Genomic DNA, 52796 nt, shown 5'->3' on the forward strand with positions numbered 1-52796 from the left:
GTGAGCTAGACCTTCAGCGCGTTATAAACGGCTATACCGGCGGCAAGGTCCTCGAGTGCCGCGCCAACCGACTTGAACAGCGTGATCTCGTCAGCGGTTGTGCGGCCGTTCCTCTGGCCGCGCGCCAGTTCGTGCAAATCGGCGACGATGGCGTCCGGCTTCAGCAGGCCGGAGGCCAGTGGCTGGACGATGTCGCCGGCTTCCTTGGTGGCGCCGTCGCGGGTGTCGACATAGACCCGGGCACGCGCGATCGCGTCATCATCGCTTTCGCGCATTGTCGGGGTGAAGCCGCCGACCAGGTCGACATGGGTTCCAGGCCGCAGCTGCGCGCCCTTGATCAGCGGCGTGGTGGTGATTGTCGCCGAAGAGACGATGTCGGCCTGGCCAAGCTCGGCATCGAGGTCGGTCGCGGCGCTGGCGGCGAAGCCTTCGGCGCACAAATCGGTCGCGACTTTTTCAGCATTGGCGGGGGTGCGGTTCCAGATGCGGATGGTTTTTATCGGCCGCACCGCCGAATGCGCCTTGGCGAGGAACGGCGACAGGGCGCCAGCACCGACCACAAGCAGCCGCGAGGCATCGTCGCGGGCGAGGTAGGACGCCGCCAGTGCCGAAGCACAAGCCGTGCGCCACTGAGTCAGGCGCTGGCCGTCGATCAAGGCTTCCGGTTCGCCGGTGCTGCCGTTGAGCAGGAGATAGAGCCCCATCACGGCGGGTTTGCCGATGGCGTTGTTGTCGGGTGAGACGGTTACGATCTTCACGCCGATATGGCCACCGGAAGACGTGCCGGCGGCGTTGAAATCGGTCCATGCCGGCATCAGCAGCAGGGTCGAGGCCTCGCCGTCGGGCCGTTCGACCGCGTGATGATGCCTGACGGGTTGTACCGCCCCGTCACGGAAAGCAGCGCGCAACGTCTCGACCAGTCCGGGAAAGGTCAGCGCACGGTCGACCTCGGCGGCCGAAATGGTCAGCATGAAAAGCTCCGTGGAAAGAAAGGCGCCGGGAGGCCGCTCAATTGGTCGGCTTTGGCAATGCCGAACCTTGCGCCGAGCCTTGGGCCGAACCCTGGATCGGTCCCTGTGTTGCCGACGGCGCGCGACTGATCGCCTGGCGCAGGTTTTCCGCCTCGACGCCGCGCTGGCGCGCCAGCTTGCGGTAGCGGCCCTGCTTGGCCCAGGTTGCCAGGCTGCCGACGATCATGCCGATGGCGAGCGCCAGGAAGAGGAAAATAAACAGCGGCAAGGTAAGCGTCAGCTTCGGATTGCCGGGATTGAACGGGTCCAACGTGAAAGCGACGAGTTCGCGGTTGGCGACGGCAAGCGCGATCAGAATGATCGCCAGGGGCACGAAGACCACGATGAGAATGAAGCGATTGAGCATGATTTCTTCCGTGCAAGCGGGCCGGACAAGGCCTTCTGGCGCTGACGCCGCGCCTACTTGCCGCCGTTAAGCCTTTCGCGCAGTTCCTTGCCGGTCTTGAAGAACGGCACCCATTTCTCCTCGACCTCGACGGATTCGCCGGTGCGCGGGTTGCGGCCGGTGCGGGCGGGGCGGTTTTTCACCGAAAAAGCACCGAAGCCGCGCAGCTCCACCCGGTTGCCTTCGGCAAGGGCGTCGGTGATCTCATCGAAGATCGCGCCGACGATGTTTTCGACGTCGCGCAGGAAAAGATGCGGATTGCGCGTGGCAATAATCTGCACAAGTTCGGACTTGATCATCAGACGGGTCCCCGTGAAAGCAGTTCGGTCAAAATTATGAGGATGATTTTATTGGCTTTTTCAGCTGTTCCAAACGGCGCTCAAGGGTGCCAGACGGAAACGAGGCCGTCAAGAAACAAGCGGTCGGCCCCAAGTTCGTGGATGACGTCACCGCTGTAATCAGGCAGGCCGAGGGCGCTGCCGATCGTTTTCACCATGGCTTTTGACCACAGGAAACCGCCGCGCCGTCCCGTGTCCTTCCACTCGACCACCTTGAGCTTGGCGTCGACACCCTTGGTCTCCAGCCAGTCGATCGCCTCGGCCTCGCCACCGACGGCGTCGATCAATCCGTTGGAAACACCCTGGCGGCCGGTGAAGATCGATCCGTCTGCGAGCGCCAGCGCCTGTTCGTGCGTCATCTTGCGGCGCTCGGCGACGATGCCGACAAACCAGTCGTAGCTGTCGAGGATAAGCTTGCGGACCATGGCGCGCTCGTCGTCATTGGTCGGCTTGAAGGGAGAGGGGGAAGCCTTGAGCGGCGAGGATTTCACTTCCTCCAGCTTGACGCCGAGCTTGTCCATCAGGCCGCTGACGTCAGGGTACTGGATCAGCACGCCGATCGAGCCGACGATCGAGGTCTTGCGGGCTACGATGTGGTCGGCCGCACTGGCAATCATATAGCCCGCCGATGCCGCGAGCGTGCCGACTTCAGCCACCACCGGCTTGTCGGCGGCCAGCTTGCGCACTTCCTCGTAGATCGATTCACCACCGACGGTGGTGCCGCCGGGTGAATCGATCGCAAGGATCACGCCTTTCACTTTCGACGACTCGCGGATGTTCTCCAGCCGCTTGATCAGTTCCTCGTCCTCGGTGATGGTGCCTTCGATCCTCACCTTGGCGATATGGTCGACGGCCGAGCCGCCGAGATCGTCGCCGTAGAGCCAGGCCGACAGCGCAATCACCCCGAGTGCCACGATGCCGATGGCCACCACTCGCCAGAATGTCAGCTTGCGCCGCAAGCGGCGGCGGTCGATCAGGTCGTCGGCTCTCAATGCCATGGTCAGCCTCACAGTCGGCGGGAAGAGACGCTTTTAGACCATGATGTCCTTATCGGGAAGCAGTTCCGTCTTCGGCAATCCCGACGCTATCTGTTTTGTGACTGGCCTGCGCCAGGGACGCAAGGTAAGGGGAGAGACGGCAGTGATGAAAAAACGGCGCAAGGACGTGCATTTCTGCTATGAAGTATCGGTTGTTGTGCTGACCTCGTTTTCGTTTGTACAACCACAGTTGTCACATTTTTGCGGTTTTCGTGGGCTTGTGCTTGCTTGAAGGCGCCGGCCCCCCACCTATAGGCGGTGCTCCCTGGCGGCAGGGGTCTAGAAGAAAGCAGTCATGTTAGCGCGATCGAATGAACCGACCAGCCCCGAGATGGAGTTGGCTCCCCCGGCGGATGGCTGGACGCGGGGCGAGGCGTTCGACCGCGCCCAGCGTCATTCGCGCCGCGTGCGCGTGCTCAAATTCGCCGTGCCCCTGGCCGCGGCGCTGATCGCCGTCGCCTTCCCGGTCTATTCCTATCTGGCCGCACCCGTCTCCGTCGCGGTGCAGGCGGACGGCACCGCTTTTTCCAACGGCAAGCTGGTGATGGCCAATCCCAAGCTCAACGGGTTCACCAAGCAAAAGCAGCCCTATTCCATGACGGCCCTGCGGGCGATACAGGACGTCAGCACGCAAGGCATCATCGAGCTCGAGGGCATAGACGCCAAAGTGCCGGTCGGTCCCGACAATGTGGCGGCGGTCAAAGCGTCGCGCGGTACCTACGATCGCGAAGGCAACACGATGAAGTTGAGCAGCGACGTCGAGATCACCACGACCGACGGCATGCAAGCCAAGTTCAAATCGGTCTTCCTCGACATGGGCAAAGGCACTATGAAGACGGATGATCCCGTCGATGTCAGCCGTGGCGGGTCACAGATCACAGCGAATTCCCTGACGGTCCAGGACAATGGCAAGGTCCTGGTGTTCGAGAACAGGGTGCGCGTCAACATCGATCCCGCCGCTCTGAAGGCGGCTGAGGCAAAGGGCGAAGAAGCGAATGTGGCTCAATAGTTCGACACGGCTTGCGGCCGCAACTTCGGCGCTGCTCCTGCTGGGCCTCGTGCCGTCGCTGGCACAGTCCGGTGCCACCAGTCAGGTGTCGGGCCTGAAACTGGCGGGCGATAAGCCGATCCAGATCGAAAGCGACAAGCTGGAAGTCCGGCAGGCCGAAAACGTCGCCATCTTCACGGGCAATGTCACCGTCGTCCAGGGGCCGACGCTGATGAAGGCCGGCAAGATGATGGTCTATTACATCAAGGATCCCAATGCCGCGGCCAAGGGCACGGAAGCCGCCGGCGCGGCGATGACCGGCTCGGCCAACATCGACCATCTGGAGATTTCCGACAAGGTCTACATCAAGTCGGATCAGCAGGTCGCGACCGGCGATCAGGGCAGCTTCGACATGAAGAGCCAGGTGCTGGTGCTTTCGGGCAAAAAAGTCGTTCTGTCTCAGAACGACAACGTCCTGGTGGGCTGCAAGCTCACCGTGCAGATGAAAAGCGGGCTGGCCCAGGTTGATCCATGCGCTGGGCAACGTGTCCAGATGTCGATCACGCCACCGCCGAAGTCGGATGCGTCGAAATCCGGAGCGACGAACCCCTGATGGCCAGCCTGTCATCGCTGACGGCGCGTCTTCCGGGACGAGCCGCAGGCAAGGTTTCGGCTCCTGCCACGATCACCGTCGACAAGACGAAGTTCAAGGGAACCTTGATCGCCAAGGGCCTGACCAAGAGCTACAAGGGCCGCAAGGTGGTCAGTGGCGTCACGCTTGGCGTGCGTGCCGGCGAAGCCGTCGGGCTGCTCGGTCCCAACGGCGCCGGCAAGACGACCTGTTTCTATATGGTCACCGGCCTTGTGCCGGTGGATGAAGGCACGATCGAGATCGATGGCTTCGACGTCACCTCGATGCCGATGTACCGCCGCGCGCGCCTCGGCATCGGCTATCTGCCGCAGGAAGCATCGATCTTCCGCGGCCTCAACGTCGAGCAGAATATCCGCGCCGTGCTCGAAGTGGTCGAAAAGGACCGCAAAGTGCGCGAGCGCAATCTCGACGAACTGCTCGAGGAGTTCCACATCAGCCATCTGCGCAAGGCGCCATCCATGTCGCTTTCCGGCGGCGAAAGGCGGCGTCTGGAGATCGCGCGTGCGCTGGCGACGCGCCCGGCCTACATGCTGCTCGACGAGCCCTTTGCCGGCATCGATCCGATCGCCGTCGCCGATATCCAGCAACTGGTTCGCCACCTGACGGCGCGCGGGATCGGTGTCCTCATCACCGACCATAATGTCCGCGAGACGCTTGGTCTGATCGACCGCGCCTACATCATCCACGCCGGTCAGGTGCTGACCCATGGCCGCGCCGACGAAGTGGTGGCGAACCCGGATGTGCGGCGGCTTTATCTCGGTGAGGGTTTTACGCTCTGACTTTTCCCGCACAATTCGGGACGGGAAGCCCTGACGCGGTTTTCTTTCCGGAATCGCCTTGGGCGTGAAATTTGTTTCCTGACACGATTTTTTGCGCGTTACAGCCTGATTTTCGGCAATTTTGCTCCGGCATAACGCTCCGGTAAGCGGCTTTTGCTAGGCTTTGCCTTGACAAGCAAAAGCCGGGCCAGTTTCTATGGTCGGCCGTGAAATTCATTTCCGGAAGTCCTGACGCGTAGAGGAGGCGTTTGAAACCGAACCATGGCGTTGGCGGCGAAACTACAGCTCCGACAGTCGCAGTCGCTGGTGATGACGCCGCAGCTGATGCAGTCGATTCGGCTGCTGCAGTTCACCCATGTCGAGCTCGAGCACTTCATCGACGAGGAAATCGAGCGCAACCCGCTTCTGGAGCGCGCCGAGCCGCAGGACGACGCCGCGAGCGACCAGGCGCAGAAGATCGACGTGGAGCCGCAAGCGGCCGCCGATGGCGACTGGTTCGACAAGGAGGCGGGATGGAGCGCCGAGGCGATTTCGGAAAAGCTCGATACGTCGCTGGAAAACCTGTTTCCCGACGATCCCGGCACCAGCGAGCGGCTCGGGCCTGACCTGACGGCGCAATGGAAGTCGGCTTCGGGCAGCGGCGGCGGCTCCTCGTCCGAGGGGCTCGACGCCGGCGACATGGCGGCGAGCGCCATCACCTTGCGCGACCATGTCGGCGAGCAGGTGGCACTCGCCTTTGCCGATCCCGCGGCCCGGCTGATCGCGGGCGAACTCGCCGATGGCCTGGACGAGACCGGCTATGTCAGGGTCGATCTCGCGGAGATCGCCACGCGTCTGGGCACTGATGCAGCGAGCGTGGCCAAGGTGCTGGCGGTGTGCCAGACTTTCGAGCCGGCCGGACTGTTCGCCCGCGACCTTGCCGAATGTCTTTCGCTGCAGCTTGCGGTGCGCGACCGCCTCGACCCCGCTATGAAGGCCCTGGTCGCCAATCTGGAACTCCTGGCGCGGCGCGATTTCCAGACGCTGAAGCGGATCTGCGGCGTCGACGAGGAGGATCTGCTCGACATGCTGGCCGAGATCCGGGCCCTCGATCCGCGCCCGGGCATGGCATTTTCGGGCGGTGCGAGCGACGCCATCGTCGCCGATGTCGAGGTGCGCGCGGCCAATGACGGCAGCTGGACAGTCGAACTCAATGCCGAAACACTGCCGCGCGTGCTGGTCGACCATATCTATTTCGCCCAGGTGTCGCCGCATGCGAAGAACCAGGCGGAAAGGGATTTTCTGGCCGAGTGCCTGCAAAATGCCAACTGGCTGACGCGCAGCCTCGATCAGCGGGCAAAGACGATCCTCAAAGTGGCCTCGGAAATCGTGCGCCAGCAGGATGCGTTCCTGGTCCATGGCGTGCGCCAGCTGAAGCCGCTCAATTTGCGCACGGTGGCCGACGCCATCGGCATGCACGAATCGACCGTCAGCCGCGTCACCGCCAACAAATACATGCTGACCCCGCGCGGCGTGTTCGAACTGCGCTATTTCTTCACCGCCTCGATCGCCGCGTCGGGCGGCGGCGACGCGCATTCCTCGGAAGCAGTGCGGGATCGCATCAAGCAGCTGATCGACGAGGAGAAACCCGTCGACGTTCTGTCCGACGACGCGATCGTCGATATGCTCAGGGAAAGCGGCGTCGATATCGCCCGGCGCACGGTCGCCAAGTACCGGGAGGGCATGAATATTCCGTCTTCCGTGCAGCGCCGGCGCGAAAAGCGGGCGCTCGCCAGCGCCGGCCGCTAAGGCAATTCCAGGAAAAGCGTGAAGCGGTTTTCCGACAGGAATTGCGTCGAGACAAAGTGGTGGAGTGGGTCGGCGTTTCCGTGAAACGATGAACCGCTCCATGCCCTCCTGATTTTCCACAGCTTTCGAGCTTCATTGACAAGCCCGGGGGAAGTGGCTAGAAGCCCGCCCGCATGAGACGGGCCCGATGCCCGCTAGCGGATGGTCCGTCACGACAATGGCCTCGGGACGGTCAAAAAGGCGGCTTGTGATCAACCGGAAAGTTCGGATTTAAATCGGCGCCAGTGACGCCGCAAAGCTTGTGCGCACGGACCACAAGTATAAACTCAGGCCAGTTTGAAGCCTGAGCAAGGAAGGTCAGTTTTCAGATGAATCTGCGCATATCGGGAAAACACATGGATATCGGCGATGCGTTCCGCACGCGCATCAACGATCGTGTCGGCGAAGCGATCGGCAAATATTTCGATCGCGGCTTTGCGGGACACGTCACCGTCATCAAATCGGGCTCGCGCTATTCGGCGGATTGCATGATTAGGCTGGATTCGGGCGCCTCGCTGCAGGCTACCGGCGACGCCCAGGATCCGACGCTCGCCTTCGAGGCCGCGGCCGACCGGCTGGAGACCCGGCTTCGGCGCTACAAGCGCCGTCTCAAATCTCACAATTCAGGCAATGGCAATGGTGAGTTGACCGATATCGCCTATACGGTGATGGCGCCGCTTGCCGATGACGACGAGGAAATCCCGGAGGATTTCGCGCCGGCCATCGTCGCCGAATCGACCATGACGCTGAAGACCATGTCGGTGGCCTCGGCGGTCATCGAGCTCGATACCAAGGACAGTCCGGTGTTCGTTTTCCGCAACGCCGGAACCGACCATCTCAATATCGTCTATCGCCGGCCCGACGGAAACATTGGCTGGATCGACCCGTCCACGACCAAGGTCGCGCAGGGATAAAAGCCAGCCGCACGAGGGGTGGGGACTGGCGACGGCAGGCGAACAAGGGATTTTCAAGCATGGATCTGAGCGATCTTATCAGCGTTCCGGCGATTTTGCCGGCGTTGAAGGCGAACTCCAAGAAGCAGCTTCTGCAATTGCTGTCCGAGCGGGCGGCGGCGATTTCGGGCATTCCGGAGCGGGAAGTGTTCGACACCATCCTGCAGCGCGAGCGGTTGGGCTCGACCGGCGTCGGCAACGGCATCGCCATTCCGCACGGCAAGCTCGCCGGCGTGAAGCGCATCGCCGGTGTCTTCGCCCGGCTGGAAACGCCGGTCGATTTCGAGTCGCTGGATGACCAGCCTGTCGATCTGGTGTTTCTTCTCCTGGCGCCGGAAGGAGCGGGCGCGGATCATCTCAAGGCCCTGTCGCGCATTGCCCGCGTGCTGCGCGACGCCGATACGGTCGCCAAGATCAGGGGGACGCGCGACGCCACGGCAATCCACGCGCTTTTGTCGGACACGCAGGCCTCGCACGCGGCCTGAAGCCATTTTGAATGCAATCTGCAAGGGCCGCTGTGAGCGGCCCTTTTCGTTCCAGCCAATCGCCCCGGTGAAAAGCCGGTTTAGTGAATGGCGACGGTGGTCAGGTCGTTTTCCATGGCGCCGGCCAGTGCGCGGTCACGCGCATCTGAAAGCAGGATCGGCTGGCCGTTGGCCGCAAACAGCGCCCACAGCTCCAAGCCGGGCGCGATTTCACCGATGTTCGGGAAGCGGCCGAGCAGGTCGTCGCTCGAGACCTTGCGCAGATATGCGACCGAGCCCTCGCCCAGATGGGCGAATTCACCGCTGGTCATGGTGATATTCTCTTCAGTTCTGGTCATTTCAAGCCTCCTTGGCGCGAGGACGCCGCTGAAGGCCATCCCGCATGAGAGCCATCGGTGAAGATCAGTCTTTCACCGATATGTTTATTTTCCGTACCAACCGTTCGGACTCCGGCCGATCGAGGTCGATCGACAAAAGGCCGTTCTTCAGCTCCGCCGCGATAACCCGCATGCCGTCGGCCAGCACGAAACAGCGCTGGAACTGGCGCGCGGCGATGCCGCGATGAAGGAATTCGCGCTCGGTGTCGTCGGTCTGACGGCCGCGCACGACCAGCTGGTTTTCCTCCGTTGTCACATCGAGATCGTTTTCGGCGAAACCGGCGACGGCGAGCGTGATGCGCAGCCTTTCGGCGTTGCCGTCAGTGCCGCTGAGGCGCTCGATGTTGTACGGAGGGTAGCTGTCACCGGATTTCGCCAAGCGCTCCAAGGTCTTTTCCATGGCATCGAAACCAAGGAGAAGTGGGCTGGAGAAAGGCGTCATTCGGCTCATGTTACACTGTCCTCTCAAGAGCGACATAAACTGGAAAAACCCGGATGGCATTTTTCCCGATGCCCTTGATATGGTCCGCTCCGCGACCAAGTTCAAGCCACCTGAAGACCCGCCCAAAAAGACCAGGCCTTGGACTCACAGGAATAATCGACATGGCGCTTGAAGCGACGCGCGGATGCAGGGAGAAGCGCTGGGGCCGGGACCGTTCCCGGTTGGTCGCTTCGGCAGCTTGCAGCCGGTTCGGCGCCCTAAACGCATGCGATCGGCCCGGTGAGCCCACGGCCAGCCAAACAAGGAATTGAAATGCCCCAACCACGCAAGATCATCATCGACACCGACCCCGGCCAGGACGATGCCGTCGCCATTCTCTTGGCGCTTGGCAGCAGTGAACTGGAGATCGTCGGCATCACCGCCGTTGCCGGCAACGTGCCGCTGAAGCTCACCGAGAAGAATGCCCGCAGGATCTGCGAACTGGCCGGCCGGCCCGATATCAAGGTCTATGCCGGGGCCATCCGTCCCCTGGCGCGCCAGCTGGTCACCGCCGAGGAAGTGCATGGCAAGACGGGCCTCAACGGGCCACAATTGCCCGAACCCACGATGAAGCTGCAGGAGCAGTATGCCGTCGACTTCATCGTCGAGACGCTGATGAAGGAAGAGAGCGGCACCATCACGCTCTGCCCGCTCGGGCCGCTGACCAACATCGCGCTGGCGCTGATCCGCGAACCGCGCATCGCCCGGCACATCAAGGAAATCGTGCTGATGGGCGGCGGCTTCTTCGAGGGCGGCAACGTCACTCCGGCGGCCGAATTCAACATCTATGTCGATCCGCAGGCCGCCGATCTGGTGTTCAAGTCCGGCATCCCGATCGTGATGATGCCGCTCGACGTCACCCACAAGGCGCTGACCACCGCCAAGCGCACGCAGGCCTTCCGCAAGCTCGGCACCAAGGTCGGCATCGCGACCGCCGAGATGCTGGAATTCTTCGAACGCTACGACGAGGGCAAGTACGGCACCGATGGCGGCCCGCTGCACGACCCCTGCGTCATCGCCTATCTGCTGAAGCCGGACCTGTTCAAAGGCCGCAACTGCAATGTCAGCGTGGAAACCGCCTCGGAATTGACCATGGGCATGACCGTGATCGACTGGTGGGGCGTGACCAAGCGGGAAAAGAACGCCATGGTGATGCGCGACATCGACCATGACGGCTTCTTCGCGCTGCTGGTGGAGAGGCTGGGTCGGTTGTGAAAACTCCCTTCTCCCCGGTCGCGGGAGAAGATCCCGGCAGGGGGATGAGGCCGGCACAAACGCTGATATTTTGCCTTGCGTCCTCGGCGCTGACCTCACCCGATCGCTTCGCGACCACCCTCTCCCCGCAAACGGGGCGAGGGAAGGGGCGATGTCACTTCGACCTTGAAAACGCCAGCCAAAGGCCGCCGCCGACCAGGAAACTGCCGCTGATCCGGGACATTAGCTTGATGCGGCTGGCCGACAGCAGGCGCCCGGCGCGGCCGGCGGCGAGTGCGTAGGTCGAATCCGACATGGCGGCGAAGATCATGGCGGTGAGGCCCATGACGACGATCTGCAGCGAGTAGTTGCCTTGCGGCGCGATGAACTGCGGAAAGAACGCGCCGAAGAACACCAGCGTCTTGGGGTTGCTCAGCGCCACCAGCAGGCCCTGCAGGAAGAAGCCACCGCGCGGCTTCCGCGCCGTTCCGTCGGCGTTCAGTGTGCCCTTGGAGCGGAACATCTGCACGCCCATCCAGATCAGGTAGGCGGCGCCGATCAGCCTGACCCATTCGAACCAGTGGCCCATGCCCGAGATCAGCGTGTTGAGGCCAATGCCGACAATGGCGATCATGATGGCAAGGCCAGCCTGCGTGCCGGCGACATTGGCGAGGCCGGCGCGGGTTCCGTGGCGGATGCTGTTGGCGATGATCAGCGTGACCGTCGGTCCCGGCACCAGGATGATGACGATGCAAGCGAGAACATAGGCGGCATAGAGTTCCAGCGACATGATTTTTTCCCTTGGCTTGCCGCCGACGCGGCGCAACAGGGGATAATCAATGCATGACAATAGCCTCCGCGCAAGACATCCGCGAATCGCTGCGTCGTGGCACGCGGGTCAAGCGCCGGCCTGCCAGGGCAGTGTCGCCTCATAGGCAGCCGCCGCCCTTAGCACGGCGAGGTCGCCGCGCGGACGGCCGATCAACTGCATGCCCATTGGCCGGCTCTTTTCGTCGAAGCCGACCGGCACGTTGACCGCCGGGCAGCCACCCAGAGTGGCGAAGGCGGAAACCTGCATCCAGCGGTGATAGCTGTCCATCGGCCGTCCGGCAACCTCGCTTGGCCAGTGCGTGGTGACATCGAAAGGAAAGACCTGCGCGGTCGGCAGCGCGATGAGATCGAAGCGGTCGAAGATCGACAGCAGCGTACGATGCCAGGAAGTGCGGATGACCGAGGCCGCGCGGATCTGCGGCGCCGTCAGCCGCATTGCGTTCTCGATTTCCCATATGGCTTCAGGTTTCAGAAGGTCGCGCTTGGCGGGATCGTCGTAATGGGCCTGGAGGGCGCAGCCGCTGCTGGCCTGGCGCAGCCTCACGAAGGCCTGCCACAGCGCCTCGAAGTCGAAATCCGGCAGCAAGGGTTCAATCACGAAGGACTGGCCCGCGAGCCGGCCGAGCGCTGCCTCGCACAGACCGAGGATGCCGGGTTCGACCGGCAAGTGGCCGCCGAGGTCGCCGAGCCAGGCGACGCGGCCGCCAGTCGAGGGCGTTGCGAGCCCTGCGAGGAACGAGCCCTGTTTCTCATAGGACAGTGGGGCCCGCGGATGATAACCCGCCTGCACGTCGAGCAGCAGAGCCATGTCGGCGACGTTGCGGCCCATTGGACCCTCGACGCCCATCTGCGCATGGAAAACCTCGAAATCCGGCCCGGCGGGCACGAGCCCCTGCGACGGGCGGAAGCCGTAGACATTGTTCCAGGCGGCCGGGTTGCGCAGCGAGCCGCCGAAGTCGCTGCCGTCGGCGACGGGAACCATGTCGAGCGCCAGCGCCACCGCCGCACCGCCGCTCGACCCGCCGGCGGTGAGCGCCGGATCGAAAGCGTTCAGCGTCGGCCCGAAAACGTTGTTGTAGGTGTTGGAGCCGAGCCCGAATTCGGGGACATTGGTCTTGCCGATGATGATGGCGCCGGCATCGCGGATGCGCTCGACGAAGAAATCGTCTTCCTGCGGCACGAAATCGGCGAAGAGCGGCGAGCCGAAGGAGGTCCTGAGCCCAATGGTCGAGGCAAGGTCCTTGATGGCGATGGGCAGACCGAAGAGCGTTCCGGTTTCGCTCGCCTGCCTGCTATCGGCCGCGTCGGCCTCGCGCAGGATGTCGCCGCGGTCGCGCAGCGAGACGATGGCGTTGACGAGCGGGTTGACCGCTTCGATGCGGTCGAGGAAGGCCGTCACCACCTCACGTACGGAAAGCTTCCTGTGGCGGATCGCGTCGGCCAGTTCGACTGCGGACAGGCGGCAGATGTCGCCGGCCGAAGGCACCGCATGTTTGGTCCGGGGACGCATCATCAGCTGACTTTCTGCAAGGCCTGATCGACATCCTTGGCCAGCGGGATCGCCGGTTGAGCGCCCGGCTTCAGGCAGGCCAGCGAGCCAGCCGTACCGGCGCGCGCCAGCGCCTTTTCGAGCGTGAGGCCGGACGACAGGCCGGCAGCGAAGTAACCGCAGAAGGTGTCGCCGGCGCCGACCGTGTCGACGGGGGTGATCTTCATTGCCGGAACGGTCAGGAAGTCGGTCGGCGTCGCCGCCATGACGCCGTCGCCGCCGAGCGTGACGACGATGGTGCGGCCGGTTTTCGCGGCGAAGTCGCGCATGCGTGCCGCACGGTCGCGGCCGTTCAGCGCCAGCGCCTCGCCATAGAGGTCGAACTCGGTCTCGTTGGCGACGGCATAATCGGCCTTGCCGAGGAAAGCCGCCGCGTCGCCCTGGAAAGGAGCGGTGTTGAGCACGGTGACGGCGCCGGCCGCCCGCGCCTGGTCGAGCGCGGCATCGACGGTCGCCAGCGGGATCTCGTGCTGGAGCAGCACGACGTCGCCCTTTTTCAGGAAGGCCTTGGAAAGGTCGCCGGGCACCACGGAAGCATTGGCGCCGGGGACCACGGCGATGATGTTCTCGCCGTCGTCACCGACCATGATCAGCGCCGTGCCGGTCGAGGCAAAGGTTTCGCCCACGCCCGACAGATCGACCTTGGCCTCGCGCAGCAATGCCAGCGCCTCGCCGGCGAAACTGTCCTTGCCGACGGCGCCGACCATGCGCACCGGGGCACCGGCGCGTGCGGCGGCCAGCGCCTGGTTGGCGCCCTTGCCGCCGGGCGCCGTGGCGAAACCGGAGCCGCTCACCGTTTCGCCGGGACTCGGCAGGCGGTCGACTTTGGCGATAAGGTCGAGGTTGATTGAGCCGATGACGATAATCAAGCAAGGCCTCCTGCCGGTATGAATTCAAGGTTCCGGAACGTCCACGGTGCGTGGGGGCGAAGACGGGCCGTTCCAATCGCGCGGGAAGCTAGCCTGTAAGGTCGCGGCTTGCCAGACCACGCGAATGGTCCAGCTCGATTTGTGGTATCGTGCGCTATTCACAACGCACGGTGACGGTGCCCTGATAGCTGCCGGCGGGAAAGATACCGCTCGACTTCGTGGCGGTTAGATCGACTTGCATGGGGTGGGTGCCGTTGACGACCCTTTGCGGCACGCTGCCGTTGATATCGACACCCGAACCATCGAGGCGGAAGACCGAGGCGAAGGTCACATTGGTGCTGCCGCCGCTCGGCGCGGACGAGAACGCGGCAGGTGGCGGCGCCGAAACAGAATAACAATCAAGCAAGTTAAGTATCGAGCACAGCAGCGAGTTCGCCACCACGGTGGCACTGGCGCTCGATCCGCCTGCCTGCTTGGACCCCAGTATACTGATGGCGGGATTTGCGGTCATCGTTCCCGATGCCCCGACCATGATGGTGCAGGTGCCGATGATCGCCGCTTGCGCCGGAACACAGAAGCCGGCAAATGCTGCCATCGCAAGCAGCGCGCGGTTATTTCTTCTTCTTCTTTTTCTTGCCATCGCTATTTCCGGTCCTGAGGCTCCAGCCCTCGTTGGCCCATCCGGGTGATGCGGCCGTCGGAGCAGTGGTGGCAACGCTTGCCGTCGTGCCGCCGTCGACATTGACGCCCATCTTCAACAGCTTCAGTTCCATTTGCAGGCGCTGCACCTCGAGTTCATAGAGCCGGCTGCAGTCGAGACGCCTTGGTGTCCGGCCGATCGGGATCACCACCCGGCCATAGGTGGCGACGTCATTGTTCGACTGGTTGTTGCCCCTGATGACGCCGAGATCGAGATAGGCGCCGCTTCCGGAAACCGCCGAGCGGCAGGTGGTGCCATCGGCAGCGTGCACCTCGTCTTGCCCCTGGGGCAAGGTGACGCCGGGCAGATTGAATCCGGTCTCGTTCTGGTTGAGGTTGTAGACATCCTGGGCCAGAGCCGGCGCAGCGCTTGCCACGGTAACCGCGAGTGCCAGCGTCAGGACTTGCGATGTCCAAAGAACTTTCCGCATATCTGTGCCTTTATCTGGGTCTGCTGATTGGGAAAGGGGATGCTTTCGGTACAGATACGCACTTTACGGTCCGCGGCGCCGTCGAAGGGCACGACCACAAGCACGGGACGGGAAGCCTGCGAAGCCAGCTGGAAGACACTGGGAGAGATTTTGGCTTCCACTGGTTGAAAATCCTGATCATAGACGTGGACTTCGATCTTGATCTTCTGGTCGTAGGGATTGGCCGGGAAAACGCGGACCGCGAAGACGTCAGTGAAACTGTTGACCTCGCCGCGCATCGGCGACATCGACTGAGCCGCCGCGGCAACAGGGATCAGGCCGACGGCCAGCGCCGTCGCCAAGGTTTCAGAAAATGTCAAGGATGCCTCCTTCCCGAGGGCTATTCGCAGCGCACCGTCACGGTTGCCTGATAGTTTCCGGCGGCGAAGCGGTTGCTGCCGCCCTTGGTGCCGGCGAGGTGGACCGTGACGAGATCGGCGCCGGGCGTGGTCAGGCTGGTGGCCGAGCCTGTCTCCGCGATCGTGTGGGCACCGCTCGCCGAATAGGTTGGCGTCCAGGTGATGGCCGTGGTGTCGGCGGCTGGCACCGTGGTGGTGGTGACCGGGTCGACGCTTAGCGACACACCTCCGGTGGTGGTGAGCGTGACCGTCCCCGCCGAGCCACCGCTGTTATGCGAGCTCAATGATTGGAGATCGGGGCTCACCGTCATCGTACCGTTGGTGGCGACCACCAGCGTACAGGTCGCGGTGATCGTGCCGTTGAAAATGACATTCTGCGTCGTGGCCAACGCCGTTTGGTCCATACAGCCGACCAGCATGGCTGCACCGACGACAGTGCGAAACAACCTCATCGAGACCTCCTATTAAGCCGGATCGCCCGAATTAACATGGGTCATCATCGCTTTATCGTGGTTAATTTAGGGTAAACTAAAATAGCTAGTTGAAGTAGTTGTCGTGCAACCGGTGGGTTGTCGTTGGTTGTAGGGAAGAAAACCGCCACACAATTGTTATCAATACTTCTAATTCATAAAGATATGTAGATTTCTATGGACAATAACTGGAAAATCGATATTTTACGACGACACTTGCCCCGCCTCCCAGCCCAGGATGGCGCGCTTGCGGGTCAGGCCCCAGTGATAGCCGGTGAGATCGCCGGACTTGCCGATGGCGCGATGGCAAGGCACCACGAAGGAGAGCGGGTTGGCGCCATTGGCGGCACCGACCGCGCGGCTGGCGCTCGGCGCGCCGATGCTGGCGGCGATCGAGGAATAGGTGCGGGCCTTGCCCATCGGAATCTGCAGCAACGCCTCCCATACCCGCACCTGGAAGTCGGTGCCGATCATGACGACATGCAGCGGCTGGTCGGGCCGCCACAATGTCGGATCGAAGATGCGCGCGGCGTAAGGGCCGGTGGCAGCCATGTCCTCGACGTAGACGGCGTTCGGCCAGCGGCCGGACATGTCGGCGAACGACGCACGTTCCTCGCCCGGGTCGCTGAAGGCGAGGCCGGCAAGGCCACGGTCGGTGGCCATGATCAGGGCGGTGCCGAAGGGCGAGGGGTGATAGCCGTAGCGGATGGTGAGGCCGGCGCCGCGCGTCTTGTAGTCGCCTGGCGACATCGCCTCATGGGTGACGAACAGGTCATGCAGCCGTCCGGGTCCGGACATGCCCAGTTCAAACGAGGTTTCGAGCAGCGGCATGCCGGAATCGAGCAGCCGGCGGGCGTGGTCGAGCGTCACCGCCTGCAGGAAGGCTTTTGGCGACAGGCCGGCCCAGCGGGTGAAGAGTTTTTGCAGGCCGGTCGGCGTCTCGCCGACCTCCTCGGCAAGCTCCTCGAGCGAGGGCTGGTCGCGGTAGTCGAGGCTGATCTTCTCGATGGCGCGGCGCACGATCTCGTAGTCGCTGCCTTGCGGCGTGATGTCCTTCTTGAGGACTGCTGTGTGTGTGCTCATCGAACCGTCTCCTTGGCCGGGAATATCGCCCCTTGGGGCGCCGATCGCCACCCGAAACTTGCCTTCTTGCCGCGCATGTCCAGATAGATTCGGGATTCATGCCCAGGAGTCGCTCATGGCTGGCGAGAAAGTGCACCTGACCGGGGCGAAGGAAACCTTGCTGATGACGCTCTACGGCAAGGCGCTGGAGAGCCGGCTGCCCCATTCACTGCTTGCGGATCATTTCGCCGACGAGGCGGTGCGCAAGATCGACTATGATTTCTCCAGGCTCAAGGTCGACGAGAATCTCGGCATCGGCCTGGCGATCCGGGCCAAGACACTGGATGTCCGTGTCGAGGATTTCCTGGCCAGGAACCCCGGCGCCATCGTGCTGCACCTGGGTTGCGGGCTCGATACGCGCGTCTTCCGTGTCGATCCACCGCCAGGCGTGGACTGGTTCGATGTCGACTACTCCCAGGTCATCGAACTCAGGCGCAGGCTCTACCCGTCCCGCGACCACTACCATCTCATCGCTTCGTCGGTGACCGAGGCCGGCTGGCTGGCTGCAGTGCCGCGCAACCGCCCGGCCATGGTGGTGGCGGAAGGGCTGACACCCTATCTCCCCGCCGACGAGGGGCTGCGCCTGGTTTCGCGGCTTGTCTCGCATCTTGCCGGCGGCGAACTGATGTTCGACGCCTACAGCCGTTTCGGGCTGACGCTGCTTCGCCTCAATCCGACCATCAAGGTCACGGGTGCCGAGGTCCACTGGGCGATCGATGATCCGCACGAGCTGGAACTGGCGGTTCCGAAACTGCGGTTCGTCGAGGATATTTCCGCCTGCAAGCCTGAACACGCCGCCCGCATGGGCTGGTCCGCCAAACTGTTCGTTCGGCTTTGGAAACACATTCCGGCGCTGCGAAAAGTAGGCAGGCTTCTGCGCTATCGCTTCTAGATTCAGCGCGCCTTTGCGGTCGCGAGAGCGCGCGAAAAGGCGGTGGCAAAGCTCTCGCGGGAATCGGGGTCGAGAAAGCCGCCGATCGGCACGTTCTGGCCTTGCGCTTCCACGGTCATTCTGGTGATGCCGATCTCGGCGTGACGGGCGACCGAAAACCGCGCCCAGAACGGATTGAAGCGGTGCGCTTCCGATTTTCCCGAAGGGGCTGTCTTGCGAATATCGAGGCTGGTGCGGGACACCGACACCTCCTCGCGGGCGCGGGCGGCCCGATAGTTGGCGCGGAAGGCGATGTAGACGGCGACCACGTCGAGGCCGAAGAAGCCGAACACCGGCCACGCACCACGCGACAGGAAAAACGCGCCCGTCACCAGCCAGCCGAACAGCAGCGCGCCCATCAGGACCAGGAAACCTGTCCTGCCCAGCGACCGGTGTGGGGTCAGCAATGCGTGAAAGAAGGGCTCGTCAGCCTGGAACGAGGCGTTTGTGTAGCTCATGACAGGATATTATAGGAGGGAAATGGCGAGCCCCAAGTCCAAAGATTCTTCCATGCCCGAAAAAAAGCTACCGGCCGGACGACGTGACGGATCGAACGCCAAGCCGCGTCCACGGCCGGTGCGGCGGACGTCACGCTATACTCCGGCCGAAGTGCATGAGATCTTCCGGCGCTTTTCGGTGCAGCGGCCGGAACCGAAGGGTGAGCTTGAACATGTCAACGCCTTCACGCTGCTGGTGGCGGTGGTGCTTTCGGCGCAAGCGACCGATGCCGGCGTCAACAAGGCGACGCGGGCGCTGTTCAAGGCCGCCGATACGCCACGGAAGATGGTGGCGCTGGGTGAAGCCAAGGTCGGCGAATACATCAGGACCATCGGCCTCTGGCGCAACAAGGCCAAGAACGTCATCGCATTGTCGGAGGCGGTGATCCGCGACCATGGCGGAGAGGTCCCTGATGACCGCGATGAGCTGGTCAGGCTGCCGGGGGTCGGGCGCAAGACCGCCAATGTCGTGCTCAACATGGCCTTCGGCCAGCACACGATGGCGGTCGATACGCATATTTTCCGGATCGGCAATCGGCTAGGCCTGGCGCCCGGCAAGACGCCCGAGCAGGTCGAGCAGGGGATGCTGAAGATCATCCCGGACGAGTATATGCGCCATGCGCATCACTGGCTGATCCTGCATGGCCGCTACGTCTGCAAGGCGCGCAAGCCGGACTGCCCGGCCTGCGTCATCGCCGATATCTGCAAGGCCGAGGAGAAGACGACCAGCATTCCAGCACCCCTGGTGCCGATCGCCCCACTTGAAACCGTACCAGCTGACGATCAGTAGCCGTAACCGCGCGCCATCGCCGCCGCGAAGACCGGGATCAGCAGGAAGACGAAGGCTTCCGCGCGGATGTAGGTCTTCACCGAGGCCAGTTCGCTCGCCGGCACGGCGAAGGAGGGGTTGGCGCTGGCCTGCCTGTTCCAGGAAATGAAGCGCACGGTCGGGACGATCGACAGCAGGCCGACAATGCCAAAGGCCACCATCTTGGCCCAGAACACCCAGTTGGAGACGTAGAACTCCCACCCCTTGAGGCCCCAGAAGACGCGGCCGATGCCGACGATGATGATCAGCGCGGCGATGATGCCATAGTGGCGGTCGATGCCGGCGAGCCGCTTGAGCGTCGCGGCGGGCAGGTCGCCGCGGATCAGCACGAATTCGGCGCCGATGATCCCCGCCAGGGAAAACACCAGCAGATGATGGACAATGGCAAGCACAAGGTCGGTCGTGTCCATGCTTCTTCCCTTGGGTTTGAGCACCAGCCCGCGTCGGAGAAGATCGCGTGGCAATGTGCTGACATCAGCCTGCCGGGAAAATAACACCGTCGGGCGGAATTCCCATAGCGGAGCCACGGAACCGGACATGCGGCTTTTCTGGATGATGGGGCGTTTCGCGCTGGCCCTTGCACAGCGGGGGCTATTTGCTAAGCGCGGATAATTTCAGCGAGGCAATCCCATGAACAATCCGCACGGCGCTCCGGTCATCGAGACGGAGCGAACCATTCTCAGGGCGCACCGGCTGGAGGATTTCGACGCCTATGCCACGATGTGGGCAGACCCGGCCGTCACCCGCTTCATCGGCGGCAAGCCGCGCACGCGCGAGGAAAGCTGGATGCGCTTCTTGCGCCATGCCGGCCTGTGGTCGCTGCTCGGCTACGGCTTCTGGGCGATCGAGGAGAAGGCGACGGGCCGCTTCGTCGGCGAGGCCGGTTTTCACGACCTCAAGCGTGACATGCAACCGTCGATCGAAGGCATTCCCGAGGCCGGATGGGCACTGGCTCCGGCCGTGCACGGCGCCGGTCTCGCCACCGAGGTCGTCGGCCGCGTGCTGGCCTGGGGAGAAGAAACCTTCGGACGTACGAAAACCGTCTGCATCATCGATCCGGAGAACACCGCATCGTTGAATGTCGCTGGCAAGGTCGGCTATCGCGAAGTGTTGCGGACCACTTATCATGACGCCCCGACAGTGCTGCTGGAGCGGCTCGCCTGAGCTGGAATTGGGCCTCTACCCCGCCTTGCGGCGCAGTTTCCGCGCAAGGTCGGCCCATGGATCGGCGCTCTGCGCGGCCGGCGTCAAGCTCCGGCCCAGCAGCACCGTCGAGACATCGAAAGGCGTCGGCCTGGCGATCCCATAGCCCTGGGCATAGTCGACGCCGATGATCTTCAGAGCGGCGGCGATATCGTCGCTCTCGACGAACTCGGCGATGGTACGCTTGCCCATGACCTTGCCGATGTGGTGGATCATCTCGACCATGGCGCGGTCGATGCGGTCGTCAAGCATGTCCTTGACGAAGCTGCCGTCGATCTTGAGGTAGTCGACCGGCAGGTGCTTCAGATAGGCGAAGGATGACATGCCGGAGCCGAAATCGTCGAGCGCGAAGCGGCAGCCCAGGCCGCGCAGATCGGCAATGAAGCGCATGGCGTTGGTGAGATTGGCGATAGCGCTGGTTTCGGTGATCTCCAGGCAGATCATGGCAGGCGAAATGCCGTGGATGAGGAACTGCTCGCGCAGGAAGCCGAGAAACGTCTCGTCGCCGAAAGTCGCTCCGGAAAGATTGATGGCGCATGTGGCGATCGGTGGCGTGCGCGGATCGGCCTGCCGGGCGGCCAGGATGCGGAAGGTGTTGCGCACCACCCAGCGGTCGATCGACGGCATCAGGCCGTAGCGCTCGGCAGCGGGAATGAAGCTCTGCGGGGTGACGAAGCTGCCGTCTTCGTCGGCCAGCCGCAGCAGGATCTCAATATGCGCTCCCGCCTCGACGACGTCGTCGTTGAGCGGCCAGATTTCCTGGGCGTGAAGCCTGAAGCGGTTTTGCTCCAGCGCGGCGTGCAGGCGCTGTACCCAGGCCATCTCGCCGAAGCGCTCACGCAAGGCCATGTCGCCATCGCTGTGGATCTGGACGCGGTTGCGGCCCTTTTCCTTGGCCATGTAGCAGGCGACGTCGGCGGCCCGCAGCGTCTCCTCGATCGTCACCTGCGCGTTGGCGATCTCCACCATGCCGATACTGACACTGGTGTTGAAGGGTCTTCCGTCCCAGGCGAAATGCAGGTCCTGCACCGCCGCGCGCAGCCTTTCGGCGATATCGGCTGCGTTGGTGGCATCGCAATCAACGAGCAGCACGCCGAACTCGTCGCCGCCCAGCCGGGCGAGTACGTCGCCGGACCGCAATTCGCGGGTCAGCAGTGAGGAAATCTGGCGCAGCAACTGGTCACCCGCGGCGTGACCGCACGTATCGTTGACCAGCTTGAACTGGTCGAGATCGAGATACATCAAGGCGTGCTGCCGGGGCTTGCCTTGCAGTTCGACGATGGTCCTTTCCAACCGGCTTTCGAAATCACGCCGGTTGGCGAGCCCAGTCAATGCGTCATGCGAGGCCTGCCATGAAAGCCGCTCGATATAGTCCTCTTCGCGCGTCATATCGTGGAAGGCGAGCACCGCGCCGACGATTTCACCGGAAACGATCAGCGGCGCGCCGGTCAGCGCTACGGGAACAACAGAGCCGTCCAGCCGCTGCAGCAATTGCGGACGGGCGCTGGAACGGCGCGGTTCACCGGCCAGCAGACGCTCGACCAGCTGCGGATCCTCGACGCTGGTATCCTTGTCGACAAGGCGAAACAGCGATGCGACCGGTTTGCCCCTGGCAGCGCCGAGCGGGCAGGCCAGCAGTTTCTCGGCCACCGCGTTCATGTAGTCCAGCCGCCCGTCACGGCCGGTGCTGATGACAGCCTGGCCGATCGAAGCCAGCGTAACCTGCGCGCGCTCGCGCTCGGCATTGAGCGCCAGCTGGAAGGCCTGGCGCTGCGCCAGGAGCTTGCGGGTACGCCATACGGCCAGCAGGATCAGCAAGGCGGCGGTGACGAGATTGGCCAAGGTGAGCAGCGTGCGGATGAAGCGCGATCCCTCGCCCAGACTGTCCGAGAAGGCCTTGGACAGTGGGCTGACCTGACGATCGAGCCGATGGATTTCCGCTTTCCAGGCACTGATCTCGGCTGCCGACGCCGGCACCTTGCTGAGCGTCGCATGCATGGTGTCGCCGAGCCGCTGGATGGCGAGAATCATCGTGTCGGCCGCCGCCCAGTGCCGAATAGCGGTATCGAGATAGCTGAACTTCCGGAAATTCTGGAACAGCCAGATCAGCCCGGTGACGTCGTCCGGGTGGTTTCTGCCCTGCAGAAAGCCTGTGCGCGCTGCCTCTGTATCGGGCTCGGGCTGCTCGAGCGCCAGGCGCGCCGAGCGATCGGCCAGCGGAACGGCGATCGCCTCGCGATACTCGGTGAAGAACTCCTCATTGCCGGTGTCCGCATACAGGCTGAGGAAATAGATGGCGTGCTTTTGCCCCTTGGACCATTGGCTTTCCCCGCCGACATAGGCGCGAACCGCCGAAAGCGTGTACAGGCTGAGGCTGGCGACCAGCGCCTGGATAAGCACGACGGCGATGAACGGCCAGACGAGCCCGAGAAGACGGGGGCTGGCGTCCATCGATGACGGCTTCTTCGAATTCACGGACGTGCCATGATCCTGTCAGCGTGTCTGTCCGACTGTTTCATCCGTCGGTTGAGACGATTTTCTTCCCCTCATGTCGCGCAAATGGCGACAGCAACCGGGTATCACGGGGGGCTTAACAGCAAATAAATAGTTCCGTTCTCTATAAAGCCATTTCTTGATTTGGGTGGCTGAATATTACGCAACGTCAAGTGACTGCTTCAAGTTGAATCAGTTTGTATTCGACGCTTATCGATCCTTTTCGGGCTCGTAACCGCGGGTCAGGGCAGCGCCTCCGCCGCAAGACTTGCCTGTTCGAGCAGGGAGGCGTCCTCGCCGAAGGCACGGGTGGCGCGGGCCGCCGCCTCGAGCAGCGGACGTTTCATACGCTGAAGGAAGGCGGCATCGACGTGCGTGCTCGGACCCGCCAGCGTCAACGCGCCGAGCAGGTTGCGCCCCGGCCCGAACACCGGTGCCGAGACGCCCGCCGTCTCGGGGTCGCGGTCGCCGATGGCGAGGCAGTTGCAGGTTCTTCGGATGGTCTCGTAGGGTTCCCCCGGTTGGCCGGAAAACGCCGCAAGCACGCGTCCGCCGGAGCCGACAAGCAAGGGCAATACGTCGCCCTCGCGTATGGTGTAGCGGATCGGATGCTTGGATTCGACACGGTAGAGGCAGGTGCGGACGTCACCCGAGCGGACATAGAATGCGACGCTCTCCCAGCTGTGCTCCGAGAGGTCGCGCATGATCGGCAACAGGATGTCGACCGCCACGACCGAACGCTGATAGAGGGCGCCGAGCCGGAAGGCGGCGGGCCCGACGCGGTAGCGCCCATCGTCAAGGCGCTCGAGCAACTGCCCGCGCAGCAGTGAATTCGCCAGCCTCAGGATCGTACTCTTGTAGAGGCCGGTGCGCGCCGCGATCTCGGCCAGGCTGAGCGAGCGGTCGGCGGCTGTAAAGGCATCGAGGATCGCAATCGCTCGATCAAGTGCCGCGACACCTTCGGCCGATCTACGCCGAAGCTCTGTATCCGCCGGTTTGTTTGGTGAGTCCATTTGCAGTCCCAGTTCGGAGAAACCCGAGCGGGGTCACTCTGTCGCGCTCCCAGACCGTTCTGTCCAGCAGAATATCGTTCCCGTTGACAGAACTTGGTAACATCTGCTTGAACTCGATCACGGGTCTGTGAATGCAGGCACGTTTGGCAGGCACCGGAGGAGGTGTCGTGATTTGGAGGAATCCCATGCTGAACAGACGCAGATTTTTGATGAGCACGGCCTCGGCAGGCGCTGCCGGCCTTGCAGGACTTCATCTCACTCCCGCTTTCGCTGAAGGCGCACCGCAGATCCAGATTTTCGTGCCGGCGGCACCCGGCGGCGGCTGGGACCAGACAGGGCGCACGATGGACCAGGTGCTGCGCTCGGAGAAGCTGATCTCCGGCTCGCAGATCACCAATGTCGGCGGCGCCGGCGGCACGGTCGGGCTGCCGCAGTTCATCAGCCAATGGAAACGGCAAGGCAATTCGCTGATGGTCGCCGGCATGGTCATGGTCGGCGCCATCATCGCCAACAAGGCCGCCAACAATCTGACGCAGGTCACGCCGGTCGCCCGTCTCACCGGTGAATTCGAAGCGCTGGTGGTGCCGGCGGAATCGCCATTCAAGACCGCCGCCGATTTCGTCGCCGCGCTGAAAGCCGATCCGACGAAGGTTCCGGTGGCCGGCGGCTCCGCCGGTGGCTCCGACCACATCCTGTTCGGCCTGATCGCCAAGACCGTTGGCGTTCCGGCAACCAGCCTTTCCTACGTGCCGTTCGCCGGCGGCGGCGAGGCCCTGTCGGCGCTGCTCGGCAACCAGGTGGCGGCCGGCATCTCCGGCTTTGGCGAATTCTCCGAACAGGTCAAGGCGGGTGCGCTCAGGCTGCTCGCCATCTCGGCCGACAAGCGCCAGGACGGCATCGACGCGCCGACGCTGAAGGAAGCCGGCATCGATGTCGAACTGTTCAACTGGCGCGGCGTTTTCGCGCCTCCCGGCGTGTCCGATGCCGACAAGGCGGCGATGATCACGCTGGTGGAGACCATGGCCAAGAGCGATGCCTGGGCCACGGAGTGCAAGAACCGCAACTGGACGCCCATCCTGCTTACCGGCGACGACTATGCGAAATTCGTCGCCGAGGACTCGGCGCGTATCGAAGCCATCCTCAAGGATCTCGGCCTCGCCTGATCTCCCCAGGGGGATGGCGCAAGCCGTCCCCCAATTCTCAAGTCCATCGATCGCATCGCGGATGAGATCGGTCATGGCTGGCAGAGAGGGCCGATGACAGCTGTCTTGGCCCGTAATCCTGGGGAGGACATTTCATGAGCACCATCAACCAGCCGACGGCGCCCCCGCGCCTTGCCGTGCCGGAATTGCTTGTTGGCATCGGCCTTCTCGCCTGCGCCGGCGCCGTTGCCTGGCAGACGCTGGCGATCCCGGTGTCGCCGCTCTATTCCAAGGTCGGGCCGACCGTCTTTCCCTATCTCACCATGGTCGGTCTGGTGGTGCTCTCGCTGCTGCTCATCCTCGCCGCGTTTCGTGGCGGCTGGCAACCGGAGGAGGAAAAGGAAACGCCGACCGACTGGAAGGCGATGGGCTTCGTCGTCATCGGCCTTGTCGCCAACCTGCTGCTTATTCGGCCGCTTGGCTTCACGGCGGCATCGGTCATCATGTTCGTTCTCGTCTGCTACGGCTTCGGCAGCAGGCATACGCTGCGCGACGCGCTCACCGGCCTTGTCCTGGCGCTGGCCGCCTATTTCGGTTTCGCCAGGGCGCTCGGCGTCAACATCGGTGCCGGTTTCATCGAGAGCCAGCTGAACACGGTGATCGACGCGATCATCGGCGGGTTTGGAGCGTGAGGCCATGAGCACGCTTGAACAACTCGCCCACGGCTTCTCGGTCGCCTTCACCCCGGTCAATCTTCTGTGGTGCCTGCTCGGCACCACGCTCGGCACCGCCATCGGCGTGCTGCCGGGCCTGGGGCCGGCGCTGACCATCGCGCTGCTTCTGCCGATCACCTATCAGGTGGCGCCGGAAGCCTCCTTCATCCTGTTCGCCGGCATCTATTATGGCGCCATGTATGGCGGCTCGACAACCTCGATCCTGCTCAACACGCCGGGTGAAAGCGCCACCATCGTCACCGCGCTGGAAGGCAACAAGATGGCGCGGTCCGGCCGTGGCGGAGCTGCCCTTGCCACCTCGGCGATCGGTTCCTTCGTTGCCGGCACCCTCGGCACGCTGGGCGTCGCCTTCCTGGCGCCGGTGGTGGTGAAGTTCGCGCTGGCCTTCGGACCGGCCGAATATTTCTCGCTGATGGTGCTGGCCTTCATCACGGTTTCGGCCGTGCTCGGCTCCTCCTCGGTGCGCGGGCTCACCAGCCTGTTTGCCGGCTTTGTTATCGGCATGATCGGCGTCGACCTGCAGACCGGCCAGCCGCGCTTCACCTTCGGCACGACCGAACTGCTCGACGGCGTCGACGTCATCATCGCAGCCGTCGGCCTGTTCGCGGTCGGCGAGACGCTCTACATGGCTTCGCGCCGCTATGCCGGCAAGGACGAGATCGTACCGCTGAAAGGCTCGCTCTACATGACCGCGGCCGAATGGGGCCGCTCATGGAAGGCCTGGCTGCGCGGTGCGGCGATCGGCTTCCCGATCGGCGCCATGCCGGCCGGCGGCGCGGAAATCCCGACCTTCCTGTCCTATGCCATCGAAAAGAAGCTGTCGAAGCACAAGGAGGAGTTCGGCACGGTCGGCGCCATCGAGGGCGTCGCCGGTCCCGAGGCAGCCAACAACGCGTCCGCAGCCGGCGTGCTGGTGCCGATGCTGACGCTTGGCCTGCCGACCTCGGCGACGGCCGCGATCATGCTGTCCGCCTTCCAGAGCTACGGCATCAACCCGGGGCCGCTGCTTTTGACGACGCAGGCCAATTTGGTCTGGGGCCTGATCGCCAGCCTGTTCATCGCCAACGTGATCCTCGTCATCCTCAATTTGCCGTTGATCGGGCTGTGGGTGCGGCTGCTGAAGATCCCGGCGCCGCAGCTTTATGCAGGCATACTGGTGTTCGCGACCGTCGGCACGTACGGCATTTCGCAATCGCCCATCGATCTGGTCATCCTCTATTTGCTGGGGGCGGCGGGCTTCCTGATGCGGCGCTTCGATTTCCCGACCGCGCCGGTCATCATCGGCATGATCCTGGGGCCGCTCGCCGAAACCCAGTTCCGCCGGGCAATGACCATCTCGAATGGCGACTGGTCGGTGTTCTACAAGCATCCGCTGTCGCTGACGCTGCTGACGCTCGCCTTCATCGGCCTGGTCGGGCCGCATATCTGGGCCTTCATCGAGCATCGCCGGCGGCGTGGCCCAGAGCACGTGCCGGGCGATGCCTGACCGATTTGAGAAGATATGACTGACCTGCTTTCCGGTATCCGCGTCCTCGACCTGACCAATGTTCTGGCCGGGCCTTATTGTGCCTATCAGCTGGCGCTGCTGGGGGCTGACGTGATCAAGGTCGAGGGGCCGCATGGCGGCGACCTGGCGCGCCAGCTCGGCGGTTCGCCAAGGCTCAACCAAGCCGGCATGGGCGCCTCGTTCCTGGCGCAGAATGCCGGCAAACGATCCGTCATGCTCGATCTGAAGACAGAAGCCGATCGTGAACGCTTCCTCGACCTTGTCGCCAGTGCAGACGCGCTGGTAGAGAATTTCCGCCCCGGCGTGATGGATCGGCTCGGCCTTGGCTACGAGGCGCTCAAGGCGGTCCGCCCCGGCCTTGTCTATTGCGCGATATCGGGCTTCGGCCAGACCGGGCCGATGCGCGACAATCCCGCCTATGACCAGATCATCCAGGGCCTGTCAGGCATCATGAGCATTACCGGCACGCCGGAAACGGCGCCGCTGCGTGTCGGCTATCCCGTCGCCGATACGCTGGGCGGGCTGGTCGGTGCGTTCGCGATTGCATCGGCGCTGGTCAAGCAGAAGACCTCAGGCGAGGGTGCCTTCCTCGACGTCTCAATGCTCGAATGCACGCTTTCCGCGCTCGGCTGGCCGGTGTCGAATTATCTGACGGCCGGGGTCGATCCCAAGCCGATGGGCAATGAGAACATGACGGCGGCACCCTCCGGCGCCTTTCGCACCGGCGACGGGCTGCTCAATATCGCCGCCAACAAGCAGGAGCAGTTCGTAACGCTTTGCCGGCTGATCGGGCGACCGGAGCTGGCCTTGGACCCGCGCTTTGCGGAGCGCGAGACACGCAAGCGCAACCGCGCGGCGCTGAAAGTCGAGATCGAGGAGGCCCTGGCAGGCGCGTCGGCGGCGGCCTGGGAAGAGGCGCTCAATCGGGCGGGCGTCCCGGCGGGCAGGGTGCTGACGATCCCGCAAGTGCTGGGCGAACCGCAGGTACTGGAACGGCAGGTGACCGCGAATTTTGACGATGTCGCCGGGATGGACAGGCCGCTGACCGTTCTGCGCGGCGGTTTCATGGTCGACGGCAAGGCGCCTTTGCCGACAAAGCCGCCACCGGTGCTCGGTGAGCATATGGACGAGGTTTTCGCCCTCCTGCCGCCGCGCGCCAAGGCCAAGGCACGGGCATGAGCAGTTCCGGGAAGAAGTCAGGCCGTGAACGCGGCGAGGAGTGGTGGCAGACCGGCATCATCGAGATGAGCCCCGGCGTCATCCGGCTGCGCGGCTATGAAATACAGGACCTGATCGGTCGCGTCAGCTTCCCCGCGATGATCTGGCTGATACTGCGTGGCGAATTGCCAAGCGAGGACCAGGCCGCATTGCTCGGCATTGCGCTGGGCGCGGCCGTCGACCATGGGCCGCAGGCACCATCCATCGCCATCGCCCGCATGGCCGCGACCTGCGGTGTCGGCATCAACAGTGCCATGGCTTCGGCCATCAATGTGCTCGGCGACGTGCATGGTGGTGCCGGCGAGCAGGCGCTGTCTTTCTACGGCGATATCGCCGTGTCGATCGATGGCGGGACAGTGCTGGATGAGGCGGTCTCGGTACGTCTGGACCGGTTTTTCGCCGAGGAAAAAGGGTATGTGCCAGGGCTCGGCCACCGCTTTCACCCGATCGATCCACGTGCGCCGCGCCTGCTGGAACTGACCCGCGCATTTGCCGCGCGTGGGGTGGTCAATGGACGGTTCGCCGACATCGCCGGGGCTGTTGAGGCGGAGGTCGCGCGGCGCAAGGGCAGGAAGATCCCGCTCAACATCGATGGCGCGACCGCCGTCATCTATGGCGAACTCGGCTTTCCGCCGCCGCTGACGCGCGGGCTCTTCGTGCTGTCGCGCTCCGTCGGCATCCTGGCGCATGCCTGGGAACAGTCGCAACAGGGTGAGCGCAACAAGGGGCCCCTGCCGCGTGAGTGGCTGTGGGCCTATACCGGCACGCCGCTGCGACCATTCCCCGGCGAGAATGAGACTGGCGACTGACACCCAGGGTCTTTTGCTTCGACGCAATCCCCAGGGGAACGCCATGCGCTTTTCCCGGGAAACCGTTCCACGCTTTTCTGGAATTGCCTATGCTTGGCCCGGCGGCAAGGGTTCGGGAAGCTTCAGGGTCTTCACCAGCGTCGACAGATCGGGTTCATCGATGAGCATCGCCGCGTCGGCCGGCGCCAGCCAGGCGCGCTGGCGGCGTTTGGCTTCCTGCCAATCAGCAAGCTCTTCGGTCACTTCAAGCAGATAGACGATGACGTCGACGCGGACAAAGCGGTTGGCCAGCCGTTTCCAGTAGGAATAGGTGCCGGCCGGCTCCCTCAGCGCCTTGCCGAGCACGCCGGCTTCCTCCTGCGCCTCGATGGTGGCCGCCTTGCGTCCACTCTTGCCTTTCATAGGCCAACCCTTGGGAACGATGAAGCGCCTCGTCGTTCTCGACGTGACCAGCATGACTTCGAAATCACCGCCCGCGGTCAACCGAAAGGGGATCGCCGCGACCTGGCGGATTCGCTCGCCTTTCTTGGCCTTGCGCACGGCCTTTTTCTTGGTGGCTGCCATTCGTAAAAATCCAGTCGGTGCAGTGCCCCATAGCTTGATACGGCGCCTTTGCAAAACCCCAAACTGCCGCAGGGTACTCGAACGCCCCTATCATGTAAGTCGGCTAAATAAAAGGGTAGTCCGCCTGTCAGCGGCAGGTGCTCACGGCAGTGGTGCCGATTATCTGCGTCTGGCAACTCGGCCTGACTTGCGGGACCACCGGCTGCGGCTGTTGGACGATCACCCGATCCTGGGCACGATATTGCTGTTGCTGTTGCTGAAATTGCTGCCGCTGAATCCTGCTTTGCAAGGTCTGCAGGTCATTTTGCTGGATCAGCGCGTTACTTTTGGCGGCGGGATTGAGCACCTGCGCGGAGGCGGGCAACCCAAGCCCGGCCAGAACCATCGTGGCCAGCGCCGCCGATGCCAGAATCAACGCTGGTCTACGCGCGAACACGCGCCCATTGTGCGAAAAGATCTTGTTCATTCCCAACATATAGGGCGGCCTGTCAGGCGATGCCATGGCCATGCATGGATCTCCCAAAAATCAATCATGCCGTCATCCGGTCCGTGACCGCAGGTTGCCGTCATATGACGGCTATGAAAGGCTGGAGGCTTGGCCAGCGTCCCTTACGCAAGTTTTCGATCTCACCCGGCACAAGTCAATACAGTCTAATTGAGCCAGAACTCCATAAGTGGGAATGCGGATATGCTGGGCTCGATGCATCGAAACTTATTGCAGGATGCCGGCATTTTATTGCGTGGGCTGACCAGGGCGGGGGTGGAGTTCTCCAACAAGGACTGGGAAATCGAAGGCAGTTCGCGGCGACGCAGAATCTGCCCGGCACCCCGCATTGCACTTGACGGAAACGGTCGATTCGCCGCTCTATCGGGTTGGCGCCGGGCTTGAGCTGAATGGCGTCAATGGCGTCGGCATGTCCGTCAGGTACAACGGCGCCTTCGGCGAAATCGTGAAACAAAACGCAGTCGGCGCGTCTCTCAGGGTCAGCTTCTAGCTGGCCCGGGACCGAGCCGGGCAGGGGGCTTGATGAGGAAATACGCGTATTTCGCGGCAGTGCTGGGGGCGGCCTGCATTGTCGGTTTGCCGGCCATGGCCGCGCAGACCAAGGGTGACAAGGTGGTGGCGAAGCCGCCCGCCGCCGATGCACCGCAACTGCCGGGTGGTGCATCGGCCTTGTCCGAAACCCATGGCGACTGGACGGTCAATTGCCAGATAGCGGGCACGAACAAGGTCTGCAGCCTGTCGCATCAGCAGTTCAACAAGCAGAGCAACCAGCGGCTGCTGGCGATCGAGCTGTCGAGCAAGACCGGCGACGATGCGACCGGCACGCTCGCCCTGCCGTTTGGACTGGCGCTCGCCAAGGGCGTCACCCTGACCATCGACGACCAGATGCTGGACGGCAGCCTGGCCTTCAACACCTGTCAGGTGGTCGGCTGCCTGGTGCCGGTGGCGTTCGATGGCAATGTCACGCCACTGCTCAAGAACGGCACCACGCTGAAGATCGACGCCTTCGCGGCGGACACCGGGCAAGCCGTGAGCTTTTCCATTCCGCTCAACGGCTTCAGCGGGGCGCTCGCCCGCACAGCGGAACTCTTGTCAAACTGACGGCTCAGGGCGGAATCTGACACGCGGCGTCCAACAGGCGCCCGCGCATCTTATCCGTTGCGCGTCAAACGACTGTTGTTTTGAGCCGCTCGGCAATCAAGGCGGCGAGCCGCGCCGCCACCTCGTCCTTGGTCATTTCGGGCCATTCCTCGACACCGGCCTTCGACACGATCCGCACCCGGTTGCGGTCACCGCCCATGACGCCTGAAGGGCCGATACCGCTTTCGTGCGACACGTCGTTGGCGACGATGAAATCGGCGCCTTTCTTCCTGAGCTTGGCCTCGGCGTTGCGCAGGAGATCCTGCGTCTCGGCGGCGAAGCCGACGACAAGGCCAGGCCGCTGGCTGTGATGACCGACGCCGGCAAGGATGTCGGGGTTCTCCACCATGCGCAGCACCGGTGGGCCTTCACCCGCCACCTTCTTGATCTTTTCACCGGCCGAATTCTCGCTGCGCCAGTCGGCGACGGCGGCAACGAACACCGCGGCTTCAGCGGGCAGAAGCTGTTCGACCGCATCGCGCATTTCCTGCGCACGCTCGACATGGATGGTTTTCACACCGACGGGATCGGCGATGCTGACCGGACCGGAGACGAGATGCACGTCGGCGCCAAGTCTTGCCAATGCCGCGGCGATGGCGTGGCCCTGTTTGCCGGACGAACGGTTGGCGATATAGCGCACCGGGTCGATCGGCTCATGCGTCGGGCCGGAGGTGACGATGATCTTGCGCCCCGCCAGCGGCCTGGGGCCGGCATCGAGCAGCGCCTCGATCGCGGCGACGATCTCCAGCGGTTCGGCCATGCGGCCTTCGCCGGCCTCATTGCTCTCGGCCATCTCGCCCTTGGCCGGGCCGACGAAGCCGACGCCGTCCTTGCCCAATGTCGCGCGATTGCGGCGGGTGGCCGGATGCGCCCACATTCTGGGGTTCATGGCCGGCGCCATCAGCACCGGCTTGTCGGTGGCGATGAGCACGGTCGAGGCAAGATCGTTGGCATGGCCGTTGGCGAGTTTGGCCATCAGGTCGGCGGTTGCGGGCGCCACCACCAGCAGATCGGCCTCGCGTGACAGCCTGATATGGCCGACATCGTGTTCGTCGTTGCGGTCGAACAGTTCGGTGAAGACATGATCGGCCGAGAGCGCGCCGGCGGACAGCGTGGTGACGAATTCCTGCGCCGCCGATGTCATCACTACCCGTACAGCCGCGCCGCGCTCGCGCAACCGGCGGATCAGGTCGAGCGCCTTGTAGGCGGCAATGCCGCCGCCGATGATGAGCAGGATGCGCTTGCCGGAAAGCGTGCCTCGCGGGAATATCCTGCCTGCCTGAGAGGCCACCGGCGCCGCCGTACCGTGCGTGCTGGTCAGTTCGCGAAGGGTCTTTTCGATCTGGTCGATACGGCCGGGTCCGATCTGGCCGTCGACGGCGGCCCGGATCATCACCCGCGCCTGTTCTTCCATTGAACGGTCATTTTCCGCCGCCAGCCGGCGCAGCAGGTCCTTGACCTCGTCATCAAGGTTGCGGATCGTGATGCTTGCCATCTGATTGCACTCCGCTCATCTCTATCGATAGCAATGATAGCAATGCGATCAAATCGCTGCAAGTTGCGGACCAGGCCTCGACGGTCGGGCCTAAAGAATCTTCCACGCGATATAGACCAGCGTCAGCGCGATCACCCACAGCGCCACGCGGCCGGAGCGGCTGTAGCGCGCCTCGGCCTTGCCGATGGCGTGGGCGGTGGTTTCGTCGAAGCGCAGGCCGTGCTCGGCCATCAGGTCGATCTCGCGCGACAGCCGGTCGGTGCGCGCCGCAAGCTCGGGTATCTGACGGGCGAGCGTCAGCAGCGCCTTGGCACCATCGCGCGCGTCGATCATCATGCCGCGCGGGCCAAGGTTGCCGGCGATCCAGCCGCCAACCACCGGTTCGGCCGTCTTCCACATGTTGAAGGCCGGGTCGAGCGTGCGCGCGACGCCCTCGACCACCACCATGGTCTTCTGCAGCAGGATCAGTTCAGGCCGTGTCGCCATGTCGAAGAGTTCGGTCACCTCGAACAGCAGCGTCAGAAGCTTGGCCATCGAAATGGTCTCGGCCGGCTGGCCGTGGATCGGCTCGCCTATGGCGCGGATCGCCTGCGCGAAGGCCGCGACATTGTGCTGGCGCGGCACGTAGCCGGCCTCGAAATGCACTTCGGCGACGCGCAGGTAGTCGCGCGTGATGAAGCCGTAGAGGATTTCGGCAAGGAAGCGGCGCTCCTTCTTGCCGAGGCGGCCGGCAATGCCGAGATCGACAGCAACGATGGTACCGTTGGCTTCAACGAACAAATTGCCCGGATGCATATCGGCGTGGAAGAAGCCGTCGCGCAAGGTGTGGCGCAGGAACGACTGGATGAGGTTGGCGGCGATCGCCTTGAGGTCGTGGCCGGCGGCTTCGAGGCCTGCGATGTTGTTCATCTTGACGCCGTCGACCCATTCCATGGTCAGCACGTCGCGGCCGGTGCGTTCCCAGTCGACGGATGGCACGCGAAAGCCGGGATCGTCCTTCGTGTTCTCACCGAGTTCGGAGAGTGCCGCCGCCTCGAGGCGCAGGTCCATCTCGATCTTGGTGGTCTGCGCCAGCGTCTCGGTGACCTCGACAGGCCGCAGCCGGCGCGAGGAGGGGATGTACTTCTCCTGCAGGCGGGCGGCGAGGAAATAGCTTTCGAGGTCCTGGAAGAAGCGGCGGCGCACGCCAGGCCGGATCACCTTCACCGCCACCTTGGTCGCGGCGCCGTCATGGATGGTTTCGGCGGTATGGACCTGGGCGATGGAAGCGGCGGCGACCGGGTCGCCGAATTCAGCGTAGAGATCGCCCACCTTGCGCCCGAGCGAGGCCTGGATCGCCGCCACCGCCTCGGCCTTCGGGAAGGTGTGCATCTTGTCCTGCAGCATGGCGAGGTCGAGTGCCATGTCGTTGCCGACGACGTCGGGCCGTGTCGCCAGGAACTGGCCGAGCTTGACATAGGAAGGCCCGAGCCGGACCACGGCCTTGGCCAAGCGGTCGCTGCGCTCATAGTCCAGTGCGCGGCGGCGGGTGAACAGCCGCGCCAGCCGCCAGCCGAATTTCGGCAGGCCGGAGAGTTCCTCGCCGGGCAAGGCGGCAACGACGCCTTCGCGCACCAGCACCCAGCCGGCCCGCACCAGCCGGAATCCTGCGCTGACCGTGCTCATGAATGGACCGATCCCGCCGGCTCTTCGAACCGGCACAGGTCATGGCGAGGATGGGAAATGCGGTGCAGCCTCAAAGCTTCCAGCCCGAATGCAGTGCCGCGATGCCGCCGGAATAGTTGCGGAAGGAAACGCGATCGAAACCGGCGCGTGAAATCATTGCCGCGAAGTTCTGCTGGTTGGGGAATTTCGCGATCGATTCAACCAGATAGGCATAGGGTTCGCCGTCTCCGGTGACCATCTTGCCGATCTTGGGAATGGCGTTGAACGACCAGGCTTCGTAGGCCTTGTCGAGCAGCGGCATCTCGACCTCGGAAAATTCAAGGCACAGGAACCGTCCGCCGGGCCTGAGCACGCGGAACGCTTCGCTCAGCGCGACATCGATGCGCGGCACGTTGCGGATGCCGAAAGCGATGGTGTAGGCGTCGAATGTGGCATCGGCGAAGGGCAATTCCTCGGCATTGGCCTCGACGAAATCGGTGTTGCCGGACAAGCCCTTTTTCTGCGCCCGGTCGCGGCCGACGGCGAGCATCGAGCCGTTGATGTCGAGCACCGTCGCATGCGCGTTGCCATGGCTGGCATCCACGATGCGGAAGGCGATGTCGCCGGTGCCGCCGGCCACATCCAGGACTTTCCAGCCCGCCCGCTTCGGCGGATTGAGCCAGGTGACCATGGCGTCCTTCCACAGCCGGTGCAGGCCACCCGACATGAGGTCGTTCATCAAGTCGTAGCGGTTGGCGACCTTGTGGAAAACATCGTTGACCAGGGACTGCTTCTCGCCTTCCCCCACACGCTTGAAACCATAGGAGGTTTCCATGCCGCCCGCGGCCGTGGTTCTCTCAACTGACATTTTTTTGATCCGTCATAAAACCGGCGGGACCATAGCCGATCGATGCTGTGGGCGCTATTGTTTAAGGCGCGGTGTTCAGCCGCGCTTCCAGGTGGTGGGTTTTCGAGACCTGGACTGACCGACGGGATGTTTGAATGCCTTTGAAAGCGGAATTGCACTGCCACGTCGAAGGGGCAGCGGCGCCCGAACTCGTCATCCGGCAGGCGCAGAAATACGGCAAGGACACTTCACCCTATATCCAGAACGGTTCCTTCGTCTGGCACGACTTTACCTCGTTTCTCGCGGCTTATGACTTTTCCGCCGACCTGTTCCGCACCGAGGAGGACTATGCGCGGCTGGCCGACCACTATCTGACCAGCCTTGCCCGCGACGGAGCGATCTACTCCGAAGTGTTCACTTCGCCAGACCATGCGACGAAAGCCGGACTGTCGCCCAAGGCCTATACGGACGCGCTCGGCGAAGGCATGCTTCGTGCCAAGGCCAAGACCGGCATAGAGGGCCGCATGATCGTCACCGGCGTGCGCCATGTCGGCGTCGAGTCGATCGAACAGGCGGCGCGCTTCGCGGCGCGCTGCGGGCATCCGCTGGTCACCGGCTTCGGCGTCGCCGGCGACGAGCGCATGGGCGACATGGAGGACTATGTCAGGGCTTTCGAGATCGCTCGCGAGGCTGGGCTCGGCATCACCGTCCATGCCGGCGAGCTGGCGGGGTGGGAAACCGTGCAGGCGGCGCTCGACCATATCAAGCCCTCTCGGATCGGCCACGGTGTGCGTGCCATCGAGAATCCGGACCTTGTCCGGCGTATCGCCGACGAAGGCATCGTTCTGGAGTGCTGTCCCGGCTCCAACATCGCGCTCAAGGTGTTCGACAGTTTTGCCGATCATCCGTTTCCCGCCCTGCAGGCGGCAGGCTGCAAGGTGACGCTGAACTCCGACGATCCCCCTTATTTCTGGACCTCGCTGAAGCGCGAATACGATATCGCGGCGGAGCATTTCTCGATGAACGAGAAGGCGTTGACAGCCGTCACCAGGACCGCCATCGAGGCCGCCTTCGTCGACAGAAAGACCAAGGCGGCACTTCTGGCCCGGCTGAACGGCGCGGCGCGCTGATTTTGTTCCGACAAAGCTGTGGTCGGTGGCGGCCAAGCGGTTCCTTGGCCGGTCCATTGTCGCTAGGGTTCGGCCAGGTAGCTTGAAGCGCGACACGTCCGAAAGGATCATGCGCGCGGTTTCGGGCGACACGCATCAGGAGAACATCATGAAGGGCGTCACCGTCGTCGACCACCCGCTTGTCCAGCACAAGCTGACCATCATGCGCAAGAAGGAGACTTCGACGGCCGGCTTCCGGCGGCTCTTGCGCGAGATATCGCTGCTGCTCGGCTATGAGGTCACGCGCAATCTCGAACTGACGACGACGACCATCGAAACGCCGATCGAGACCATGGAAGCGCCGACGCTGGAGGGCAAGAAACTGGTCTTCGCTTCGGTGCTGCGCGCCGGCAACGGCTTGCTGGAAGGCCTGCTCGACCTGGTGCCGGCGGCGCGCGTTGCCCATATCGGCCTCTATCGCGACCATGAGACGCTGGAGGCGGTCGAATATTTCTTCAAGGCGCCAAGCGATCTCGCCGACCGGCTGGTGATCGTGGTCGACCCGATGCTGGCGACCGCCAATTCGGCGATCGCGGCGATCGACAAGCTGAAGGGACGCGGCGCCACCAACATCCGCTTCCTGTGCCTGCTGGCGGCACCCGAAGGCATCGAGCGTTTCACCAAGGCACATCCGGACGTTCCGGTCTTCACGGCGTCCATCGACCGGCAACTGAACGAGAAGGGCTACATCATGCCGGGTCTCGGTGACGCCGGCGATCGCATGTACGGGACGAAATAATACAGGCAAAGCTGCCTGATAGGATTTACCAAGCGTTTACGCAAAGACATGGTTTCGTCGTGCGTTAAAGCGGCAAACACCATCCGGCGCTAAAGGATCGACCGTAACAAAGGCCGATCCATGCTGCGCAAGCTTCTCATCCTCAGCATCTTTGCCGGTACGTCGGCATCGATCCCTGTCGTCTATCAATCGAATCCGCGGATTTTCGAGAACCTGCTGAAATCGACGGTGACGGCCAGGCCCGAGACGCGGACGCAACCGGATGTCAACCTGGCGTCGGTTCCCGACAAGCCTGTGGCGCCGCTGCCAATCGGCCGCAAGGTCGTGGTCGCCGCGGACGGGCGCGGACACTTCTCGTCGACCTTCAAACTCAACGGCCGTCAGGTCGACGGCATGATCGACACCGGCGCGACATTGGTCGCGGTCAACATGTCGACGGCGCGCAGGATCGGGCTGTCGCTCAACCCGTCCGATTTCAGCCATGAGGTCAGCACCGCCAACGGCTCGATCAAGGCGGCCGTGGTGATGATCGATCGCCTGCAGATCGGCAGCATCAGCGTCAACGACGTGCAGGCCATCGTGCTCGACGACAAGGCGTTGCGCACCAACCTGATCGGCATGAGCTTTCTCACCCGGCTCGGCAAATATCAGGCCGAGAACGGCACGTTGCTGCTCGTCCAGTAGTCAGCCGCGCGGCAGGATCCGCCGGATGACGGTTTTGTCCGCCGGTGGTTTCGAAGTGCCAATCGCATAGGCCGAAACCACAGTCGCGGCGGCCGCCTCCGCGTCAGAGGGCGAGCGGGCGTGTACCAGCGCCAGGGCATCTCCGGCATGCACTTCCGCGCCTATGGGCAGCAGCCTGGTGATGCCGACGCTGGGGTCGATCCTGTCGTCAGGCCTTGTGCGCCCGCCGCCCAGACCAACCACCGCTAGGCCGATGTCGCGGGTGGCGATGCCGGTGACGAAGCCGTGCGCCGTTGCCTTGACCGCGAATTCGGTTGCCGGCTCCGGCAGATATTTTTCCGGCTTCTCGATGAAATCGGCGGGGCCACCGAGCACCGCCACCATGCGTGCGAAGGTGGCGGCGGCGCGGCCGCTGGTAAGTGTCTCCGTGGCGCGCCGCAGGCCATCCTGGTTGGACGACACCAGTCCCGCCGACTGCAGCATTTCGGCGGCCAGCGCCAGCGTCACATCCTCCAGGCGCCGGTCGCGCAGACGGCCGGTCAGGAAATCGACGGCGTTGCGGACCTCGACGGCATTGCCGGCCGCCGAGGCCAGCGGTTCGTTCATCCCGGTGATCAGCGCCGAAACCTTCAGCCCGGCGCCGCTGGCGACCTCTACGAGGCTGTTGGCGAGCGCGGTCGCGTCGCGCGACTTCTCCATGAAGGCGCCATTGCCGACCTTGACGTCGAGCACCAGCGAGCCCAGGCCGGCGGCCAGCTTCTTCGACAGGATCGAGGCGGTTATCAGCGGCACCGATTCCACGGTGCCGGTGACGTCGCGGATGGCATAGAGCCGGCGGTCGGCAGGTGCGAGATCGCCGGTCTGGCCGATGATGGCGCAGCCCGTTTCCAGCACCGCCTGGCGAAACAGCGCGATATCGGGCTGGCTGACATAGCCGGGGATCGCATCCATCTTGTCCAGCGTGCCGCCGGTATGGCCAAGGCCGCGGCCCGAGATCATCGGCACATAGGCGCCGCAGGCGGCGACGATCGGCGCCAGCATCAGCGAGACATTGTCGCCGACGCCGCCTGTCGAATGCTTGTCGGTGACAGGCCCCGGCAGGTCCGACCAGTCGAGCACGTCGCCGGAATCGCGCATGGCGAGCGTCAGCGCCACGGCCTCGTCGCGGTTCATGCCGTTGAAGAACACAGCCATGGCGAAAGCCGCGGCCTGGCCATCGGTGACGGCGCCCGATGTCACACCGTCGATGAAGGCTGCGATTTCGCAAGCCGGCAACCTCTGGCCGTCTCGCTTGTGGCGGATGATTTCCTGGGGAAGCATCAGCTCTCCAGCAGTCCGTCGCGGAACACGCGCTGCAGGACCGTTGCCAGCCGCGACCCGCCAATCGGCGCCATATCCTTGGTCTCCTGGTGTGAAAGCTCGGCCCCGGTCATGCCGGCGGCCAGATTGGTGATGACCGAGCAGGCGGCGACGCGCAGCCCGAGGAAACGGGCGAGAATGACTTCCGGCACGGTCGACATGCCCACGGCGTTGGCGCCCATGATGCGCGCCATGCGGATTTCGGCCGGCGTTTCGAAACACGGGCCGGAAAACCACATATAGACGCCCTTGTGCAGCGCGGTGCCGGTCGCCTTCGCCGCGCGCTCGATGGCCTTGCGGATGCCGGCATCATAGGCTTCGGTCAGGCCGACGAAGCGGCGGTCGCTCGGTTCGCCGATCAGCGGGTTGGTGCCCGAGAAATTGATGTGGTCCGTGATCAGCATCACCGATCCCGGCGACATATCGGGATCGACCGAACCGGCGGCATTGGTGAGGATCAGTTTGGTGATGCCGATGCCGGCGAGCACTTCCAGCACCGGGCGCATCGCCGCGGCGTTGCCATGCTCGTAGTAGTGGGCGCGGCCGGACAGCATCAGCACCGGCGTGCCGGCAAACAGTCCTGCCACCACCTCGCCGGCATGGCCGCTAACGCCGCTCCCGGGAAAGCCGGGCAGGTCGGCATAGGAGACGCGGACCGGGTGCTCGATGCGGTCGACAAGGCCGCCGAGGCCCGAACCCAGCACCAGCGCCGTCGACGGCGCCAGCCCGTCCAGCCTTTCGATAAGATGGTCCACCGCCTTCTCTGTCATTGCAGCGAGCCCGTCATTTCAAGATGTCGCCGCGAAAACCATAGGGCAGCATGTCGCCCATGGTCACGGTCTCGACGACGCCGGTGTTGTCGCAGAGGTAGAGTCTTGTGTCCGCCCGGCAGAACTCGGCCAGCCGCTGGCGGCAGCCGCCGCAAGGCGAGCATTTGGCCATGCGTTCGGCAAGGACGGCGATTTCGACGATCTTGCCGCCGCCAGCCATGATGTAGTGGCCCAGCGCCGTCGTCTCGGCGCACCAGCCCTCCGGATAGGAGGCAACCTCGATGTTGGCGCCGGTGAAGACGCGTCCGTCCTCGGTGCGCAAGGCGGCACCCACCGGAAATTTCGAGTAGGGCGCATAGGCCTTGGCCATGGCGGTCCTGGCCGCTTCGAACAGATCATGCGACATTTCAGTTGTTCTCTCCGATGATCGTGTCCAAAACCCGGCGCGTCCTTGCGCCGAGCCGTCGCTCCTTAAAGCGCGTCGCGTCGAAACGGATCCAGGCGACGCGATTCAACTCTTTGTCTTATGCAATGTCGTTCTCCCAAAACCGAGGTCACTCTTGGGCGACATGCATTAGCGCTCCTTGACATAGGGCACGCCGCCGGCGCGTGGCGGGATTGCCTTGCCGATGAAGCCGGCGAGCAGGATGACGGTGAGGATATAGGGCAGCGCCTGCATGAACTGCACCGGCACCTTGCCGATGATCGGCAGCGGCGAGCCCTGCAGGCGGATTGCCGCTGCATCGAGGAAGCCGAACAGCAGGCATGCGAACATGGCGTTGACCGGCTTCCATTTGGCGAAGATCAGCGCAGCGAGCGCGATGTAGCCCTTGCCGGCGGTCATGTCCTTCACGAAGCCGCCATTCTGCACCATCGACAGATAGGCGCCTGCGACGCCGGTCAGGATGCCGGTGCATATCAGCGCGCGATAGCGCAGCCAGGCGACCGAGATGCCGGCGGTGTCGACTGCGGCCGGGTTTTCGCCGACGGCGCGCAGCCTGAGGCCGAAGCGGGTGCGAAACAGCACCCACCAGGTGAACGGCACCATCGCGAAGGCGAAATAGACGAGGATGGAGTGACCAAGCACAAGCTCGGCGAACACCGGGCCGAAGCCGGGGATCCTGGCGAGCGCATCGAACAGCAGCGCCGGCAGGTAAAGGATGAGCCCACGGATCGAAGCCAGGACATCGGCGAGGCTTGCGGTGCTGAAGCTGTAGGTGGACAGGAAGTTCGAGATCACATCAGCCGTTATCGATTCAAACCGTTCGCCCGGCTGCAGGGCCGGGGTGCGCCCGCCCTGCTGGAACCAGGCCTGGCCCAGGATGATGGTCGATCCGGCGGCGATGAAGTTGATGGCCACGCCGGACACGATCTGGTTGCCGCGATGGGTGATGGAGGCGAAGCCGTGCACCATGGCGAAGGCGACCGAGATCAGGATGGCCATGCCAAGGCCGAGAAAGGCCGAATGGAAGACCGAGGCCGCGGCGGCCCCGGCGAAGGCGCCGACCAGCATCTTGCCTTCCAGACCGATGTCGAAGATGCCGGACCGCTCGGAGAAGAGGCCGGCAAGGCAGGCGAGCAGCAGCGGCACCGAAAGGCGGATGGTGGAGTCGAGGACCTGGACGACAGCGTTGAGAAGATCCATCTCAGGCGCCCTTTCCCTTGACCGCTTCCATGCCGACCGACCGCGGACTGAACGAGGCGAACAGCGCCTGGATGTAGGGCCTGAACATGTGTTCGAGCGCGCCGGCGAACAGGATCACCAGCCCCTGGATAATGACGATCATGTCGCGGCTGATCGCCGGCATCTCGAAGGCGAGTTCGGCGCCGCCCTGATAGAGCATGCCGAACAGGATCGCCGCCAACACGATGCCGACCGGGTGCAGGCGCCCCATCAGCGCCACGGCAATGCCGACGAAGCCGGCGCCGGAGACGAAGTCGATGGCGACATTGTGCTGGTCGCCCATCACCGGATTGAGCGCCATCATGCCGGCCAGCGCGCCCGAGATCATCATCGCGGTGATGATGATGCGGGTTTCCGAGATGCCGGCATAGCGCGCCGCCTTGGGGCTGTGGCCATAGGTGCGCATCTCGTAGCCGAGCCTGGTGCGCCAGATCAGCAGCCAGACCAGGAAAGCCATGACCAGCGCCAGCAGGAAGGTGATGTTGAGCGGTGCCGAACGGATCTTGGCGCCGAACAGTTCGATGATCCAGTTGAGCTTCGGCAGTTCGGCGCCGGCGAGGAAGTTGCGGGTTTGCGGGGCTTGCGACCCCGCCGGCTTCAACGGCCCGACCAGCAGGTAGACCATGATCGAGGCGGCGATGAAGTTGAACATGATGGTGGTGATGACGATGTGCGAGCCGCGCCTGGCCTGCAGATAGGCGGGGATCAGCGCCCACAAGGCGCCCACGAGCGCCGATGCGACGATGGCCAGCGGGAAGGTCAGCCACCAGGGCAGCACGCTGTCGAAGGACAGGCAGACGATGGCGATGCCGAGGCCGGCAATATAGGCCTGCCCCTCGGTGCCGATGTTGAACAGGCCGCAATGCGCCGCCACCGCCACCGAAAGTCCGGTGAAGATGAAGGTGGTGGCATAGAACAGGGTGAAGGCGATGCCTGTTCCCTTGCCGAAGGCACCCTCGACCAGGATGACGGCGGCGCGGAACGGATTTTCGCCGACCAGAAGCACGACGAAGCCAGCAACGACGAAGGCAACGAAGAGATTGATCACCGGGATCAGGCCATAGTCGGCCCAGGCCGGCAGTTTGGCGTAAGGCGTGCTCATGCGGCGGCCTCCTGCTCGACACCTGCCATCAGCAGGCCAAGCTCACCCTCGGTCGCCTCCGGACCGCGCTCGCCGACGATGCGGCCGGCAAACATCACCAAGATGCGGTCGGAGAGCGAGCGGATCTCGTCGAGCTCGACCGATACAACCAGCACCGCCTTGCCCTGGTCGCGCATAGCGATCAGGCGCTTGTGGATGAATTCGATGGCGCCGACATCGACGCCGCGCGTCGGCTGGCCGACGATCAGCACGCCGGGATCCTGTTCGATCTCCCGCGCCAGCACGATCTTCTGCTGGTTGCCGCCGGAGAAGTTGGCGGTCTTCAGGCGCGGATTGCCCGGACGGATATCGTATTTCTCGATCTTGTCCCTGGCATCGGCCATGATGGCATCGACGTTTAGGAACGGCCCTTTGAGATAGCGGGGGTCGTCATGATAGCCGAGGATCGAATTCTCGTGCTCCTCGAAGGCCAGCACCAGGCCGACATGGTGGCGATCCTCCGGCACGTGGGCCAGACCCCGGTCGCGCAGTTCGCCGGGATCGGCCGCGCCGGTCAGGTCGATCGGCTTGCCGTCGAGCATGACCGAGCCGGAAACGGCGCGCCTGATGCCGGAAATCGCCTCCAGCAATTCGGATTGACCATTGCCGGCGACACCGGCAATGCCGACGATCTCGCCGGCGCGCACGTCGAAGGAGATGTCGTCGACCATGGTGACGCCGCGCGTATCCTTGACCGTCAGCTTCTCGACCGCGAGCTTGACGGCACCGGCTTGCGCCTCGCCCTTCTCGACCCTCAAGAGCACGCGCCGCCCGACCATCAGTTCGGCCAGTTCCTCGACGGTGGTCTTCTTCGTCTCCCTGGTCGCTACCATCGTGCCCTGGCGCATCACCGACACGGTGTCGGTGATGGCCATGATCTCGCGCAGCTTGTGGGTGATCAGCACCACCGTCTTGCCCTGTTCCTTCAACTGCCTGAGGATGCGGAACAGGTGGTCGGCCTCGGCCGGCGTCAACACGCCCGTCGGCTCGTCGAGGATCAGGATCTCGGCGCCGCGATAGAGTGCCTTGAGGATCTCGACGCGTTGCTGCAGGCCGACCGGCAGTTCCTCGATGATGGCGTCTGGATCGACCTCCAGCCCGTATTCGCGCTCCAGCCGCTCCAGTTCCGAACGCGCCTTGGCGATGCTGCTCTTCAGAAGCGCATCGTTCTCCGCGCCGAGGATGATGTTTTCCAGCACCGAGAAGTTGTCGACCAGCATGAAATGCTGGTGCACCATGCCGATGCCGAGCGCGATGGCGTCATTGGGCGTCTTGATCGAAGCCGGCTTGCCGCCGACATGGATCTCGCCGCTGTCGGCCTGATAGAAGCCATAGAGGATCGACATCAGCGTCGACTTGCCGGCCCCGTTCTCTCCGACAATGCCGTGGATGGTGCCGCGCGCGATCTCCAGATTGATGTCGCGGTTGGCGCGAACCGCGCCAAAACTCTTGTTGATGCCAATCAGTTCGATTGCCGCTTGCACCATGCAGCCTTGTCCCACTCTTATTTTTTTATCGCTTGGTCAAAATGCCTAGCATGACGCTCCGCTCATGCCAATTGGCCCGAGCGGAGCCCACTCTCGACAAATCCCCGCGCGCTTGTCAATTTCGAACGTGGCCGACGCTCTCACATTCGCTAATATGGCGAAGCCGATTTGACACTTGTGGCGCGAGGCATCGCGGTACAGAACTGGGGACTTTGCATGACCATGCCCGCCGACCGGCTGACGACGCTGGAAATCCGCGCCGCCGAGCAGGAGAAGACCATCGAGGAATTGTCGGGCCAGATCGCCGAGCAGTGGACGGTGATCGAGCGCATGCAGCGCAAGCTCGATGCCCTGACCGAGCGTTTCCTGGCGTTGGAGGAACAGGCGGCGCCCGACGTGCCCGTGACCAAGCCGCCGCATTGGTAGGGGAGGGGCGGGAGCCATGGCCAGTGAAAGCGATCGCATCGCACGGGCCGGCGACTATGTGCTCGGCCTGATGAACGATGCCGAGCGTGAACGGGCAAAGCGCGATCTGGAGATCGATCCTGCCTTCCGCGACGCGGTGGTGCGGCTTGCCGAACGCATGCATGTCTTCGACCGCGCCACGCCGCCGGGCGGCGACGATCGGTGGCGGCTGGTCTCGCAACGCATTGCCGAACTGCCGCAGATGCGCGGTCATGACGAGGCAAAACCTTCGGCGATGATCCGCGGGCTGGAGCGCAGGCCTTACGGCGTTGGCTTGCATTCGCTTGGCGACCAGCGCGGCATCGTCACCGCCATCGCGCTGATCGTTGTCTTCGCGCTCGGCTATCTGCTGGGCCAACTATAGGCCGAGTTCGCGCCATAAGCAGCACTGGGTGACCGTCCTGCTCGAGCACCTCGACCCCTACCCAACCGAGCCCGGCGCAGAATTCACGCGCTTCCGGCTACAGAGGTAGAGCCTCTCCGCACCGATCGACCCGCGCTCGGTCATGGGTTCCATGATCGGCGTCACTCTTGCCTCGGTGCGCCCGTCAGGGTCTTCCAAAAGCAAAACCGCCGGGACAAGGCCCGGCGGTTCGCAAATTGGTGTCTGCCGATCAATAGGGGCAGGCGTTGTCGGCCGTGTAGTCGTGCACCTGGATCTTGCCGGCGATGATGTCGGCCTTGGCCTTTTCGACGGCGGCCTTCATCTCGTCGGTCACCAGCGCCTTGTTGTTGTCGTCCATGGCGTAATCGACGCCGCCTTCCTTGAGGCCGAGGTTCTCGAGGCCGCCCTTGAAGGTGCCGTTCTTGCCGTCCATGAAGGCGGTGTAGACGGCAACGTCGACGCGCTTCATCATCGAGGTCAGCACCTTGCCGGGCTGCAGGCCGTTCTGGTTGGAATCGACGCCGATGCCGAGCTTGCCGGCATCAGCCGCCGCCTGCAGCACGCCGACGCCGGTGCCGCCGGCCGCGGCGTAGACCACGTCGGAGCCCTGATCGATCTGCGTCTTGGCGATTTCGCCGCCCTTGGCCGGATCGTTCCAGGCAGCCGGCGTGTCGCCGGTCATGTTCTGGATGACTTCGGTCGCGCCGGCCGCCTTGGCGCCGCCGACATAGCCGCATTCGAACTTGCGGATCAGCGGGATGTCCATGCCGCCGATGAAGGAGACCTTCTTGGATTTCGATGCCATCGCAGCCATGATGCCGACGAGGTAGGAGCCTTCGTTCTCCTTGAATACCAGCGAACGGACATTGGGCAGGTCGACGGCATCGTCGATGATGGCGAAGTTGAGATCGGGATATTCGGCCGCGACCTTCTTCAGCGCGTCCTCCCAGGCGAAGCCGGCCATGACGATCGGGTTGTGGCCGTCCTCGGCGAAGCGGCGCAGCGCCTGCTCGCGCTGCGAGGCGTTGGACACCTCGAACTCGACATAGGGCGTGCCGGTCTCGGTCTTGAACTTCTCGGCGCCATGGTAGGCAGCCTCGTTGAAGGATTTGTCGAACTTGCCGCCCAGATCATAAAGGATGGCAGGCTGGACATCGGCGGCGAAAGCCGGAAGAACCATTGCGGTTGCGGCCAGGAGGCCGAGAACGATACGTTTCATGTGATCCACACCCTGTCGGTTATTTTTTCCGTTACGCCCCGCCTGCCCGCCCGGTTCCGCGGCAGGCATGCGACGTCAGCCAGGAGTGTATTTCCTCCCGCTCGGCGGCAATCTGGCACGGCCCGAAACAAAATTCACGCGGAATTTTGACCTTTTGGAAAAGCGTGCCACGGGCAGGCCGTGCCGCGGTCCGATCCTTGCGCGATAGAGCGGTTCGCCGTTTCACGGATACGCCGAACCGCCCTAACTTTTTGTTTTGACGCAATTCCCAGGCAAAACGCCATGCGCTTTGCCTGGGAAAAACCGCCTCGCACTTCCTGGAATTGCTCTGGCCGTCAGGAAGTGGCGGCCGGCATGGCGCAGGCGATGCCGGTGCCCTTGAGGTTGCAGTAGCCGTGAGGGTTTTTCGCCAGATATTGCTGATGGTCGGCTTCGGCGAAGTAGAAGGCGGGCGTCGGCGCGATCTCGGTGGTGATACCGCCGTGGCCGGCATTCCGCAGCGAGGCCTGGTAGGCCTCGCGCGAGGCGCCCGCCGCCTGGAATTGCGCATCGCCCGATGTATAGATCGCGGAGCGGTAGGCGGTGCCGACATCATTGCCCTGGCGCATGCCTTGGGTCGGGTCGTGGCTTTCCCAGAACAGCCGCAGAAGGTCGGCATAGGAGACGGTTTGCGGGTCGAAGACGACCAGCACCACTTCCGCATGGCCGGTCAGACCGGTGCAGGTCTCCTGATAGGTCGGATTGGGCGTGATGCCGCCGGCGTAGCCGACCGCCGTGACCCAGACGCCGTCGGTCTGCCAGAACAGGCGCTCCGCGCCCCAGAAGCAGCCAAGCCCGAACATCGCCGTCTCCAGCCCATCGGGATAGGGGCCCTTTAGCGGCCGTTTGGAAACAAAGTGCCTGGGCGCGGTCGCGATCGCCTTGGCGCGGCCGGGCAGCGCCTCGGACGGCTTCGGCAGATTGAGTTTCCGGTTCAGCATGTCGCTCAGAAAGAACATGCGCGGCCTTCCTTCCCTTGGGAGTGATGCGGGAAATCGATCAATTGGCGGCGAACTGGCCCGTGCGCCGCTGGCGCCTGTAGCCGATGGCGTAAAGCAGGAAGGCCAGCACCGCGAACACGGCAAAGCCCGGCTGGTTGAGCACCCAGGCGACGGCGCCATCCCAAAGAAGCGGGCCGGCCTTGGCGCGGACAAAGGTTTCGGCCGCCGCCCGCGTGTCCGGCGAGACGGCCAGCCAGCTGGCGTTGAGCGGGGTCAGCACAAGGGCCGAAGCCGCCACCGTGCGCGTCGTGTCGAGCACCGCCATGATGACGGAGACCGACAGCGCGACCATGGCGGCAAGACGAAAAATGAATCGAAACATCAAGCTCTCCCCCGGCCGATCCCAGACGCTTTGCCTGGGATCTCCGGCACGTGTCCCGAAACGAGAAATAGAATGCGCGCGACTTGCCCGCAACCGCGATACGCGAATTTGAAGGTTCGGGCCTGCCGCCCCCTACGCCATGGGCTTGCGCCTGCGCCGGTGAACGAACCAGACGGCGAGAATGCCGCCGCCGATCGCGCCAACCACCAGCCCGGCCAGGCCGATGAAGGCGGCGAAATAGCCGCAGCCACCCTCGAAGCAGCTGACCTCGGCGACCTCGGCGATCACAGAACCGGCGAAGAAGCCGCCCAGGGCGCCGACCACGGCGCCGAGGATGATGCCGAGCAAGGCGGCGACAATCGAAACGAAGACCGGCGGTGCCTCGGTTTGCGGCTTGGCATAAACGGTCTCGGCGCCGGAGCCGCGGCGCAGCAGGTAGATGCAAAGCAGGCCGATGCCGATCTCGATGGCGGTGATGCTCAGGCCCCTGGCGGAGAAGACGAAATCCGGCACGGTAAGCACATAGGCCTGCCTTGCCAGCAGCCAGACGATGGTGGCGGCCTGCCAGATGGTGAAATGGCGTGGAAATCGCGCCGAACGGCCAAGGGCGAGGCCGAGCAGATAAAGCCCCCACAGGATGGTGATGACATTGGCGACAAGCCCGCCAAGGAGGAAATAGAAGATCTTGTCCGGCAGGCCGGAATTTCCGACCAGCCACCAGGCCGACGCCAGGCCATAGACCGACCACGCCATGACGAAGATGAGCCAGCCCACGGGGACGTAGGACAGGTCGTTGCCCGGGCGCCCGGCCGGCATCTGTCCACTGCCCGGTTGCTCGGCTGATGTCATGTCCGGACGATGCCCCCCCCCGCAAAGCCTCTGCTTCACTCGACAGGCGGCCGGCGGCGAAGTCAAGCGCGGCCAGCCTTGCTGCCTTGCCTGTGCACATCATTCGCGGCGCGGGCGTCCCGAAAACGGGAGCGACAGCGGCCTTGCGAAACACCATGTGGCCGGCAAAGCGAATAGACTGCCGTTATGGCTTGGCATTCGGCGCGGGATCGACTAGATGAGCCCCGCGCCTGTTGCTTTGACGGCTCAGGTGCCGGGAAGGATGTCCACTGGTTGGGCGGCATCCATGGCGCGGACATTCCGCACCGAAGCCCCAAGGGAGAGCATCTCCCCAACCCGCGCGGCGAAACCGGCCGGCGCGAAGGCAAGGACGGAGAGGTGGCCGAGTGGTTGAAGGCGCACGCCTGGAAAGTGTGTTTACGGGAGACCGTAACGCGGGTTCGAATCCCGCTCTCTCCGCCATTCCACAGGAACCGCGAGCCGTGGCCGTCGAAGTAGACGGTGTTTCGGTCCCACCAAGAATTCGAGCTTCGCTGTGAATGATCGATACCGCGAGCGCGGCTCTTGGCAATTCCAGGCATTGCCTTCGGCCGGAAATCCGCGCCAACCGTGATGAAGCCGCCAGCAGCAAGCATCAATAGCAGCCCAAAAACGCAAAAGGCCCGCCGACCGGAGCCGGCGGGCCTTCAATGGCTTGCTTTCGGCGGTCAGCCAACCGGCGGTGTGATCGAAGGGCCCGATGCGGCAGTGACAATCGAAAGGCGCTCACGTTTCGTGATCACGGGCTTTTCGTAGATTTTCCTCATTCCTAGAACCCCTTGGACGTCGGTGAAATTGCCTGCGCGGCTACCGCCGCCAAACGCTCACGTTTGGTCAGTATCGGCTTCTCGTAAGCTTTCTTCATGGGAATCCCCCGTTTATCCCTCAAGCCGGCAACGTGCCTTGCTCCAACCAAAATTGTCAACCCGCCGGATTTGAGGGTGTCCCGGGAAGCATGTCGTTTAGGGCTAGGTCATCCAGCAGCCGGATGACAGCCTTGGCGTCCTCCGACTTGCAGGAATAGTAATGCCAGGTGCCTTCGGCGCGGCATTCCACAATCCCGTGTTCGACAAGCACGCTGAGATGTTTTGAAAGGGTGGTCTGACTGCCGCCCACCCGGGAGACCAGGTCGGTCACCGTTCTTTCCTGATCCACCAGATGAATAACTATCAACAGGCGCTTGTCCTGCGCCAGGACAGCAACCCACCGTGCCGCGACGCCCGCCTGCTTGCGGAGCGTAAGGCGTCTGGTCCGGCGCCACCGCAGAGCGGGGTTTGCCCTGATTTCCGCAAGTCTTTGCCTGACGTATGAGGCCATTTTTATGTCCCTGCCCGCAGCGGAGCAAAATCGTTGCCCCGGCTTCCCGAGTCAACAAGCGTCAAAAAGGCCCGCTGCCGGATAGGTAATGGCAGCGGGCCAGGGTCTGAGTGCTGGGATCAACCAGCATATGTCAACGAGCCGCCGAGGAGTTGGTTGCCACTACCACCGCAACCCAACAAGCCGAATCGGCCATTCCCCTTTCGGCATGCAGGCCTATGTCTCCAAGCAGTCCTATTCAGCCCGAGCGTCGTTCATGCCTGCTCCTCGTCGTCTAATGGAATACGCGGCAATCATCGCGCTGATCGCGCTGGCGATATGGTTCGCGGTCGAAAATTGGCTACCTGAACAGATGATGTGAGGTGCTACCCGCAGTGCGCGCCAGATGGCCTTAGCAGCACCATTCTTCACGCTTGTGATATCGTCGCAGGTCAGCCGAAAGGGGTTGGCTCCTCGGTCAATGTTGGGGATACGCGTTGGCCATCTGACGCCTGGCCGGTTGATCAGCGATCAAGGGAGCGAGCCCGTTTGGCAAAGCGAGCAAGCCAGCGATCAAACCTCGTTTCCGGCCGCGTTGGTTGGATTGCCGTCCTGTCTGCCTTGGCCGACGCAGGTTTTGTGCAGACGATCAGGTCCGTGTATTCGCCAAGGATGCCGTGCGTGCGATCGGCGAAACGATACACGCGAACGTCGAATGGCGCCCATTCCGCGATGGCCAGATGCAGATCGTAGCCATAGTCGACGGTCACGATCGAACCTTCGTTGCTAACCGGATTTCCGTGGATTTCCGGCTCCTTCAAATGCTCTCTCGTTCCATCCCCATGCTGGATGAACCTCCGTTCCCACGCGCTGGTCTGAGACTTCCGGACCGGAAAGGTACAGATGTAAATTCCGCCGGGTCTCAGAGTTCTGAAGACCTCGGAAACTACCTTGTCCGGATGATATACGTGCTCCATCACGTCGAGCGTCACCGTGATATCAAAGCTGCAATCATCAAAAGTCAGATTTTCGAGATCCTCGTTGCGGACCCCCTTGTGCATCGAGCCAAATGGCTGGTCCGGGAAGTATTGAGACGCAATGTAGTGTCGTGCGTCACGTTTCATGACCACCGATATGCCCCTGCTTACGGGCGAAGACTCATGGATATGCAAACCCCGCCAGTCGGGTCTTTGCTCGTTGAGGACGAGCGCCAGTGCTCGTTCCCGTGGGATTGATCCCTGCGGGCAGGAAGTGCAAACCAAATTGTCACGCAGCCAGGCGCCCTTTGCCACAAATTCCGTGTTTTTCTGGCAAATCGGGCAAAACCCGGAAATTGTCCAAGCCTGAAAGTCCCTCATGGTTGTCGATAGCCGATAGCTGGCGACATCTCAACCGGGTGTACGGGCCAGGCCAGTTGGGCGGAGGTTCGCATACTGGGGTGGGGGGCATCGCGCCTGACCGGCGCGAACGGTGGCTGGCGACAAGCGGCAAGCGGGCAACCGCCGTTTTTCGACCGGCAATTCCTGCCCCCGGAACCTCTTGGCCCTCCGCGCGTTTCATGGCGTCCCATTCGTGGACCAGCCCGGATAACTCTCCTGGCGCTGCGACAATCAGGAGCCCGCTTCATGCACGACAAGCTGTTTCATTCACCGGTCGCACTGACCGTCGGCCTCGGCTTCAAGCGCGAGATTGCCTCGTTGGCCGAAATGCACGATTTCCTGACCAATTGGACAACCTCGCGCCGCGGTCCCCTCCATCGCAATGCGGTGGAAGCGTGCGGCCTCGCGCTGGAAGGCTGTATCACCAGGGATGAGGCGCGCCATGCGCTCGTCGAATTCGCGAAAGCCACCGGCATCCTCTGGCCGGAGATCGAGCCGGTCATCGTGGCGCGCGCCGTCGCGCGCGGCTATGGCGGCTACGCCGCCTGAGTTCGAGGCCGCCTCCGTTATGGTGGCCAATTCCGCATGGATCATCATGGAAAGCCCGGCTTGGCCCTCCCGAGCCGGGCTTTCGTCTTTGCCACGCGAAGATCGCAAAGATCACAGTTATTCATCGATTAAGGTCGCGCGGCGCCTTCGTGCATCAACCTTTCGAATGTTCGTCCCGGCGCGTCGGCTTGGGCCTCGCCAAATCGGGCCCCGGCGCTGACTGCGCCGCAAGACGCAATTCTCTCAACCTGGCTGTCTTTGCCTCGCGAGCCGCGCGCTCGGCGTCAATCACGATCTGCGATTCGCGCTTGGCGCGCTCGTCACGCTGGGTGTCGACCTTTGCACGGACCATGTGCTGCTACCTCCATCCCACGGGGCGTTGGTTCGGAACAATCGCCGCCTCCATCATCTGCCGGCTCCGCATGGTGCAGCGTTGCGGCCAGGGTCGCGATTACAAATGATGGTCGGTACACTTTTTGCCATCAATGCCTGAAGCCGAGAGCTGTCAGTCACACCACCCGGACGAGACGACGAGTGACGCCTGGAAGATCTGGCGTCCGCCTTCGTCGCGTACCTTGACCGTGATGGCGGTGTGGTCGTTTTCGATAATCTCGTCGCGGACGATGTCGGGCAGGATGCGGATTGCCTCGCGCCGCATGCGCTCGCGCGTTTCGAAGACCTGGCCGTCATCATCCACCGTGAGACCATCGCCATTGTAGAGGTCAAGATAATATCGAGGCATGATGGGGTGGA

The 52796-nt window shown here is 63.5% G+C and carries 61 protein-coding genes and 1 tRNA gene (1 of these 62 only partly in view); 26 read left to right on the forward strand and 36 right to left on the reverse strand.

Going from position 1 to position 52796, the window contains the following annotated elements; genetic code table 11:
* A protein-coding gene (locus tag EB230_RS09525) for an EVE domain-containing protein (RefSeq protein ID WP_056577791.1) crosses the window boundary here: on the forward strand, positions 1 to 9 show its 3' portion. It extends 429 nt beyond the left edge of the window; the window shows 9 of its 438 coding nt (coding positions 430-438); its start codon lies beyond the left edge, outside the window; the stop codon is at positions 7 to 9.
* On the opposite strand, the gene EB230_RS09530 is transcribed toward EB230_RS09525, so the two are convergent.
* The 4 genes from EB230_RS09530 to sppA form a co-directional block, all read right to left on the reverse strand.
* Positions 6 to 971, reverse strand: a complete 966-nt coding sequence (locus EB230_RS09530; protein WP_056577789.1) for an ornithine cyclodeaminase family protein — start codon at positions 969 to 971, stop codon at positions 6 to 8. The two genes, EB230_RS09525 and EB230_RS09530, sit on opposite strands and share 4 nt — an antisense overlap.
* Before the next feature lie 37 nt (positions 972 to 1008).
* A complete protein-coding gene (locus EB230_RS09535; RefSeq protein ID WP_056577786.1) occupies positions 1009 to 1377 on the reverse strand; it encodes a hypothetical protein in 369 nt (122 codons plus the stop codon).
* A gap of 53 nt (positions 1378 to 1430) precedes the next feature.
* Positions 1431 to 1715: an integration host factor subunit beta gene (locus tag EB230_RS09540; RefSeq protein WP_006200394.1), complete on the reverse strand. Its 285-nt coding sequence runs from the start codon at positions 1713 to 1715 to the stop codon at positions 1431 to 1433.
* Positions 1716 to 1795: 80 nt separating this feature from the next.
* A complete protein-coding gene (gene sppA / locus EB230_RS09545) occupies positions 1796 to 2752 on the reverse strand; it encodes a signal peptide peptidase SppA (protein ID WP_056577954.1) in 957 nt (318 codons plus the stop codon).
* Positions 2753 to 3086: 334 nt separating this feature from the next.
* Between sppA and lptC the strand changes: the two genes are divergently transcribed.
* The 6 genes from lptC to ptsN all read left to right on the forward strand — a co-directional run bounded on the left by lptC (position 3087) and on the right by ptsN (position 8475).
* Positions 3087 to 3800, forward strand: coding sequence for an LPS export ABC transporter periplasmic protein LptC (gene lptC, locus EB230_RS09550; protein ID WP_056577784.1), 714 nt, complete (start codon positions 3087 to 3089; stop codon positions 3798 to 3800).
* A complete protein-coding gene (locus EB230_RS09555; RefSeq protein ID WP_056577782.1) occupies positions 3787 to 4392 on the forward strand; it encodes an LptA/OstA family protein in 606 nt (201 codons plus the stop codon). Before lptC ends, EB230_RS09555 begins: the two co-directional genes overlap by 14 nt.
* Positions 4392 to 5210, forward strand: a complete 819-nt coding sequence (lptB, locus tag EB230_RS09560) for an LPS export ABC transporter ATP-binding protein (protein ID WP_056577780.1) — start codon at positions 4392 to 4394, stop codon at positions 5208 to 5210. Before EB230_RS09555 ends, lptB begins: the two co-directional genes overlap by 1 nt.
* 261 nt (positions 5211 to 5471) lie before the next feature.
* Positions 5472 to 6998: an RNA polymerase factor sigma-54 gene (gene rpoN, locus EB230_RS09565; protein WP_056577778.1), complete on the forward strand. Its 1527-nt coding sequence runs from the start codon at positions 5472 to 5474 to the stop codon at positions 6996 to 6998.
* 368 nt (positions 6999 to 7366) lie between these two features.
* Entirely contained in the window at positions 7367 to 7951 is a 585-nt protein-coding gene (gene raiA / locus EB230_RS09570; RefSeq protein ID WP_027043252.1) for a ribosome-associated translation inhibitor RaiA, read from the forward strand.
* Between the two features lie 59 nt (positions 7952 to 8010).
* The gene (ptsN, locus tag EB230_RS09575) at positions 8011 to 8475 is read left to right on the forward strand and encodes a PTS IIA-like nitrogen regulatory protein PtsN (protein WP_010911486.1); all 465 of its coding nucleotides are present in this window, start codon (positions 8011 to 8013) and stop codon (positions 8473 to 8475) included.
* Positions 8476 to 8555: 80 nt separating this feature from the next.
* On the opposite strand, the gene EB230_RS09580 is transcribed toward ptsN, so the two are convergent.
* Positions 8556 to 8813, reverse strand: a complete 258-nt coding sequence (locus EB230_RS09580) for a DUF1150 family protein (RefSeq protein WP_056577953.1) — start codon at positions 8811 to 8813, stop codon at positions 8556 to 8558.
* A gap of 64 nt (positions 8814 to 8877) precedes the next feature.
* On the reverse strand, positions 8878 to 9303 hold the full coding sequence (locus EB230_RS09585) for an Hsp20 family protein (RefSeq protein WP_056577776.1): 426 nt from the start codon (positions 9301 to 9303) through the stop codon (positions 8878 to 8880).
* A gap of 303 nt (positions 9304 to 9606) precedes the next feature.
* Between EB230_RS09585 and EB230_RS09590 the strand changes: the two genes are divergently transcribed.
* The gene (locus EB230_RS09590) at positions 9607 to 10548 is read left to right on the forward strand and encodes a nucleoside hydrolase (RefSeq protein WP_056577773.1); all 942 of its coding nucleotides are present in this window, start codon (positions 9607 to 9609) and stop codon (positions 10546 to 10548) included.
* A 154-nt stretch (positions 10549 to 10702) separates the two neighbouring features.
* Here EB230_RS09590 and EB230_RS09595 read toward each other — a convergent pair whose 3' ends face one another.
* From EB230_RS09595 to EB230_RS09630, 8 genes are all read right to left on the reverse strand, one after another.
* Complete coding sequence (locus EB230_RS09595; RefSeq protein WP_056577951.1) at positions 10703 to 11317, reverse strand: LysE family translocator; 615 nt, start codon at positions 11315 to 11317, stop codon at positions 10703 to 10705.
* Positions 11318 to 11425: 108 nt separating this feature from the next.
* The gene (locus EB230_RS09600; protein WP_056577772.1) at positions 11426 to 12871 is read right to left on the reverse strand and encodes an amidase; all 1446 of its coding nucleotides are present in this window, start codon (positions 12869 to 12871) and stop codon (positions 11426 to 11428) included.
* Positions 12871 to 13776, reverse strand: coding sequence for a ribokinase (locus EB230_RS09605; protein WP_056577771.1), 906 nt, complete (start codon positions 13774 to 13776; stop codon positions 12871 to 12873). Before EB230_RS09605 ends, EB230_RS09600 begins: the two co-directional genes overlap by 1 nt.
* A gap of 154 nt (positions 13777 to 13930) precedes the next feature.
* A complete protein-coding gene (locus EB230_RS09610; RefSeq protein ID WP_056577768.1) occupies positions 13931 to 14416 on the reverse strand; it encodes a hypothetical protein in 486 nt (161 codons plus the stop codon).
* Positions 14388 to 14906, reverse strand: coding sequence for a hypothetical protein (locus EB230_RS09615; RefSeq protein WP_056577766.1), 519 nt, complete (start codon positions 14904 to 14906; stop codon positions 14388 to 14390). Before EB230_RS09615 ends, EB230_RS09610 begins: the two co-directional genes overlap by 29 nt.
* Positions 14873 to 15193 (reverse strand): hypothetical protein, encoded by a 321-nt coding sequence (locus EB230_RS09620; RefSeq protein ID WP_244494149.1) that lies wholly within the window; start codon positions 15191 to 15193, stop codon positions 14873 to 14875. The genes EB230_RS09615 and EB230_RS09620 overlap by 34 nt, the downstream gene beginning before the upstream one ends.
* A gap of 92 nt (positions 15194 to 15285) precedes the next feature.
* On the reverse strand, positions 15286 to 15756 hold the full coding sequence (locus EB230_RS09625) for a hypothetical protein (RefSeq protein WP_056577762.1): 471 nt from the start codon (positions 15754 to 15756) through the stop codon (positions 15286 to 15288).
* Between the two features lie 222 nt (positions 15757 to 15978).
* Complete coding sequence (locus EB230_RS09630; protein ID WP_056577760.1) at positions 15979 to 16857, reverse strand: bifunctional helix-turn-helix domain-containing protein/methylated-DNA--[protein]-cysteine S-methyltransferase; 879 nt, start codon at positions 16855 to 16857, stop codon at positions 15979 to 15981.
* Between the two features lie 115 nt (positions 16858 to 16972).
* Between EB230_RS09630 and EB230_RS09635 the strand changes: the two genes are divergently transcribed.
* Positions 16973 to 17788, forward strand: a complete 816-nt coding sequence (locus EB230_RS09635) for a class I SAM-dependent methyltransferase (protein ID WP_172372169.1) — start codon at positions 16973 to 16975, stop codon at positions 17786 to 17788.
* Between the two features lie 2 nt (positions 17789 to 17790).
* On the opposite strand, the gene EB230_RS09640 is transcribed toward EB230_RS09635, so the two are convergent.
* Entirely contained in the window at positions 17791 to 18285 is a 495-nt protein-coding gene (locus tag EB230_RS09640) for a DUF2244 domain-containing protein (RefSeq protein WP_056577756.1), read from the reverse strand.
* Between the two features lie 22 nt (positions 18286 to 18307).
* On the opposite strand from EB230_RS09640, the gene nth reads away from it, so the two are divergent.
* Complete coding sequence (gene nth, locus EB230_RS09645) at positions 18308 to 19114, forward strand: endonuclease III (protein ID WP_056577755.1); 807 nt, start codon at positions 18308 to 18310, stop codon at positions 19112 to 19114.
* Here nth and EB230_RS09650 read toward each other — a convergent pair.
* Positions 19108 to 19563, reverse strand: a complete 456-nt coding sequence (locus EB230_RS09650) for a DUF2214 family protein (protein WP_056577949.1) — start codon at positions 19561 to 19563, stop codon at positions 19108 to 19110. The genes nth and EB230_RS09650 overlap by 7 nt on opposite strands.
* Before the next feature lie 220 nt (positions 19564 to 19783).
* Between EB230_RS09650 and EB230_RS09655 the strand changes: the two genes are divergently transcribed.
* Positions 19784 to 20317, forward strand: coding sequence for a GNAT family N-acetyltransferase (locus EB230_RS09655; RefSeq protein WP_056577753.1), 534 nt, complete (start codon positions 19784 to 19786; stop codon positions 20315 to 20317).
* 15 nt (positions 20318 to 20332) lie between these two features.
* On the opposite strand, the gene EB230_RS09660 is transcribed toward EB230_RS09655, so the two are convergent.
* Together EB230_RS09660 and EB230_RS09665 are read right to left on the reverse strand one after the other, a co-directional pair.
* The gene (locus EB230_RS09660) at positions 20333 to 22807 is read right to left on the reverse strand and encodes an EAL domain-containing protein (protein ID WP_056577752.1); all 2475 of its coding nucleotides are present in this window, start codon (positions 22805 to 22807) and stop codon (positions 20333 to 20335) included.
* Between the two features lie 284 nt (positions 22808 to 23091).
* Positions 23092 to 23862 (reverse strand): IclR family transcriptional regulator, encoded by a 771-nt coding sequence (locus EB230_RS09665; RefSeq protein ID WP_172372170.1) that lies wholly within the window; start codon positions 23860 to 23862, stop codon positions 23092 to 23094.
* A 185-nt stretch (positions 23863 to 24047) separates the two neighbouring features.
* Between EB230_RS09665 and EB230_RS09670 the strand changes: the two genes are divergently transcribed.
* The 5 genes from EB230_RS09670 to EB230_RS09690 all read left to right on the forward strand — a co-directional run bounded on the left by EB230_RS09670 (position 24048) and on the right by EB230_RS09690 (position 29272).
* Positions 24048 to 25025: a tripartite tricarboxylate transporter substrate-binding protein gene (locus tag EB230_RS09670; protein WP_172372171.1), complete on the forward strand. Its 978-nt coding sequence runs from the start codon at positions 24048 to 24050 to the stop codon at positions 25023 to 25025.
* A 134-nt stretch (positions 25026 to 25159) separates the two neighbouring features.
* Positions 25160 to 25696, forward strand: coding sequence for a tripartite tricarboxylate transporter TctB family protein (locus tag EB230_RS09675; protein ID WP_056577745.1), 537 nt, complete (start codon positions 25160 to 25162; stop codon positions 25694 to 25696).
* A gap of 4 nt (positions 25697 to 25700) precedes the next feature.
* Positions 25701 to 27224: a tripartite tricarboxylate transporter permease gene (locus EB230_RS09680; RefSeq protein ID WP_056577744.1), complete on the forward strand. Its 1524-nt coding sequence runs from the start codon at positions 25701 to 25703 to the stop codon at positions 27222 to 27224.
* 15 nt (positions 27225 to 27239) lie between these two features.
* Positions 27240 to 28424 (forward strand): CoA transferase, encoded by a 1185-nt coding sequence (locus tag EB230_RS09685; RefSeq protein WP_056577743.1) that lies wholly within the window; start codon positions 27240 to 27242, stop codon positions 28422 to 28424.
* Positions 28421 to 29272: a citryl-CoA lyase gene (locus tag EB230_RS09690; protein ID WP_172372172.1), complete on the forward strand. Its 852-nt coding sequence runs from the start codon at positions 28421 to 28423 to the stop codon at positions 29270 to 29272. The genes EB230_RS09685 and EB230_RS09690 overlap by 4 nt, the downstream gene beginning before the upstream one ends.
* Positions 29273 to 29359: 87 nt before the next feature.
* Here the strand turns inward: EB230_RS09690 and EB230_RS09695 are convergent, their stop codons facing one another.
* Complete coding sequence (locus tag EB230_RS09695; RefSeq protein ID WP_056577739.1) at positions 29360 to 29836, reverse strand: NUDIX hydrolase; 477 nt, start codon at positions 29834 to 29836, stop codon at positions 29360 to 29362.
* A 127-nt stretch (positions 29837 to 29963) separates the two neighbouring features.
* Complete coding sequence (locus tag EB230_RS09700; RefSeq protein WP_056577947.1) at positions 29964 to 30302, reverse strand: hypothetical protein; 339 nt, start codon at positions 30300 to 30302, stop codon at positions 29964 to 29966.
* 373 nt (positions 30303 to 30675) lie between these two features.
* Between EB230_RS09700 and EB230_RS09705 the strand changes: the two genes are divergently transcribed.
* Both EB230_RS09705 and EB230_RS09710 read left to right on the forward strand, forming a co-directional pair.
* Positions 30676 to 30831: a hypothetical protein gene (locus tag EB230_RS09705; RefSeq protein WP_171883280.1), complete on the forward strand. Its 156-nt coding sequence runs from the start codon at positions 30676 to 30678 to the stop codon at positions 30829 to 30831.
* A 32-nt stretch (positions 30832 to 30863) separates the two neighbouring features.
* Positions 30864 to 31442: an invasion associated locus B family protein gene (locus EB230_RS09710; RefSeq protein ID WP_056577737.1), complete on the forward strand. Its 579-nt coding sequence runs from the start codon at positions 30864 to 30866 to the stop codon at positions 31440 to 31442.
* Between the two features lie 64 nt (positions 31443 to 31506).
* Here EB230_RS09710 and coaBC read toward each other — a convergent pair whose 3' ends face one another.
* From coaBC to ubiE, 3 genes are all read right to left on the reverse strand, one after another.
* Positions 31507 to 32976 carry a bifunctional phosphopantothenoylcysteine decarboxylase/phosphopantothenate--cysteine ligase CoaBC gene (coaBC, locus tag EB230_RS09715; protein ID WP_210261341.1) on the reverse strand — a complete coding sequence of 490 codons (1470 nt, stop codon included), beginning with the start codon at positions 32974 to 32976 and terminating at the stop codon, positions 31507 to 31509.
* A 90-nt stretch (positions 32977 to 33066) separates the two neighbouring features.
* A complete protein-coding gene (gene ubiB / locus EB230_RS09720) occupies positions 33067 to 34641 on the reverse strand; it encodes a 2-polyprenylphenol 6-hydroxylase (RefSeq protein WP_056577733.1) in 1575 nt (524 codons plus the stop codon).
* Between the two features lie 70 nt (positions 34642 to 34711).
* On the reverse strand, positions 34712 to 35488 hold the full coding sequence (gene ubiE / locus EB230_RS09725; protein WP_056577729.1) for a bifunctional demethylmenaquinone methyltransferase/2-methoxy-6-polyprenyl-1,4-benzoquinol methylase UbiE: 777 nt from the start codon (positions 35486 to 35488) through the stop codon (positions 34712 to 34714).
* Between the two features lie 134 nt (positions 35489 to 35622).
* On the opposite strand from ubiE, the gene EB230_RS09730 reads away from it, so the two are divergent.
* From EB230_RS09730 to EB230_RS09740, 3 genes are all read left to right on the forward strand, one after another.
* Positions 35623 to 36597: an adenosine deaminase gene (locus tag EB230_RS09730; protein ID WP_172372173.1), complete on the forward strand. Its 975-nt coding sequence runs from the start codon at positions 35623 to 35625 to the stop codon at positions 36595 to 36597.
* 148 nt (positions 36598 to 36745) lie between these two features.
* Positions 36746 to 37375 carry a uracil phosphoribosyltransferase gene (gene upp / locus EB230_RS09735; RefSeq protein ID WP_010911460.1) on the forward strand — a complete coding sequence of 210 codons (630 nt, stop codon included), beginning with the start codon at positions 36746 to 36748 and terminating at the stop codon, positions 37373 to 37375.
* Between the two features lie 120 nt (positions 37376 to 37495).
* Positions 37496 to 38059 carry a TIGR02281 family clan AA aspartic protease gene (locus EB230_RS09740; RefSeq protein WP_056577725.1) on the forward strand — a complete coding sequence of 188 codons (564 nt, stop codon included), beginning with the start codon at positions 37496 to 37498 and terminating at the stop codon, positions 38057 to 38059.
* Here EB230_RS09740 and deoA read toward each other — a convergent pair whose 3' ends face one another.
* From deoA to EB230_RS09770, 6 genes are all read right to left on the reverse strand, one after another.
* Positions 38060 to 39379: a thymidine phosphorylase gene (deoA, locus tag EB230_RS09745; protein ID WP_172372176.1), complete on the reverse strand. Its 1320-nt coding sequence runs from the start codon at positions 39377 to 39379 to the stop codon at positions 38060 to 38062.
* Positions 39379 to 40188, reverse strand: a complete 810-nt coding sequence (locus tag EB230_RS09750) for a purine-nucleoside phosphorylase (RefSeq protein WP_056577721.1) — start codon at positions 40186 to 40188, stop codon at positions 39379 to 39381. Before EB230_RS09750 ends, deoA begins: the two co-directional genes overlap by 1 nt.
* A 13-nt stretch (positions 40189 to 40201) precedes the next feature.
* The gene (gene cdd, locus EB230_RS09755; RefSeq protein WP_172372178.1) at positions 40202 to 40594 is read right to left on the reverse strand and encodes a cytidine deaminase; all 393 of its coding nucleotides are present in this window, start codon (positions 40592 to 40594) and stop codon (positions 40202 to 40204) included.
* 168 nt (positions 40595 to 40762) lie between these two features.
* Positions 40763 to 41833 carry an ABC transporter permease gene (locus EB230_RS09760; protein ID WP_172372180.1) on the reverse strand — a complete coding sequence of 357 codons (1071 nt, stop codon included), beginning with the start codon at positions 41831 to 41833 and terminating at the stop codon, positions 40763 to 40765.
* A 1-nt stretch (position 41834) separates the two neighbouring features.
* Positions 41835 to 42974 carry an ABC transporter permease gene (locus tag EB230_RS09765; protein WP_172372182.1) on the reverse strand — a complete coding sequence of 380 codons (1140 nt, stop codon included), beginning with the start codon at positions 42972 to 42974 and terminating at the stop codon, positions 41835 to 41837.
* Complete coding sequence (locus EB230_RS09770; protein ID WP_172372184.1) at positions 42971 to 44500, reverse strand: ABC transporter ATP-binding protein; 1530 nt, start codon at positions 44498 to 44500, stop codon at positions 42971 to 42973. Before EB230_RS09770 ends, EB230_RS09765 begins: the two co-directional genes overlap by 4 nt.
* A gap of 216 nt (positions 44501 to 44716) precedes the next feature.
* On the opposite strand from EB230_RS09770, the gene EB230_RS09775 reads away from it, so the two are divergent.
* Both EB230_RS09775 and EB230_RS09780 read left to right on the forward strand, forming a co-directional pair.
* On the forward strand, positions 44717 to 44926 hold the full coding sequence (locus tag EB230_RS09775; RefSeq protein WP_056577711.1) for a SlyX family protein: 210 nt from the start codon (positions 44717 to 44719) through the stop codon (positions 44924 to 44926).
* A gap of 16 nt (positions 44927 to 44942) precedes the next feature.
* Entirely contained in the window at positions 44943 to 45329 is a 387-nt protein-coding gene (locus tag EB230_RS09780; protein WP_172372187.1) for a hypothetical protein, read from the forward strand.
* 250 nt (positions 45330 to 45579) lie between these two features.
* Here EB230_RS09780 and EB230_RS09785 read toward each other — a convergent pair whose 3' ends face one another.
* The 4 genes from EB230_RS09785 to EB230_RS09800 all read right to left on the reverse strand — a co-directional run bounded on the left by EB230_RS09785 (position 45580) and on the right by EB230_RS09800 (position 48747).
* Positions 45580 to 46569, reverse strand: a complete 990-nt coding sequence (locus EB230_RS09785) for a BMP family ABC transporter substrate-binding protein (RefSeq protein WP_056577707.1) — start codon at positions 46567 to 46569, stop codon at positions 45580 to 45582.
* 335 nt (positions 46570 to 46904) lie between these two features.
* Positions 46905 to 47567, reverse strand: coding sequence for a peptide-methionine (S)-S-oxide reductase MsrA (msrA, locus tag EB230_RS09790; RefSeq protein WP_172372189.1), 663 nt, complete (start codon positions 47565 to 47567; stop codon positions 46905 to 46907).
* Between the two features lie 40 nt (positions 47568 to 47607).
* On the reverse strand, positions 47608 to 47931 hold the full coding sequence (locus EB230_RS09795) for a hypothetical protein (protein WP_056577703.1): 324 nt from the start codon (positions 47929 to 47931) through the stop codon (positions 47608 to 47610).
* A gap of 132 nt (positions 47932 to 48063) precedes the next feature.
* Positions 48064 to 48747: a hypothetical protein gene (locus tag EB230_RS09800; RefSeq protein ID WP_244494147.1), complete on the reverse strand. Its 684-nt coding sequence runs from the start codon at positions 48745 to 48747 to the stop codon at positions 48064 to 48066.
* A 405-nt stretch (positions 48748 to 49152) separates the two neighbouring features.
* Here EB230_RS09800 and EB230_RS09805 point away from each other — a divergent pair.
* Positions 49153 to 49242, forward strand: a tRNA-Ser gene (locus tag EB230_RS09805).
* 498 nt (positions 49243 to 49740) lie between these two features.
* Here EB230_RS09805 and EB230_RS09810 read toward each other — a convergent pair.
* Positions 49741 to 50136 (reverse strand): metalloregulator ArsR/SmtB family transcription factor, encoded by a 396-nt coding sequence (locus EB230_RS09810; protein ID WP_172372191.1) that lies wholly within the window; start codon positions 50134 to 50136, stop codon positions 49741 to 49743.
* Between the two features lie 88 nt (positions 50137 to 50224).
* Here EB230_RS09810 and EB230_RS09815 point away from each other — a divergent pair, with 88 nt between their 5' ends.
* On the forward strand, positions 50225 to 50497 hold the full coding sequence (locus EB230_RS09815; RefSeq protein WP_155772548.1) for a hypothetical protein: 273 nt from the start codon (positions 50225 to 50227) through the stop codon (positions 50495 to 50497).
* 142 nt (positions 50498 to 50639) lie between these two features.
* Here EB230_RS09815 and EB230_RS09820 read toward each other — a convergent pair whose 3' ends face one another.
* The gene (locus EB230_RS09820) at positions 50640 to 51239 is read right to left on the reverse strand and encodes a methyltransferase domain-containing protein (protein WP_196772403.1); all 600 of its coding nucleotides are present in this window, start codon (positions 51237 to 51239) and stop codon (positions 50640 to 50642) included.
* Between the two features lie 501 nt (positions 51240 to 51740).
* Here EB230_RS09820 and EB230_RS09825 point away from each other — a divergent pair.
* Positions 51741 to 52043 (forward strand): DUF982 domain-containing protein, encoded by a 303-nt coding sequence (locus tag EB230_RS09825; protein ID WP_056577699.1) that lies wholly within the window; start codon positions 51741 to 51743, stop codon positions 52041 to 52043.
* Positions 52044 to 52548: 505 nt separating this feature from the next.
* Here the strand turns inward: EB230_RS09825 and EB230_RS09830 are convergent.
* On the reverse strand, positions 52549 to 52785 hold the full coding sequence (locus tag EB230_RS09830; RefSeq protein WP_056577695.1) for a hypothetical protein: 237 nt from the start codon (positions 52783 to 52785) through the stop codon (positions 52549 to 52551).
* Positions 52786 to 52796: the final 11 nt, after the last annotated feature.

Source organism: Mesorhizobium sp. NZP2234 (assembly GCF_013170765.1).
GTDB classification, from domain to species: domain Bacteria; phylum Pseudomonadota; class Alphaproteobacteria; order Rhizobiales; family Rhizobiaceae; genus Mesorhizobium; species Mesorhizobium loti_D.

Bases quoted from the DNA above. Each gene is read 5' to 3' on its own strand.
- EB230_RS09600 (WP_056577772.1), bottom strand. From the start codon at position 12,871: ATGATGCGTCCCCGGACCAAACATGCGGTGCCTTCGGCCGGCGACATC.
- EB230_RS09680 (WP_056577744.1), top strand. From the start codon at position 25,701: ATGAGCACGCTTGAACAACTCGCCCACGGCTTCTCGGTCGCCTTCACC.
- ptsN (WP_010911486.1), top strand. From the start codon at position 8,011: ATGGATCTGAGCGATCTTATCAGCGTTCCGGCGATTTTGCCGGCGTTG.
- EB230_RS09800 (WP_244494147.1), bottom strand. From the start codon at position 48,747: ATGCCGGCCGGGCGCCCGGGCAACGACCTGTCCTACGTCCCCGTGGGC.
- EB230_RS09630 (WP_056577760.1), bottom strand. From the start codon at position 16,857: ATGAGCACACACACAGCAGTCCTCAAGAAGGACATCACGCCGCAAGGC.
- EB230_RS09710 (WP_056577737.1), top strand. From the start codon at position 30,864: ATGAGGAAATACGCGTATTTCGCGGCAGTGCTGGGGGCGGCCTGCATT.
- EB230_RS09650 (WP_056577949.1), bottom strand. From the start codon at position 19,563: ATGGACACGACCGACCTTGTGCTTGCCATTGTCCATCATCTGCTGGTG.
- deoA (WP_172372176.1), bottom strand. From the start codon at position 39,379: ATGCTTCCCCAGGAAATCATCCGCCACAAGCGAGACGGCCAGAGGTTG.
- EB230_RS09610 (WP_056577768.1), bottom strand. From the start codon at position 14,416: ATGGCAAGAAAAAGAAGAAGAAGAAATAACCGCGCGCTGCTTGCGATG.
- lptB (WP_056577780.1), top strand. From the start codon at position 4,392: ATGGCCAGCCTGTCATCGCTGACGGCGCGTCTTCCGGGACGAGCCGCA.
- EB230_RS09625 (WP_056577762.1), bottom strand. From the start codon at position 15,756: ATGAGGTTGTTTCGCACTGTCGTCGGTGCAGCCATGCTGGTCGGCTGT.
- EB230_RS09780 (WP_172372187.1), top strand. From the start codon at position 44,943: ATGGCCAGTGAAAGCGATCGCATCGCACGGGCCGGCGACTATGTGCTC.
- EB230_RS09670 (WP_172372171.1), top strand. From the start codon at position 24,048: ATGCTGAACAGACGCAGATTTTTGATGAGCACGGCCTCGGCAGGCGCT.
- nth (WP_056577755.1), top strand. From the start codon at position 18,308: ATGGCGAGCCCCAAGTCCAAAGATTCTTCCATGCCCGAAAAAAAGCTA.
- EB230_RS09825 (WP_056577699.1), top strand. From the start codon at position 51,741: ATGCACGACAAGCTGTTTCATTCACCGGTCGCACTGACCGTCGGCCTC.
- EB230_RS09750 (WP_056577721.1), bottom strand. From the start codon at position 40,188: ATGACAGAGAAGGCGGTGGACCATCTTATCGAAAGGCTGGACGGGCTG.
- rpoN (WP_056577778.1), top strand. From the start codon at position 5,472: ATGGCGTTGGCGGCGAAACTACAGCTCCGACAGTCGCAGTCGCTGGTG.
- EB230_RS09760 (WP_172372180.1), bottom strand. From the start codon at position 41,833: ATGGATCTTCTCAACGCTGTCGTCCAGGTCCTCGACTCCACCATCCGC.
- ubiB (WP_056577733.1), bottom strand. From the start codon at position 34,641: ATGAGCACGGTCAGCGCAGGATTCCGGCTGGTGCGGGCCGGCTGGGTG.
- msrA (WP_172372189.1), bottom strand. From the start codon at position 47,567: ATGTTCTTTCTGAGCGACATGCTGAACCGGAAACTCAATCTGCCGAAG.
- EB230_RS09660 (WP_056577752.1), bottom strand. From the start codon at position 22,807: ATGGACGCCAGCCCCCGTCTTCTCGGGCTCGTCTGGCCGTTCATCGCC.
- EB230_RS09765 (WP_172372182.1), bottom strand. From the start codon at position 42,974: ATGAGCACGCCTTACGCCAAACTGCCGGCCTGGGCCGACTATGGCCTG.
- EB230_RS09580 (WP_056577953.1), bottom strand. From the start codon at position 8,813: ATGACCAGAACTGAAGAGAATATCACCATGACCAGCGGTGAATTCGCC.
- EB230_RS09775 (WP_056577711.1), top strand. From the start codon at position 44,717: ATGACCATGCCCGCCGACCGGCTGACGACGCTGGAAATCCGCGCCGCC.
- EB230_RS09595 (WP_056577951.1), bottom strand. From the start codon at position 11,317: ATGTCGCTGGAACTCTATGCCGCCTATGTTCTCGCTTGCATCGTCATC.
- upp (WP_010911460.1), top strand. From the start codon at position 36,746: ATGAAGGGCGTCACCGTCGTCGACCACCCGCTTGTCCAGCACAAGCTG.
- coaBC (WP_210261341.1), bottom strand. From the start codon at position 32,976: ATGGCAAGCATCACGATCCGCAACCTTGATGACGAGGTCAAGGACCTG.
- EB230_RS09700 (WP_056577947.1), bottom strand. From the start codon at position 30,302: ATGAACAAGATCTTTTCGCACAATGGGCGCGTGTTCGCGCGTAGACCA.
- EB230_RS09635 (WP_172372169.1), top strand. From the start codon at position 16,973: ATGGCTGGCGAGAAAGTGCACCTGACCGGGGCGAAGGAAACCTTGCTG.
- EB230_RS09615 (WP_056577766.1), bottom strand. From the start codon at position 14,906: ATGCGGAAAGTTCTTTGGACATCGCAAGTCCTGACGCTGGCACTCGCG.
- EB230_RS09730 (WP_172372173.1), top strand. From the start codon at position 35,623: ATGCCTTTGAAAGCGGAATTGCACTGCCACGTCGAAGGGGCAGCGGCG.
- EB230_RS09785 (WP_056577707.1), bottom strand. From the start codon at position 46,569: ATGAAACGTATCGTTCTCGGCCTCCTGGCCGCAACCGCAATGGTTCTT.
- EB230_RS09555 (WP_056577782.1), top strand. From the start codon at position 3,787: ATGTGGCTCAATAGTTCGACACGGCTTGCGGCCGCAACTTCGGCGCTG.
- EB230_RS09585 (WP_056577776.1), bottom strand. From the start codon at position 9,303: ATGAGCCGAATGACGCCTTTCTCCAGCCCACTTCTCCTTGGTTTCGAT.
- EB230_RS09740 (WP_056577725.1), top strand. From the start codon at position 37,496: ATGCTGCGCAAGCTTCTCATCCTCAGCATCTTTGCCGGTACGTCGGCA.
- EB230_RS09540 (WP_006200394.1), bottom strand. From the start codon at position 1,715: ATGATCAAGTCCGAACTTGTGCAGATTATTGCCACGCGCAATCCGCAT.
- EB230_RS09535 (WP_056577786.1), bottom strand. From the start codon at position 1,377: ATGCTCAATCGCTTCATTCTCATCGTGGTCTTCGTGCCCCTGGCGATC.
- EB230_RS09655 (WP_056577753.1), top strand. From the start codon at position 19,784: ATGAACAATCCGCACGGCGCTCCGGTCATCGAGACGGAGCGAACCATT.
- EB230_RS09830 (WP_056577695.1), bottom strand. From the start codon at position 52,785: ATGCCTCGATATTATCTTGACCTCTACAATGGCGATGGTCTCACGGTG.
- sppA (WP_056577954.1), bottom strand. From the start codon at position 2,752: ATGGCATTGAGAGCCGACGACCTGATCGACCGCCGCCGCTTGCGGCGC.
- EB230_RS09665 (WP_172372170.1), bottom strand. From the start codon at position 23,862: ATGGACTCACCAAACAAACCGGCGGATACAGAGCTTCGGCGTAGATCG.
- EB230_RS09820 (WP_196772403.1), bottom strand. From the start codon at position 51,239: ATGAAACGTGACGCACGACACTACATTGCGTCTCAATACTTCCCGGAC.
- EB230_RS09620 (WP_244494149.1), bottom strand. From the start codon at position 15,193: ATGTCGCCGATGCGCGGCGAGGTCAACAGTTTCACTGACGTCTTCGCG.
- EB230_RS09675 (WP_056577745.1), top strand. From the start codon at position 25,160: ATGAGCACCATCAACCAGCCGACGGCGCCCCCGCGCCTTGCCGTGCCG.
- cdd (WP_172372178.1), bottom strand. From the start codon at position 40,594: ATGTCGCATGATCTGTTCGAAGCGGCCAGGACCGCCATGGCCAAGGCC.
- EB230_RS09770 (WP_172372184.1), bottom strand. From the start codon at position 44,500: ATGGTGCAAGCGGCAATCGAACTGATTGGCATCAACAAGAGTTTTGGC.
- EB230_RS09640 (WP_056577756.1), bottom strand. From the start codon at position 18,285: ATGAGCTACACAAACGCCTCGTTCCAGGCTGACGAGCCCTTCTTTCAC.
- lptC (WP_056577784.1), top strand. From the start codon at position 3,087: ATGTTAGCGCGATCGAATGAACCGACCAGCCCCGAGATGGAGTTGGCT.
- EB230_RS09815 (WP_155772548.1), top strand. From the start codon at position 50,225: ATGGCAGCGGGCCAGGGTCTGAGTGCTGGGATCAACCAGCATATGTCA.
- EB230_RS09795 (WP_056577703.1), bottom strand. From the start codon at position 47,931: ATGTTTCGATTCATTTTTCGTCTTGCCGCCATGGTCGCGCTGTCGGTC.
- ubiE (WP_056577729.1), bottom strand. From the start codon at position 35,488: ATGTCAGTTGAGAGAACCACGGCCGCGGGCGGCATGGAAACCTCCTAT.
- EB230_RS09685 (WP_056577743.1), top strand. From the start codon at position 27,240: ATGACTGACCTGCTTTCCGGTATCCGCGTCCTCGACCTGACCAATGTT.
- EB230_RS09695 (WP_056577739.1), bottom strand. From the start codon at position 29,836: ATGGCAGCCACCAAGAAAAAGGCCGTGCGCAAGGCCAAGAAAGGCGAG.
- EB230_RS09590 (WP_056577773.1), top strand. From the start codon at position 9,607: ATGCCCCAACCACGCAAGATCATCATCGACACCGACCCCGGCCAGGAC.
- EB230_RS09690 (WP_172372172.1), top strand. From the start codon at position 28,421: ATGAGCAGTTCCGGGAAGAAGTCAGGCCGTGAACGCGGCGAGGAGTGG.
- EB230_RS09530 (WP_056577789.1), bottom strand. From the start codon at position 971: ATGCTGACCATTTCGGCCGCCGAGGTCGACCGTGCGCTGACCTTTCCC.
- EB230_RS09810 (WP_172372191.1), bottom strand. From the start codon at position 50,136: ATGGCCTCATACGTCAGGCAAAGACTTGCGGAAATCAGGGCAAACCCC.
- raiA (WP_027043252.1), top strand. From the start codon at position 7,367: ATGAATCTGCGCATATCGGGAAAACACATGGATATCGGCGATGCGTTC.